Source organism: Streptomyces cyslabdanicus (assembly GCF_052663305.1).
Window position 1 is genome coordinate 1 of the sequence record NZ_JBQRUW010000039.1, and the last position, 56,518, is coordinate 56,518.

The window sequence follows — 56,518 nt, forward strand, 5'->3', positions numbered from 1 at the left end:
GTACCGCACTGGGGCCACGTGCCCTTGGCCCTCCCCCCCCCCCCCCCCTCCCCCCCCCCCCCCCCCCCCGCGGTCCCGGGTCCGCGTCAGCGGAACGCGCCGGGCCGGAAACGCCGGTACAGGACGGCGCCGCTGAGCACCAGGGCCGCGCCCGCGGCCGCCATCGGCACGGACTGGTCCGCACCGGTGTGGGCGAGCGCCACCTGCGTCTGGGGCGCATCCGCGGGCTCGGGGCGCGTCACGGGCCTCGGCGACGGCTGCGGCTCGGACCGTACGGGCGCCGCGGGCGCCGGGGTGTCCTGCGGAGCCGGGGTGTCGTTCGTGGACGTGTTGCCGGAGGCCGGGTTGCCGATGCCCACCACGTCCGCGCTGTTGCCGCTGACGTTCACCGGGACGTGCACCGGCAACTCGATGCAGTCGCCGGACACCACACCGGGGGAATCATGCGCGTCGGCCCGTGCCGCCGCACCGTGGGCCGCCGGCGTCCGGTCCCTCCCGTCGGACGCGTTGGCGCACCGGTTGCCCGCCGCCGGGTTGAGGAGTCCCACCACGTCCACGGTGTTCCCGCACACGTTGACCGGAATGTCCACCGGCAGCTGGATGGTGTTTCCGGAGAGCACACCGGGCGAGCCTGCCGCGGCAGCCTCCGCCGCGGCGCCGTCCGCCGCGAAGGCGGACACCGGCATGGTCATCACCATCGCGCCGGAGGCGGCGGCCACAGCGATCACACTGTTCCGCGTGACCCGTTTCATAGGTTCCCTGCCTTCCAGACATGGTCGCGGGCGCTCACCCGCACCCCGTAAAACGCTGGTGAAGGATTCGGGGTTATGGCCTGTCGCCCTTTCACCCCATCGGGGGGCCTGCTGTCGAACAGCGCGCGAAGCCGCCGCCTCCCGGTGGCGGGTCCGGATACGGCACGTGCGGCGGCCGGGCCGGGAGGCGGTGCCCGGTATGTCCGCCTAAGGTGGGCGAAGGCCTGTTCCCGGTCCGCTGCGGAGCGTTGCTGGAGGCGCCCATGCCGGCCAAGCTGTCGACGCGGCGCGCGACCCGGCGCCGCGCGTGCGTCGGGGCCGCCACGCTCACCCTCCTCGGCACCGGACTGTCCGCGGGGGCCGACGACGGCACGCCGGGCGGTCTGGACCGGTTCTACCGCCAGAGGGTGACGTGGTCGGCGTGCGAGGCGGGCGCCCCGGCGGACCTGCAGTGCGGCAAGGTCACCGTTCCCCTCGACTACGCCCACCCCGGCGCGGGCACCCTCGAGCTCGCCCTGGCCCGCTACCGGGCCACCGGCCACTCCCAGGGCTCGGTGCTGCTCAACTTCGGCGGTCCCGGCGTCGCGGGCCTGCCCGGTCTGACCACCGACGGCGGGCGGTTCATGGACCTGACCAACGGCTACGACGTGGTCAGCTTCGACCCACGGGGCGTCGGCAGGTCCTCCCCGGTCGGCTGCGGCCTGGACACGAACGACCGGGCGGCGCGGATGACCGGCGGGAACGGGAACCTCGGCGACCCGAAGGTCGCCCGCGAGAAACTCACTGAGTGGCAGCGCACGGCCGCCGAGTGCGCCCGGCGCTCGGGCCCGGTCCTGGCCCACATGGGCACCGTCGACGCGGCCCGGGACCTGGACGTGATCCGCCAGGCGCTCGGCGACGACCGGCTCGACTACCTGGGCTTCTCCTACGGCACCCGGCTCGGCGCGGTGTACGCGGCGCTGTTCCCCGGCAAGGTCGGCAGGATGGCCCTCGACGGGGTCGACACCCTGACCGAGCCGCTGGCCGAGCAGGGGCTCGTCGCCACCGAGGCGCAGCAGACGGCGCTCGACGACTTCCTCGACTGGTGTGTGCGGGACATCGCCTGCCCGTGGGGCAACGACCGCCGCGCGGCCGGCGACCAGGTGGTCCAGCTCGTCCGCTCGCTCGACGCGAACCCGGTGCCGAACGGGTTCGGCGGCAAGCTGTCCGGCCAGGACCTCGCCAGGGCGATGGGACAGGCGCTCTACAGCAGGCAGTTGTGGCCCTCCCTGGAACGGGCCGTCGCCTCCCTGGTGGAGGACGGCGACACCCACCGCATCGAGGCCTTCTCCGCCGGTGGCGGCACCCTGCCGGGACGGCCGAGAGCGCCGCGTCCGGCGGACGACCATCTGGCCGGCTCCGCCGAGATCCCGCCGGACAACCAGCCCGCCGCGACCATGGCGGTCAACTGCGCCGACGACCCCGACCGGCCCGGCGCCGCACAGCTCGTCAAGGACCTCGGCCGGCTGAGCACCGCGTACGAGCAGGCATCGCCCGTCTTCGGCCGCGCCCGGCTGAGCGAGCTGCTGATGTGCTACGGCCGCCCCAAGGGCACCGACTTCATCCGGGAGAAGGTGAAGAACGTCGACACGGCGAGCATGCTGCTGGTCGGCACCCGCGGCGACCCGGCGACGCCGTACCGCTGGACGCTGGAGACGGCGCGGCGGCTCGGCCCGTCCGCCGTGGTGCTCGACAACAGGGCCGACGGGCACACCGGGTACCTGTCCTCCCGGTGCGTGCACAAGAAGGTGGACGACTTCCTGCTGTACGGCTCCCTGCCGGCCGACGGCAGTTCCTGCGGCGCGGACCGGGAGCCGGACGCGGGCGGCTGACCGGGGTCAGCCGGTGACGATCTGCGGACGGTACAGGTCCAGCCAGGCGGCCAGGTCCAGGGTCCGCTCCAGGCCGCGTCGCGCCGCCTGGTTGCCGCCGAGGGGGGTGTCGCGGTCCGCGAGGCGGCGCAGCCGCTCCGCGTCCACGAGGTCGAACACGGGGTGCCCCGGCCGGCCGAGCAGGTCCTTGGCGTGGTCCTGGAGGGCGAGGGCGTACTTGGGGTCCTGGGTGGACGGGTAGGGGCTCTTGACCCTGTCGTAGACGGACCTGGGCAGCAGGTCCGCGGTCGCCTCCCGCAGCAGGCTCTTCTCCCGGCCGTCGAAGGACTTCAGGGCCCAGGGCGCGTTGTAGACGTACTCGACCAGGCGGTGGTCGCAGTAGGGGACGCGCACCTCCAGGCCGACCGCCATGCTCATCCGGTCCTTGCGGTCGAGCAGGGCCCGGACGAACCGGGTCAGGTGGAGATGGCAGATCCGCCGCATCCGGAACTCGAAGTCGCTCTCGCCGTCGAGGCGGTGGACGGCGGCGATGGCGGTGCGGTAGCCGTCGGCGACGTAGGCGCGCAGGTCGAGGGTCCGGGCCAGGTCCGGGCGCAGGACATCGGCGTCGTCGCCGAAGTCGCGCAGGAAGCGCACCAGCCAGGGGAAGGTGTCGGCGCGGCGCGCCTCCTCGTCGAAGAAGTGCTGGTAGCCGCCGAAGACCTCGTCGGCGGACTCGCCGGACAGGGCGACGGTGGAGTGGTCCCGGATGCTGCGGAACAGCAGGTACAGGGAGGAGTCCATGTCGCCGAAGCCCATCGGCAGGTCGCGGGCGCTGACCACCTTCCGGCGGATCTCCGGGTCGGCGAGGGTGTGCGCGTCGAGCACGATGTCCTGGTGGTCGGTGTCGGCGGCGCGTGCCACGTCGTGCACGAACGGCGTGTCGGGGGTGGCGCGCAGGTCGTCGGCGCCGAAGTGGTCGCTCTGCCCGACGAAGTCGACGGCGAAGCTGCGCACCTTCTCGCCCTGCTCGGCCAGGCGGCGGGCGGCCAGCGCGGTCATGGCGGAGGAGTCGAGGCCGCCGGAGAGCAGGGTGCAGCGGGGCACGTCGGCGACGAGCTGGCGGCGCACGATGTCGTCCAGCAGGGTGCGGACGGTGGCGACGGTGGTGTCGCGGTCGTCGGGGTGGGGCCGGGTCTCCAGCCGCCAGTAGGTACGGGTGCGCAGGCCGGTGCGGCCGACGGTGACGACGGTTCCGGGCTCGACCTCGCGCATGCCGTCCCAGACGGCGTGGCCCGGGGTCTTGACGAAGGTGAACAGCTCGCGCAGGCCGTCCAGGGTGACCCGGGGGCGGACCATGGGGTGGACGAGGATCGCCTTGGGCTCGGAGCCGAAGAGGACACCGTCGGGGGTGGGCTGGTAGTAGAAGGGCTTGATGCCCATCCGGTCGCGGATCATGACGAGTTCGTCGTGGCGGCCGTCCCAGATCGCGAAGGCGTACATGCCGTTGAGGCGTTCGGCCACGGCGTCGCCCCACTCCAGGTAGCCGCGCAGGACGACCTCGGTGTCGGAGTCGGTGGTGAAGCGGTGGCCGCGCGCGGCCAGTTCGGCGCGCAGCTCGGTGAAGTTGTAGGCCTCGCCGGAGTAGACGAGCGCCACCGTGCCGTCCGGGGTGTCGGCCGTCATCGGCTGGCGGCCGCCGGGCAGGTCGATGATCGCGAGCCTGCGGTGCCCCAGGGCCGCGGGGCCCTCGGCCCAGGTGCCGCGGTCGTCCGGGCCGCGGCAGGCCATCGTCTCGGTCATGGCACTCAGGGTCGCGGCCTCGGCGCGCAGATCGCGGTCGTAGGAGACCCAGCCGGTGATGCCGCACATCCGCTACCTCCTGCCCTCCGGCCCGCCCGAGGGGGGCGCTCCCCTGCCCGAGGGCGGGCGAGCGACCGGCACCCGGCGAACCAGTTGCATCAAGCATCTATATGACGAGCCTGTTCCCCCGGGGCGGGCGCGGTCAACGCGTCCGTCACCCGGTTGCCACCGCGGCCCGCTCGATCCGGCCGCACTTTGCTCCCGGAACATCGCGGAAAGGGCCTCGTACCAGGGGCGGAGCACCGGGAACCGGCCAAGGGCAAAGACTTCTCCAATGTCCGCGCACCGGGTGACGCGGGCGCGAGTGGCGCGGACCGGACGGCCCGCTCGCCGGGGGGCTCGGGCGGGGCGCGGCACGGCGTGCGACGCCTTCGGCGCCCTACCAGCGAAAGCCCCCGCGCGCCAGCCGAGTTGCCCCGAATGCCCGACGTGCGAATCGGACCTATCGTGCTGTCATGGAGCACGAGCTGAGTCCCTCGATACTCACCGAGCTGCGGCGCCCCCGCCCCTACCCGGCGGTGTCGGTGCTGACGCCGACGCACCGCCGCGGGCCCGACAACGCACAGGATCCGGTCCGGCTGCGCAACGTCGTGGCCGAGGCCAAACGGCAGCTGGAGACCAACCCGCAGGTCACCCGGGAGCAGCGCAACGACGTCGTCCGGCAGCTCGACCAGGCCCTCGCCGAGGTCGACCTGACGTACGCCGAGGACGGGCTGGCGATCTTCGCGGCCCCGGGCGAGCACCAGGTGTGGTCGCTGGCCCGCACCGTTCCGGAGCGCGTGGTCCTCTCGGACACCTTCCTGACCCGCAACCTGGTCTCCGCGCGGACCGCCGAGCGCCCCTTCTGGATCCTGTCCGTCTCCGCGGACCGCGTGACCCTGTGGAGCGGTGGTGCCGACCGCGTCGCCGAGGACCACACCGGCGGCTTCCCGCTGACCAGGAAACTCGTCGAGAACTTCGACGCCGAACGCCGGATGCAGATCGGTGACGCGCCGAGCACCTTCCGGGACCAGGGCACCCGCCAGTTCCTGCGGGAGGCGGACAACGCGATGAACGCGGTCCTGCGCGAGCATCCGCGCCGGCTCTACATCACCGGCGAGCCGGCCGCGCTGTCGGCGCTGGAGGAGGTCGGCAGCGTCGCCAAGCGCGCGGTGCCCGTCCAGCACGGCGGTCTGGCGCACGCCACGCCCGAGGCCGTCCGGCGGGCGATCGGGCCGTTGCACGACGAGGAGATGCGGGGCGACACCGAGGCGGTGGCCCGCGAACTGGAGGGGGCCCGCGGACGCAAGGAGTACGCGGCCGGCGTCGACGAGGTCTGGCAGACCGCGAAGGAGGGTCGCGTCCGGCTGCTGGCCGTCGAGGAGAACTACCGCGTGACGGTGCGCGACTCCGTCGGCGGCCATCTGGTTCCGGCGGAGAGCGAGGAACCGGGTGCCCGTGAGGACATCGTGGACGAGATCGTCGAGCAGTGCCTGGAGACGGGCGCCGACGTGCGCTTCGTCCCCGACGGCACCCTGGGCGACGCGCAGGGGATCGCCGGGGTGCTGCGCTACTGACGCCGGGCACACGTGCGTGCGCCGCCGCCGGGCACGGCGCACGCCCTGGCCTCCCCTCCGGGGAGGCCGCCGGTGTTCTGCGCGGCGGGTTCGCCGGGGCGGATGCGGCAGTCAGGCCTCAGACCGTGCCGAAGAGGGCGCTCAGGCCGTGGTCGACGGCCGCGGTGAGGTCCTCCTGGCCGGCCGCGACCACGGCGTAGCTGCGCAGCAGGAAGCGGCGCAGCGCCGGGGTGTCGAACTGGAGCAGGGCCAGGCCTGCGGGCGAGTGCAGCTCCACGACCGTACGGGACCCTCCGCACGACCACAGATGCACGTCCCCGTCCCCGGCGCGGCCCTCGAGTCCTTCTTCCAGCAGGGCACGGGCGAAGGTCCATGAGACCGCCTCGCCGTCGAGGGAGGCCTCGGGCGGGAAGTCCACGTGCACCGCCAGCGGGTCCGCGCAGACATAGCGCAGGGTGGCGGGCACGGGGAGTTCCCGCCCGTCCGCGGTGATCAGACGGGCGCGGGCGGTCTGCTCGAGGGTGGTGTCCATGATCGGTCTCCCCTGCGGGTCGTAAGGTCGGCCGGTTGTGCCGTTGTTCTTAGGAGTCCGAGGGGGCCGTTCACATTACGCGTGAGCACCCACCAATCCATGTGACCTGCGTCACTCCTCCGGTGGGAACGAACACGTGACCGTCGAACATCCGCTTGAGTGTCCGGGCGTCACCTCCGACCGACCGTCACCTCACGTACGTCGTCTACGTCCCGGCCACTCTGGCGACTACACCGAAAATGCCGGTCGAACACCCGGAATGGACTGTGGCATATGCCGGATGCAACCTCGCATCGCATCTTGCCAAATGCCTTACGGGGCGCCGCGGGCTGTGCAACAGTCGTAGCGCTTCCTCCCCCCACCCAGGGTCTGTCGTACCGTCCCCGCATCGGAGTGCGCCATGCCGCCTCACGTCTCCGCGGACCGCTCACCCGCCCAGCCACCAGGGCGCGGCCCGGTCGACGCGCTGATCCGGCAGGCGCGCCGGCTCAGGGGCGAGGTGGACGCCGTACGGCGGGACGCGCGGGGCGACGCCTCGGATCCGCGGGGCCGGTGGGAACGTGCGCTGTGCGACCTGGCGCTGCACCAGCTCAACGATCTGGACGGGCACTTGGCACAGTTGCGGGACGGCCCGCCGCCGGTGCCCGCGGCGCCGGCGGACGAGCCCCGCGCGGCGGCCGCCGCGCCGCACGGCGCGCTGCTCGGCCGTGTCGGCAGCGCCGAGTGGAACCTGCTGACGGACGAGGCCGCCTGGTCGGGCGAGCTGTTCCGGATCCTCGGCCGCGACCCCGCCGTTCCCCCGCTCACTTTGGACGAACTGCCCTCCGTGGTGCTGGACGAGGACCGGCCCCGGCTGACCGCCATGGTCACCGACTGCCTGGTCGACGCCAAGCCCATCGACGGGGAGTTCCACATCGTGCGGCCCGACGGAGCCGTCCGCGCGGTGCACATGATGGGCGAGCCCGTGCTCGACGCGGACGGCGGCACCGCCTCGATGTGGGCGGTGCTGCGGGACGTCAGCGAACTGCGGCTCAGTCAGTCGGCGGTGCGCGAGACCCGTGACTCGCTGCACCGCCACCGGCATCGCGCGCAGACCGAGCACCGGCTTGCCGTCGAGCCGCAGGAAGCCGTGCTCCCCCCGTGGCACGGCTCCCTGCGGCTCTCGCGCCGGGGCCGCCCGAGGCTCGACCTGGCCGCCCACCATCTGCCGTCGTCCACCGGCGCGCCGCTCGGGGGCGACTGGTACGACGTGCTGGAGCTGGCCGACGGCGACACCCTGCTCGGCGTCGGCGGACTCACCGGACGCCGGCCGGACGTGGCGCCGGGCATGGCGATGCTGCTGGGTGCACTGCGCGGCATGGCGATGGCGGGGGCCAGGCCGGGGCAGCTGATGACCTGGCTCAACCAGTTGCTGGAGGCCACCGGGCAGCCGGCCCTGGGCAGCGCCGTCTGCTGCCGCTACCGGCCCGGCACCCGCACCCTGACCTGGGCACGGGCAGGACACCCCGCCCCGCTGCTGTTCCGCGGCGGGACGGGGCGGATGCTGGACGCCCCGGCCGGCGTCCTGCTCGGCGCCACCTCGGGTTCCTCCTACGGGCAGGCCGAGGAGACCCTGGAGCCGGGCGACCTGCTCCTGCTGCACACCGAAGGACTGACACCGCGACAGGAGTCCCCCCACTCGCGCGCGGTCGAGCGGGGCGACGGGACGACCGTCGCACACCGCCTGCTCGGCCTCGCCCCGCGGTTCACCGCGGCGCGCTGCGCGCAGGAGTGCGTACGGACGGTCGTGGAGGAGTTCGGCGGATCCGGGCGCGACGACGACGCCTGCGTGCTGGTCGCCCGAGTGACGACGTAGCCCGCCCCGTCGTGGCCCACGTACACAACCGGGACCCTACGCCGGTGCGCTGCCGGTGTTCCTGCCCTTCGGCTTGGGCAGGGCCAGCCGGATCTCCTCCCTCAGCTCGCCGACCTTCGGATAGGTGGCGTACTCGGCGGTGAGCCGGTACATCTCGCGCAGCCGGTCCCAGGTGCGGCGGGAGGAGTTCGATCCCATCGACATCAGGGCCAGCCGCGCGTACCGGTCCGCCTGTTCGGGGTCGTCCGCGATGAAGCAGGCGGACGCCATGGACAGATGGTCGAAGATCTTCGACCGCTCACGTCCGTCCACCCGCAGGGCCAGGGCCTTCTCCGCGTAGTGCTGGGCGTGCACGGCCGCGTCCGGGTCGTGTTCGGCCAGGGTGCGGTAGGCGAGGGCCTGCATGCCGTACAGGTCCTCGTCCTTGAAGGTCTGCATCCAGTCGAGCGGCTCCACGTCGCCGCTGTCGGAGACGAAGAGGTCCTCCGCCTGTCCGAGGGTGCGGCGCATGGCCTGGCCCTTGCCCATCGAGGCCTGCGCCCAGGCCTCGATGGTGTGGAACATCGCCTTGGTGCGCGGCTGGAGGCGGTCACCGGCGCCGGACTGGGCGAGCTTCATCAGGTCCAGCGCGTCGTCGGGCCGGCCCAGGTGCACCATCTGGCGTGCCGCACGGGACAGCGCCTCCCCGGCACGCGGCCGGTCGCCGCCCTCCCTGGCGGCGTGGGCGGCGATGACGAAGTACTTCTGGGCGGTGGGTTCCAGGCCGACGTCGTGGGACATCCAGCCGGCGAGGACGGCGAGGTTGGCGGCGACGCCCCACAGGCGCCGCTGGAGGTGGGGTGGATGGTGGTAGGCGAGCATGCCGCCCACCTCGTTGAGCTGGCCGACCACCGCCTTGCGTTGCAGCCCGCCGCCGCGGGCCGCGTCCCAGGCCCGGAACACCTCCACCGAGCCTTCGAGTTCCTCGATCTCCTGCGACCCGATGGGGGCGGCGTCGTAGCGGTCGAACCCAGCGGGGTCGGCGTGCAGGGGATGGTCGAGGGCCAAAGTGCCGGCATTGTGTGCCGGATCGGATTGCAGCCAGTCGTGCATGGCGCTGCTGAGTGCGGAGCCCGCGGCGAGCGCGGCGCCCGCGCCCACCAAGCCGCGTCGGTTGAGCATGAGGTCCATTCCCGTGAATTCGGTGAGGACCGCAGCGGTACGCTCGGGCGCCCACGGCACACCGTCGGGATGTTCCGCACTCCCGTCGCCCTGCCGTTTCCCTGTACGCCCGTGCCGCACCAGACCGAGGTCCTCGATGGTCACGACACGGCCGAGACGCTCGGTGAACAGGGCCGCCAGCACCCGCGGCACCGGATCGCGCGGGATCTCTCCCATGTCGATCCAGCGCCGCACCCGAGAGGTGTCGGTCGCCAGCTGGGGGTGGCCCATGGCCGCCGCCTGCCGGTTGACCAGCCTCGCGAGTTCCCCTTTGGACCAGCCGGCCAGGCCGAACAGGTCCGCGAGACGGGTGTTGGGTTGTCCTGTCACGTCAAGCCCCCAGGTACTCGGCTGAGTTGACAGTAGACCCGCCGCGACATGCCGGGCGACTATTCGCCAGGGTTCGCCAGGGTGCGCCACATGGTGTGCCAGTGCGCACCGGGTGTCAGGTAGGAACGCGCCACCCCGACCCGGTCGCCGAGGGACATTCCCCAGGGTGCACCCGGGCGTCCGGGCCGGGAGGGCGCTGGAAGCAGCAGGCACAGGAAGGGATCGGTCCCGCCACATGTACGCAGCATCGTCCTCCGTGTCCGCCCCGCCCCGGTCGCTGCGTGCCCGTCCGGGCACCGACGGCCCCTACCTCGACCCCGTGCGGCCGGCGGCGTCCGTGCTCGGTGCGGTCCGGACGCGGCACGCCGTGGGGCCCGGCACACAACCGCTCAGCGGGAGACTCGACCTCTCCGGCCCGCAGGGCGCGCAACTGCGCACGGCAATTGCCTCGGTGCACCGGATCTGCCCGGAGTTCTCCCCGGTGCAGGTGCTGCGCCGCAGCGGGCGGTCCGTGCTCCTGGTCGGCACGATCGGGCGCAGCACGGCCGTGGCCAAGTGTTTACTCGACCACTCCCCCGCATGGGCGGAGCGCTACCAGCACGAAATAGCCGCATACCGCTCGTTCGTCAGGCACCGGCCGCCAGTCCGGGTGCCCCGGCTGATCGCGGCGGACCCGGACAACTGCACGCTGGTGATCGAGCGGACGCCGGGACGGGTGGCCGCCCTGCAACGGCACCCGGCCGAGGCCCCGCCCCCGGCGGACATCGGGGCGGCCCTGGGCGCGATCTGCCGGCTGAACGCCTGGCGGCCGCCGGCGGGCACGTTCAACGCCCCGCTGGACTACGCGGCCCGTATCTCCCGGTACCACGAGCTGGGTCTGCTCACCGACCGGGACCTGGGCGACCTCCAGAAGCTGCTGCACGGCATCGCGCACGCCGCGGGCCGGCAGGGCATGGGACAGTTCTGCCACGGCGACGCGCTGCTCGCCAACGTCCTGCTCTCACCGGCCGGTCCCGTCCTGGTGGACTGGGAGCACGCGGGCTGGTACCTGCCGGGCTACGACCTGGCCACGCTGTGGTCGGTGCTCGGGGACGCGCCGGTGGCACGGCGGCAGATCAGCCAGATCGCCCAGTCGGCGGGCCCCGCCGCGCGGGACGCGTTCCTGGTGAACCTGATGCTCGTACTCACCCGTGAGATCCGCACGTACGAGACGGCCGTGCAGCGCTCCATGCACGATACGGCCCCGTCGGCTCCGGGCCCGGCCCACCCGGGCGCCGTGCCGTCCGGCGAGGAACAGCGGCTGCTGCTGCGACGGCTCCACGACGACTGCCAACTGGCCCGCCGGGCCGTACGCGCAGCCGTCGGCACCCGCTGACACGGGGACAACGGGCCGCGGCGCACCCACCGACGGGGTGCCCGCGGCCCTTTGCCGTGCCCCGGCACCTCCGCCTTCCCCTCTTCTTTCGGAGCGGTTGCCGCGGGGGCCATTGGTGTAAGCCACTGACGCCGCGCAGGCCTGGGGGGCGCCGTGCCGAAACTCGCCGAGATGCCGCTTGACATGGGAAATCACAGCGTGGTGCGCATGATTGACGGATCGTCGGACAGCCGGTACCACTGATCCACGCCGGCCCCGCACGCCCCACCACGCCCGAGCGCCCCAGGAGGCAGCTTTGCGAGGATCCGCCACCGACCCCAGACCCCTGCCGGGACGCAGAGGCGCGCGCAGCGCGGCGGGTGGCGTCGCCGCGGCGGCGCTGCTGCTGCCGCTGCTGGGCGCCGCCCCGTCCGCGGGCGCCGCCACGGACGACGCCGGCCATCTGCAGCAGTCGTTCGCGTCCGCGTCCGCCGAGTACCACGTGCCGCTCAGCCTCCTGCTGGGCGTGTCCTACCTTCAGTCGCGCTGGGACGGGCACAGCGGCGCCCCAAGCGTGTCCGGTGGCTACGGGCCGATGCACCTGACCGACGCGCGCACCGCGCTCGCCGAGGCCCCGCACCACAGCGAGGGCGCGGATGATCCACGCGGGGACAGCGCACGGCCGGACCCGCGCACGGACGACGACGAGCAGGTGCCGGAGAACTCCGCCCTGCCCGCCCGGCTGAAGACCCTGCTCAAGGCGGCCGAGCTCACCGGCATCCCCGCCGAGCGGCTGCGCGAGGACGAGTCGGCCAACGTCGCGGGCGGCGCGGCGCTGCTGGCGGCCGCCCAGAAGCAGCTCGGCCGGCCGCTCAGCAAGGACCCGGCCGACTGGTACGGGGCGGTGGCCCGGTTCTCCGGCGCGGACGACAGCGCGACGGCGGCGGCGTACGCGGGCGACGTGTACGACATCATCCGCTCCGGCGAGCAGCGCACCACCGACACCGGACAGCGGGTCGTCCTGGCCGCGCGGCCCGGCATCGCCCCCGACACCGCCCAGCTGGCGCAGACCGGCCTGCGCAGTGCCTCGGCGGCCGGCACGGAGTGCCCCGCCTCGGTGGCCTGCGAGTGGATCCCGGCACCGTACGAGGAGTTCGGCGACGGCGACTACGGCAACCACGATCTGGGCGACCGGCCGAAGGCGCAGTCCATCCGGTACATCGTCATCCATGACACGGAGGGCGGCTGGGACGGCGTCCTCAACCTGATCAAGGACCCCACCTATGTGTCCTGGAACTACACGCTGCGCTCCACCGACGGGCACATCGCCCAGCACGTGAAGGCCAAGGACGTCGCCTGGCACGCGGGGAACTGGGACATCAACGCCAGGTCGATCGGACTGGAGCACGAGGGCTTCCTCGTCTCGCCGGACTCCTGGTACACGGAGGCGATGTACCGGTCCTCGGCGCGGCTGGTGAGGTACCTCGCCAAGGAGTACCGCATCCCGCTGGACCGGCAGCACATCCTCGGCCACGACACCGTGCCGGGCACGACCACCTCGGGCATCCCGGGCATGCACACCGACCCGGGCCCGTACTGGGACTGGCGGCACTACTTCCAGCTGCTCGGCCACCCCATCACCCCGAACGCGGGCAAGAACGGCGGCCTGGTCACGATCCGCCCCGACTACGCCACCAACCGGCCCGAGTACACGGGCTGCGTCACCAGCGGCCGGCCGTGCGCCGCGCACGGGTCCAGCGAGGTGCGGCTGTACTCGCAGCCCGACACCTCCTCGCCGCTGATCCAGGACATCGGCCTCAGGCCGGACGGCAGCCCCGCGACGATCGACGTGAACGACGTGTCCTCCCGGGTGCAGACCGGGCAGCAGTACGCCGTCGCCGGCCGGCAGGGCGACTGGACGGCGATCTGGTACCTGGGCCAGAAGGCCTGGTTCCAGAACCCGGCGAAGAACCCGACGGCGGTGGACGCGGCCGGTACCGTGCTCACGCCGAAGCCCGGCCTGGACAGCGTTCCGGTGTACGGGCGGGCCTACCCGGAGGCGGCGGCCTATCCGGCGGGCGTGCCCGTCCAGACGGTGTCGCCGCTGCCGTACAGGCTGCTCGCGGGCCAGAAGTACGTGGTGGGTGACCTGATGCCGGGCCAGTACTACTACTCGACCACCTTCACCATGGACTCGCACCGGGTGGTGACCGGCCAGGACATGTACTACGAGATCCAGTTCGGCCACCGCGTGGCGTTCGTGCGGGCCGCGGACGTACAGGTGCAGCAGTCGGCCCGGTAGCGGGCCGAGATCCACGAGGACGTGAGGGGCCGGTCCCGCGGGGGCCGGCCCCTTCCCGTCTCGCGCGGCGGCCGGTCAGCCCTGCTGGAACAGCTCGGCGGGCAGCGGCTTGAGCAGGGCGTACAGATCGTCGGTGATCGGCCGGTCCCAGGCGGCGATGGTGACCAGGACGCCGTCGCTGCGGTCGAACTGCACGCAGGAGATACGGCTCTCGGAGAGCCGCAGCCGGCGCACGATCAGGAGGTTGTCGCCCTGGAGCACCGGCATGTCCTCGCTGCCGACGACGGTGACCTCCTCGTCGTTCTCCAGAGCCAGCAGCAGCTGCGCCACCTCGAAGGGCACCTCGCTCTCGGCGACCTCGCGGGCGGCCGAGCCCTCGGGCAGATTGCCGATGATCATCGCGGTACCGCGGCCGCCGAACAGGTCGTAGCGCAGGAACACGCCCTGGCAGGTGCCGTCGGGCGCGGGCAGCAGACCGGCGCCCAGGTTGCCGGGCCAGTCGCCCGGATCCATGGCCAGGACGTCGAAGTCGGGCCCGGCGGGCGTGGCGTTGCGGCGGCGGAGGAACGACATGACGCCATGGTACGTGCCCCGGCCTGCGGAGTGATGTGCGGGAGACCACCGACCGGGGGTGGGACCGCCCACTGCCGTGCACGCGGTCCCGCTCGCCGTGCGACCGCCGCGGGCGGCCCGGGTCGGGGGTGGCCCTTCCGGGCGCGGCGCCTGCGGTGGGCGCGTGGCGGACGCGCGGCCGCTGCCCGCCGGGCCCGGTCGGGGAGGCGATCAGCGGCGGAGGCGGGCGCCACGGCGCCGCCCGCCTCCCCGGTCCCGTGCGGTACGGGCGCGGCGGGGCGCGGGCGGCGGACGGGGAGGTGCCCGCGGAGCTGGTCCCCCCTGGCAGCACGGCGTGGGCTCGGAACGCGGGGGTGCGGGCCGCACGGCGTCGCCCGCTCCCCGGCTCCCGGCGACCCGCCGCGCTCTCCGGCGGCCCTCGCCCCTCTCGGCCGCGGCAGCGTCAGCGGTCGAGTGCGCCGGTCTGCTCGGCGGTCGAACGCGCCGGTCTGCCGGGGCGCCCGGGCGGGCGTCGTCACTCCTCCGGCGGCGACGGGGGGATCACCGCGATCGGGCTCGCCGCGTGCAGGAGGACGGCCTGGGTGACGGAGCCCATCATGCGGGCGGGGGCCAGCAGGCGCCGCCGGTGGCGGCCTACCACGACCAGTTCGGCGTCCCGGGAGGCGGCGACGAGCAGGCCCGCCGCGTCGCCGGGCGCCGCGTGGGGCTCGGCGAGCACGTCGGGGTGGCGGGCACGGTGCGGGCCGAGGAAGCCCTCGGCCAGGGCCCGGGTCTCGCTCTCCACGGCGTCCTGGTCGACCATGAGCGTGGCGACCTCCGCGGGGGCCGCCCAGGTCGGGGGCGGCCACGGGTAGGCGGCGATCACCTGAAGCCGGGCCCCGCGCAGGGCGGCCTCCGTGAAGGCGAAGGCGAGCACGGCCTCGTCGGGGCTGTCGACGTTGACGCCGACGACCACCCGTGGCCCCGGGCCGGCCGCCGCCTCGCCGTGGACCTCGCGGCCGGGCCGGGGCACCACGACGACCGGACATGCGGCGTCGCGGGCCGCGGCCAGGCTGCTGGAGCCGAGCAGCAGGCTGGCGAATCCGCCGCGCCCCCGTGAACCGAGGACCAACAGCTGGGCATCGGCGCCGAGTTCGGGCAGCAGCGCGCCCGGAATCCCGTCCAGCCCGGCGTACTCCACCTCCGTCCCGCGGGTGCGTTCGCCCAGGTGGGTGCGTGCCTGGTCGAGCACCGGATCGTCGTCGCCCCCGGGCGGTCCGGCGACGAGGACGTCGGGCTGGGTCCAGGCCGCGTACTGCCGGACGTGGACCGCCCGCAGGGGCGCCCGGCGCCGCCGGGCGGCGTCGAGGGCCCAGTCCAGGGCACGCAGGCTGTCGTCGGAGCCGTCGACGGCGGCGACGACCGGTGGGGTGCTCATGAGTTCCGCTCCTCCGGATGGAGACCTCCCCCGCGGGGCCGGCGCCGCTCGGCCGCCGGCCCCGGCGGGGCTTTCAAGATCCCTTGTCCCCGAACGCGAGAGGAACACCCCCGGTCGGCGTCCGGTCAGGTGAGGTCGAACTTCCCCTGCCGCGCCCCTGACACGAACGCGCCCCACTCCGCGGGGGTGAAGATCAGGGAGGGGCTCTCCGGGCGGCCGCTGTTGCGCATCGCGATGAAACCCTCGACGAAGGCGACCTGGACATCTCCCAGGCCGCCGCTGCTGGACTGCCACTGTGCGCTGCTGAGATCCAGTTCCGGCTTGTCCCATCCCGCGAGCGGGTGCTCCTTGACAGTGCTCTCGGCCACGTCCGTGCTCCTCCCCAATCGTCGTTCGCGGGTCAGCCTAGCGATCGGGTCCCGGCGTCAACAGGCCACGCGAGGGGGACTTTTCACCGGCGCTTCATGCCGCGCCCGGGGGCCGTGTGCGGATGTGCAGATGGCCCTCGAGCGGGTAGGCGGGCGGTGCCGGCGGCAGGAGCCCGGCCTGCTCGAACCCGCATTTGCGGGCGACCCGGCAGGAGGCCGTGTTGTCCACCTGGTGGATGAGCTCCAGCCGGGTCGGCCCCTGGTCCCCGAACCGGGTGAAGGCCCAGTCGGTCAGGGCCAGCAGCGCCCGGGGCGCCACTCCCCTGCCGCGTGCGTGCGCCACGGTCCAGTAGCCCACCTCGGCGGACGGGGAACCGGGACGGAGGCCCTTGACGACGGCGTGGCCCACCAGCCGGTCACGCCTCTCCCGCCCCTCGTAGCCCTCGGCGCCCTCCGCACCGTCGGGACCGTGGGGCTCGAGAACGGCGAACGCGTAGCGGTTCCGCGTCTCCCGGCCCTGTTGCTGCTCCCGGATCCATCGGGCCGCGTCGGCCTCGTCGTCCACGGCGGAGGTCGTCCAGTGGCGCAGGGCGTCGTCCCGGTACGCCTCGACCAGGTCGGCGGCGTCCGCCGCGGACCAGGGGCGCAGGATCAGCGCGGGGCCGCGGGAGGTGGCCGGAGCCGACAGGTACGCCGTCATGACGCACCGAACCGGTCGCGCAGTTCCCTCTTGAGGATCTTTCCGCTGGCGTTGCGCGGCAGTTCGTCCATGAAGATCACTCTCTTGGGGGCCTTGAACGACGCCAGTTTCTCACGGGCGTGGGCGATCAGGGCGGCCTCGGTGACGTCGCCGCGGTGGACGACGAACGCGGTGACGGCCTCGATCCACCGCTCGTCGGGCAGGCCCACCACGGCCGCCTCGGCGACCCGCGGGTGGGTGTACAGGACGTCCTCGACCTGGCGCGAGGCCACCAGCACCCCACCGGAGTTGATGACGTCCTTCACCCGGTCGACGACCGTGTAGTAGCCGTCCGAATCGCGCACGGCGAGGTCGCCGGAGCGGAACCAGCCCTCGCGGAACGCCTCCGCGGTCTCCTCGGGCCTGTCCCAGTAGCCCTCGCACAACTGCGGTGAGCGGTAGACGATTTCGCCGGGTGTGCCGTCGGGCACGTCCTTGCCGTCCTCGTCGACGACCCGGGCGTCCACGAAGAGAACCGGCCGGCCGCAGGAGTCCAGGCGGCCCGTGTGCTCGTCGGGTCCGAGCACCATGGCCAGGGGGCCGATCTCGCTCTGGCCGAAGCAGTTGTAGAAGGCGAGTTCCGGCAGGCGCTCCCGCAGGCGTTCCAGGACCGGCACCGGCATGATCGACGCGCCGTAGTACGCCTTGCGCAGTCCGCCGAGGTCGCGGGTGGCGAAGTCGGGCCGGCCCGCCAGCCCGATCCAGACCGTGGGCGGGGCGAAGAGGCTGTCCGCGCGTCCCGACTCGACCAGATCGAGGATCCGGTCGCCGTCCGGCGCGTCGAGGACGATGTTCGTGGCGCCCACGGCGAGGTACGGCAGCAGGAACACATGCATCTGCGCCGAGTGGTAGAGGGGCAGCGCGTGGACGGGGCGATCCCCCGCGCCGAGGTCGAGCGCGGTGATCGCGCTGAGGTACTCGTGGACCAGCGCGCGGTGGGTCATCATCGCGCCCTTCGGCAGGGCGGTGGTGCCCGAGGTGTACAGGAGCTGCACGAGGTCCCCGGAGCGCGGCTCGGGACCGTCGTAGGGCGGCGTGGACGGCAGCCGGGCGAGCAGCGAGTCGCCCGCGTCGCGCAGCGGCAAAGCCCTTGCGGTGGCCGGGAGTCGTCCGGCCAGGTCCGGATCGGTGAGGACCAGGGCGCTGCCCGACTGGCCGACGATGTGAGCGAGGTCGTCGCCGGTGAGGTTCTGGTTGGCCGGCACGTGCACCAGGCCCGCGCGGGCGCAGGCGAGGAAGCCGATCAGGTAGGCGTCGGAGTTGTGGCCGTAGGCGCCGACCCGGTCGCCGGGGGCGAGGCCCTGGCCGAGCAGGACGTTCGCCGCGCGGGAGACGGCGTCGTCGAGTTCGGCGTACGTCCAGGAGCGCTCGCCGTACTCGACGGCGACCCGTGCCGGGGTGCGCCGGGCGCTGCGCCGCAGGACTCCGTCGACCGTGCTCCCGTGTCCAGGCGTCATGACAGACGATCCTCGGTCCGGCACGGCGGAAGGTCAAGGAGTCCTGTGGCACCGCCCACCCGGGGGTGATTGACCTGGCGTCAGATCTTTTCGGGTGCGTACGCACCGTTGACACAGGTCCCTCCTGACACGAAAGTTTCACCGCACACGACCATCCCCGAAAGATATTTTCAGACGGTGGGCGGGAGGCCTCATGACGACCGACGATGCGGCAGGCGGAGCAGTAGGCGGGCTGACACGCCGGCAACTGGGCTTGGGAACATTGGCGTTGGGTGGGGCCTTCGCGCTCGCGGCGCTGCCCGCGGTCCCGGTGGCGGCCGCGGCCGCCACCGCGCCGGCGCACGGCGGCCCCACACTGAAGTACGGATCCCCGGAGCGGGCCGGTCTGCTCGCCGCCCCGCTGCGTCAACTCGTCGAGGACGCCGAGGCGTTCCTCGGCCCGTCTCCCACGCACCCCTGGTATGCGGGGGCCGTGCTGCTGGCCGGGCGCGGCGGGACCGTGGCGCTGCACGAGCCGATCGGCATGGCGGTGCGCTACGCCTCGTACGACGAGACGACCGACACCGGTGTGGAGTTCCCGCCCGAGCGGCAGCTGCCGATGACCCAGGACACCGTCTTCGACCTGGCGTCGGTCTCCAAGCTGTTCACCTCGCTGCTCGCGGTGCAGCAGCTCGAACGGGGCACGCTGGAGCTGGAGGGGAAGGTCGCGTCCTACCTCCCGGACTTCGGGCGCGCGGGCAAACAGGATGTGACCATCCGTCAACTCCTCACCCACACCTCGGGCTTCAACGCCTGGATCCCGCTGTACGACGCGCCCACGTACGAGGGAAAGCTGGAGCTGATCTGGAACGAGGCGCCGATCAACCCGCCCGGCACCGCGTACCTGTACTCGGACCTGAACATGATCTCCATGCAGCTGGTCCTGGAGAAGATCACGGGCCGGGCGCTGGACGTGCTGCTGGCCGAGGAGATCACCGGCCCGCTCGGGCTGACCCGCACCCGGTACAACCCGCCCGCCTCCTGGAAGCCGGCCATCGCGGCCACCGAGGACGCCCGCAAGCCGTGGTCCGGTCTGGACCGGGGCCTGGTGTGGGGCGAGGTGCACGACGAGAACGCGTTCAGCCTCGGCGGGGTGGCGGGGCACGCGGGGGTGTTCTCCAGCGCCTGGGACCTTGCGGTGCTGGGCCGCACACTGCTCAACGGCGGGGTCTACGGAGGCAGGCGCATCCTGCGCCAGGAGTCGGTGGACCTCATGTTCACGGACTTCAACACCGCCTTCCCCGGCGACGAGCACGGCCTCGGCTTCGAGCTCTACCAGCACTGGTACATGGGCGCGATGGCGACGCCGCACACCGCCGGGCACACCGGCTTCACCGGGACCTCGCTGGTCCTGGACCCGACGACCGACTCCTTCCTGATCGTCCTCGGCAACTCCGTGCACCCGGTGCGCAACTGGCGCTCCGGCTCCGCTCCCCGGGTCGCCGCGGGCAACGACATGGCACGGGCCGTGGCGGTCCGCCCGGACCGGGGCCGCACGGCGTGGTTCGGCGGAATGGCGAACGCCACGACGGCGACCCTCACTCTTCCCGCGCTGGACACCTCGGGTGACGGCGGGCGGCTGCGGTGCTCCGCATGGTGGGACGCCGAGCCGCCGGCGGACGTCCTCGTCCTGGAGTCCTCGACGAACGGGGGCGGTACCTGGCAGCCGGTGCCGTTCACCACCACGCACCAGGGCGAGCAGCCCGAGCAGCACCCGACGGGCGCCGTGACGGGCTTCTCCGGGCGCGTCTGGCACCGGGTCGCGGCCGACCTTCCGGCGGCCCGGCAGCTGACGCTGCGCTGGCGGTACACGACGGACCCCCTGTATGTGGGCCGCGGCGTCTACGTGGGCGCCCAGCGCGTCGAGGCGGGCCACAGCGTCCTGTTCGACGAGTCCCGCCCGGCGCACGCGGCCCGAATCGAGGCGAAGGGCTGGACGGCGTCGACCGACTGACCGGCCCAACCGGTGCGGGACAGACGGGGCGGCGCTCAGCCGCCCTGTTCCTCCAGCACCGCCATGGCCGCGTTGTGCCCCGGCACCCCGCTGACCCCGCCGCCGCGCACCGCGCCCGCCCCGCACAGCAGCACGTTGGCGTGCCGGGTCTCCACGCCCCAGCGGCCGGTGCCCTCCTGGGCGTACGGCCAGCTCAGCTCCCGGTGGAAGATGTTGCCGCCGGGCAGGCGCAGGTCCCGCTCCAGGTCCAGCGGGGTCTTCGCCTCGATGCAGGGACGTCCGTCGGCGTCGGCGGCCAGGCAGTCGGCGAGCGGTTCGGCGAGGTGGGCGTCGACCTGCGCGAGCGTCGACTTCAGCAGTTCCTCGCGTACGGCGTCGTGGTCCCGGGCGAACAGCCGGGCGGGGGTGTGCAGGCCGAACAGGGTGAGCGTCTGGTAGCCCTGTTCGACCAGGTCCGGGCCGAGGATGCTGGGGTCGGTCAGGGAGTGGCAGTAGATCTCGGAGGGCGGCGCGGCGGGCAGCGCGCCCGCGGCGGCCCGGGCGTGGGCGTCGGCGAGCTGCCGGTACCCCTCGGCGATGTGGAAGGTGCCGGCGAAGGCCTCGCGCGGGTCGACGGTGGCGTCGCGCAGCCTGGGCAGCCGCTTGAGCAGCATGTTCACCTTGAGCTGGGCACCCTCGGCGGGCTCCGGCGGCTCGTCGCCGGTCAGCGCGGCCAGGGCCTGCGGGGAGGCGTTCACCAGCACGTGCCGGGCGCCGACGGTGCCCTCGCCGTCGCGGGTGCGGTACGTGACCTCCGCGGCGCGCCCGTCGCTCACCACCCGGGTCGCCTCGTGGCCGGTGGCGATGACGGCGCCGGCCCGGCGGGCCGCGGCGGCGAGGGCGTCGGTCAGGGCGCCCATGCCGCCGACCGGTACGTTCCAGTCGCCGGTGCCGCCGCCGATCACGTGGTACAGGAAGCAGCGGTTCTGCGCCAGGGACGGGTCGTGGGCGTCGGCGAAGGTGCCGATGAGGGCGTCGGTGAGGACCACGCCGCGTACGAGGTCGTCACCGAAGCGGTCCTCGACGGCGACGCCGATCGGCTCCTCGAACAGGGTCCGCCAGGCCTCTTCGTCGTCGACGCGGCGGCGCAGTTCCTCGCGGGTGGGCAGCGGCTCGGTGAGGGTGGGGAAGACGCGGCGGGCGAGGCGGCCGGTCATGCCGTAGAAGCGCTGCCAGGCCTCCCACTCGCGGTCGGATCCGGTGAGCCGGGCGAACGACTCGCGGGTGCGCTCCTCGCCGCCGCCCACGAGCAGGCCGGTGGGCCGCCCCGCGCGCTCGACGGGCGTGTACGAGGAGATCGTGCGGGTGCGCAGCCGGACGTCCAGGCCCAGGTCCTGGACGATCTTCCGGGGCAGCAGGCTGACCAGGTACGAGTAGCGGGACAGCCGGGCGTCCACGCCGGCGAACGGGCGGGTGGAGACGGCGGCGCCCCCGGTGTGGTCCAGCCGTTCCAGCACGAGCACCGACCGTCCGGCCCGGGCCAGGTAGGCGGCGGCGACCAGTCCGTTGTGCCCTCCGCCGACGATGACGGCGTCGTACGTCCCGTGTCCCTCGTGTGCGCTCATGGTCCTTCGTAACACGCGGTGATCCACTTCGGCCAGGGTGCGGGGCGCGGTCGGCGGGGCCCGGGGCCTAGGGGCCGTCGGCCGCTCGCTGCCCGCGCAGGACGGCGACCCTGCGGTACAGCTCGACGGCCTCCCCGCCGCGGCCGAGTTGTTCCAGGCAGTGGGCCTCGTCGGTCCGGCCGGCCAGGGTGTCGGGGTGGCCGGCGCCCAGGACGCGTTCCCGGGCGGCGGCCACGGCGCGGTACTCGGTGAGCGCGTCGGCCCAGCGGCCGAGCCAGCCGAGGCTCACGGCGACCTCGCGGCGGCTGACGAGGGTGTCGGGATGGTCGGCGCCGAGCACGCGCCCGCGGACGGCGCACACGTCGCGGGACTCGGCGAGGGCCTCCTCCCAGCGGCCGAGCCGGCCGAGGTTGACCCCGAAGCCGTGGCGGGCGCGCAGGGTCTCGGGGTGCGCGGGGCCGTCCACCCGGGTGCGGTCGTAGATCAGGGCGCGGTACAGCCGGAGCGCCTCGGCGCTGCGGCCGAGGCGGCCCAGGCTGATGCCGACCTCGTAGCGGGCGGCCAGGGTGTCGGGGTGGTCGGCGCCGAGCGCCCGGGCGCGTGCCTCGGCGACCTCGCGATAGGTCTCCAAAGCCTCCAACCACCGGCCCAACTGACCGAGCACGTAGGCGACTTCGAACCTGGTGACCAAGGTGTCCGGGTGCTGCGGCCCGAGCACCCGGGCGCGGGCGGCAGCGACCTGGCAGGCCATGCGGTAGGAGTCGTCCAGGCGGCCCAGCCGGCTGAGGCTGAAGGCGAGGTTGTGCCGGCAGCGCAAGGTGTCGGGATGGTCCGGGCCCATGGTGCCCTCGCGTGCGGCGAGCACCGCCGCGTACACCTGGTGCGCGTCGATGTGGCGGCCCAGGCGGCCCAGCACGTACGCCATCTCCTGGCGCACGGCGAGCGTGTCCGGGTGGTCGGCGCCGAGGGCCCCGATGCGCGCCTCGGCCACCTGCTTGTACGCGCGCAGCGCTTCGGCGGCGCGACCGGTGCGGCTGAGGCTGAAGGCGAGTTCGTAGCGGCTGGCGAGGGTGTCGGGGTGGTCCGGGCCGAGGAGGCGGGCGCGCTCGCCGGCGACCGCGCGGTGCGCCTCGCCCGCCTCGGCCCAGCGGCCGAGCCGGCCCAGGCTCAGGGCCGCCTGGTGCCGGTCGGTCAGCGTCCTGACGGCCTCCGGCGGCGCGGCGGGCCGCCCGCCGGTCACCTGCGCGGCCTCCGCGGGACCGTCGGAAGCGGTGCGCGGGATCCAGTCGTCGGACAGGCCGGCCGCCGCGTCCGGGAGTGCGGCGCGCGCCGCCGCCCCGGCGGCCTGGTGACCCGTGGTCATGCCGCGCGTCCACGACGGCAGGCGCGCGTCGCGGCCGGCCGGCTCGGACGGCCGGGGCCGCGGGAGCGGGGTGACGGCGGTGGGCGCGTACCGTGCCGCCGCCGTGCGGCCGGCGATGATACGGCGGCTCAACTCGTGTGCGTCGCCGGGTCGTTGCTCAGGCAGTTTGGCCAGCAGGTCGAGGATGACCCGCTCTAGGTACTCGGGGAGCTCGGTACGGCGGCGACGCGGCGGCTCCGGCGGGGTGTCGCGGTGGCCGACGAGGATCCCCCAGGCGTCGTCGAGGTCGAACGGCGGTGCGCCGGTGGCGAGTTCGTAGAGCACGCAGCCCAGCGAGTACAGGTCGCTGCGCTGGTCGACCTCGGTTCCGCCGATCTGTTCGGGCGACATGTAGTGCGGGGTGCCCATGGCGACGCCGGTGCCGGTCAGCCGCGAGGTGAAGCCGATGTCGTGACCGAGCCGGGCGATGCCGAAGTCGCAGATCTTCACCGTGCCGTCGGTCAGGCGCATGATGTTCGCCGGTTTCAGGTCCCGGTGCACGATGCCCTGTTGGTGGGTGTAGGCGAGCGCGGACGCGACCTGTTCGGCGATCTCGACGATGTCGGGCACGGCCAGGGGTCGGTGGTCGTTGTCCTCCAGCACCTGTCCGAGATTGCGGCCGTCGAGCATCTCCATCACGAGGTAGAGCACGCCGTCGAACTCGCCGAAGTCGTGGACCACGGTCACCCCGCGGTGCTGGAGCGCGGCGGCCACCCGGGCCTCGCGCCGGAACCGCTCGCGCAGCACGCGGGTGAAGGACGGGTCGTGGTGCGCGCCGGGCGGCTTGAGGCACTTCACGGCGACATGGCGGCCCAGCGACTCGTCCCGGGCCCGCCAGACCTCCCCCATGCCGCCCCGGCCGATGGTGTCGAGCAGCCGGTAGCGGCCCTGGATCAGCATGGTGTCCGACATCTCGCGCCGCCGCCCCCGTCGCCGTGTACCCCGCCTCCGTGTACCCCGCCTCTCCGGGCCGTGGCCCGCCGCGCGGACCCCCCTGGCCCCGTCCCGGCGCGGGCCGGGTCCGCGGGGAGCCCCTTGTCCAGTATGGCGATCCGTCGCCCGGCTTTGTACGGTCCGGGACGGACTCGTGGACCGCTCCGGTCCGCCCACCAGCCCTGATGCAGACTCCCCCAGGGGTGGTGAAAATGGGCGACGTACCTGTTTCCCAAGGGAAAGGGAGCCAGTTATGCGACAACGCATCACACGCGCACTGGCCACCGGCCTCGCCGCGGGCGTCATGATGGGCGGAGCGGCCATGGCCTCCGCGGCCCCCGCGTCCGCGGCCCCCGCCAAGAGCACCACCTCGTACTCGACCGCGCGCCACTGTCACAAGGTCGGGGGACACTTCACGCACCGCCACGGCAAACGGGTCTGGGTCTCGTCGCACTGGGTCTGCACCAGGAGGCGCTGAGGCTCTGCGGCACCACCGGCGAAGGACGGCCCTCCTCGTCCACGGGCGAGGGGGGCCCGGGCATGTCGGCGGCAGGGTGTGCAGGAGGCGGCCGTGCTCCCGGTGTGCCTGTTCACGGCGGCGGCGCGACGATGGAAGTGCCGGTGTGGTGAGGGGCTCGACGCGGCCGGCCTGATCCCGTGGCCGCACGGTGGCGGGAGGAACGGCGGGCCGCCAGGAGGTGGTGGTCTCGTTGCACGGTCGAAGCCGCGGCCCGGAGCACTGGACCGTGATGTGGTCCCACCCTCGGGTCATCGCCGGGGGGCTGATGCTGCTGCCCGTCGTGCTGCTGGTGGTGGACAAGGCCATCGGGCCCGGCATCAGGCTGGCCCCCCTGACCGTGGGTGCGCCCGCTCTGGCGGCGGCGTTCTGCTCACCGTCCGGTGTGCTGGCCGTCACCACGGTGACCGTCGCCTGCGTGGTGCTCTCGGCGAAGGTGAACCTGCTGGTGGGCTGGACGAACTTCTACGTCCAGCTCACGACGCTGGTGCTGATCAGCCTGGGCGCCGTGGGGGCCAGCTGGATCCGCGGGCGCAGAGAGAGCGAACTGGCGCGCACCCGCGCGATCGCCGAGGTGACCCAGCGCGTGCTGCTGAAGCCGCTGCCGCCGCGCCTGGGTGGTCTGGCGCTGGCCTCGGTCTATCTGGCGGCCGACGAGGACGCCGCCGTCGGCGGGGACCTGTACGCGGTCGCGGACCTGGGAGGGTGCGTGCGGATCCTGGTCGGCGACGCCCACGGCAAGGGACTGGCGGCGCTGGAGACCGCGAGTTACGTGCTGAGCGCCTTCCGCAGGTCCCTGCGCCGGCGCGGTCCCCTGTCCGCCATGGTCGCCGATCTCGAGGAGGACTTCAGAACGGACCTGCGGGACGCGGTGGCGGCGCGGCCGGACGCTCCCGGCACGCCCTTCGCCCTGGAGGAGTTCGTCACCGCCGTGGTCCTGGAGATCCCGGAGAGCGGTGACGGCCCCACGCTCGTGGCCAACCTCGGCCATCCGCCTCCCCTCCTCATCGACGGCGGGCGGGTCGTCGCCCTCGATCCCACGTCCCCCGCGCCGCCCCTCGGGCTGGGCGATCTCGGCCGCGCCCACCCGCACGTGGACGAGGTGGACTTCCCGTCCGGCGCCACGCTGCTCCTCTACACCGACGGTGTCATCGAGGCCCGCGACCAGTACGGCGACTTCTACCCCCTTGCCGAACGGCTTCCCGGCTGGACCCGGCTCAGGCCGCAGGCGCTGGTCGAGGCCATCCACACCGACCTGCGGCGGTACGTGGGCCGAGGACTGGGCGACGACGTGACCATGGTGGCGGTGCGCCGGGAACGCCCACCCTAGGACGCCGTCCGTCGTCACCTTCCGGCCTGCCCGGGTGCGGCCGGGCGGGCCGGTCGCGATGATGGGTATGCGCGGGCCGCGCGCCGGTCACGCGGGACCCGGAGAGGAGACGTCGTCGCCATGTCACGCCCCACCCCGTCCCCTCCGGCGCCGGGCGGCACCGGGCACCGGGACGGGCGCTCACGGCGGCCGAGTTGAGCGAGCGGGAGTCCGCCGACCGCCCGACGACACACCTGGGGTGGGCCGCTGAGCTCTACCGGCGTGGCAAGCGGCTGGAGCTCATGCACCGGGCGATGGGGTTCGCGACGCTCTCCCTGGTCACCCTGGCCCCGTTGCTGATCGTGGTGGCCGCGCTCGATCCGCTGCACCACGGCGGCTTCGCGTTGTGGCTGGTGGACGGCATGGACCTGTCCGGCCGGTCCGCCGACGTGCTCTCGGAGGTCTTCAGCCCGGCCCGAAAGGTGGCGGGCAGCACCAGCGTGTGGGGTCTGGTGCTGCTGGCGGTGTTCGGCGTGTCCTTCGCGTCGAGCGTGCAGAACGGCTTCGAGCGGGTGTGGCGGCTGCCCGCCGGGCCGTGGCACCGGATCTGGCGGCAGGCCGTCTGGCTGATCGCGCTCATGGTGTACCTGTACGTGCAGGTGCTCACCCGCACCGTGTTCGACGGCACCTACCGCATGGTGCTGAGCGTGGGCATCGGCGTGCTGTTCTTCTGGTGGGGCCCGCACTTCCTGCTCGGCCACCAGGTCCGCTGGCGGCTCCTGTTCCCCGGCGCCGTCGCCACCATGGTGGGCCTGGTGGGCCTGCGGGCCTTCTCGTTCCTGGTGTTCACCCCGCTGATCGTGACCAACGCGTTCAGCTACGGCGCCATCGGCACCATCCTGGTGGTGGAGTCCTGGCTGGTCGGCGCGGGGTTCGTCGTCTACGGCGGCGCGCTGGTCGGCCATCTGTTCTGCGACCGCATGGGACACCTGCTGGAACACGAGGAGGGCCCCGACGAATGAGTCCGCGCCGCACGGGAGGCGCGCGGCGCGCGTCCGACGAGCCGGCGGGCGCCGTCGCCGGGGACGCCCGAGGTGGGAGCCGGTGGACCGGGGCGGCCGGTGGCGGTGAGCGAACCGGCCGGCCGCCCGGCCGGTCTCACCGGCTGCGCAGCGTCTCGAGCGTCGCGTCGAGCCGGGCCGGGCGCGGCCGGTTGTGGGGGAGTTTCGCGAGCAGGACGGCCATGCCGCAGGTGTCGGTGAGCGCGGAGAAGACCAGTCCGCCCGCCACACCCGCCGACAGGATCAGGAAGGCCGGGTGGACGAACGCTCCGAGCACCACGCCGAGCAGCACCAACGTTCCGGCGGTGAATCGCACTTGGCGTTCCATGCTCCAGCCGGCCGAGGTCTCGCAGGCGGTCGGCCGGTGCAGCTCGTGACCCGCTGACGCCCAGGCCCCGGTGCCCCCGACGAGGGTGGCGGAGCCGACGCCGTGCCGGGCCAGGTACACGCAGGCCTTGGCCGAGCGGGCACCCGAGGCGCAGACGACGAGGATCTCGCCGCGCCCCGCCGCGTGCCGGATCTCGGGCAGCGCCTGCTGGACGCGGTCCAGCGGGATGTTGAGAGCGCCGGGGAGGTGTCCCGAGGCATACTCGCCGGGCGTGCGCACGTCGATGACGGTCAGCTCGTCGAGCCGGGTGCGCGCGTCCTCGACGGGCAGGGAGACGGGGGTGGAGGGAACGGTCACGGCAGAACGGGTCCTTTCCGGTAGGTGCAGGTGGGGTGGTCGACGGCGTCGTGAAGACGGACGTACAGTACCCCCAGGGGTATTTTGCGAGGAGTGATCGTGGAACTGGAGCTCGAGGGCGCGGATCTCAAGGCCGTGCTGAACCGGTTGCGCCGGGCGCAGGGCCAGATCTCCGGGGTGATCCGGATGATCGAGGAGGGGCGGGACTGCGAGGAGGTCGTGACGCAACTCGCCGCCGCCTCCCGCGCCCTGGACCGCGCCGGTTTCGCCATCATCGCCACGGGCCTGCAGAAGTGCGTGGCCGACATCGAGGCGGGGCGGACGAACGGCCAGGACCCCGCGCAGATGCGGGCCCGTATGGAGAAGCTGTTCCTGTCGCTGGCCTGAGGGCGGCGGCCCGCCCCCGTACCGGTACGGAGGTCCGGTCGGTCGGCGCGCATCAGGTGACCGCGTCGGTGAGCATGAGCACCGCCACCGCCAGCAGCACCAGGGCGAAGATCCGCTGCAACGCCGTCCCGGACACCTTGGCGGCCAGCCGCCTGCCGTCCCACGCCGCGAGCACCGCGGCACCGGCGAACGGCGCGATCACCGCCCAGTCCAGCCCGTCGACCGTACCGGCCCGCAGCGCCAGCGCGGCCAGCGAGTTGACGGTGATGACCAGCAGGCTGGTGCCCACGGCCGCGCGCATGCGCAGGGAGAGCACGCCCACCAGGGCGGGCACGGCGAGGAAGCCGCCGCCGACGCCGAGCACGCCGGTGACCGCGCCGAGTCCGGCGCCGGCGGCCGCCGCCCGGCCCGGCCGGACCGGACGGTCCGCCTCGGACGCCGGGCGCCGGCGCAGCATCCGGGCCGCGGCGAGCGCCGCGACCAGCGCGAAGGCGGCGGTCAGCACGGCGTCCGGGATCCGTCCGGCGATCGCGCCGCCCAGCATGGCCGGGCCGACGCCCGCGGCGGCGAACAGCAGACCGGTACGCCAGCGCACCTGGCCGTCGCGGGCGTGTGCGACCAGCGCGGTGGCCGAGGTGACGGTGACGATGACCAGGCTCGCGGTGGTGGCCGCGACCGGGGTGAAGCCGAGCAGGTAGATCAGGGCGGGGACGGCCAGGACGCTGCCGCCGCCCCCGAGCGCGCCCAGCGCCAGGCCGATGACGGCCCCGGCGGTCAGGGCGAGGAGCAGAGTACTCACGCGATCGTGCCGTCCCCACCGCACTGGTCGACCACCGGAAGTCCGGCCCGTACCCAGTCCCGCATCCCGCCGATCACGTCGACGGCGTCGGCGCCCCGGGCGGTCAGCAGTTCCGCGGCCCGCTGGGAGCGGACGCCGGAGCGGCAGACGACGACCAGGAGCCGCCCGCGCGCCTCGGGCGGCACCTCGGCTCCCGAGGCGAGAGCGCCCAGGGGCAGGTGCAGCGCGCCGGGAGCGTGTCCCGCGCGCCATTCCCGTGCTTCCCGCACGTCCACGAGCACGGCGCCGCCGGTTCCGCCGCTGTGTGTGCCGCCGGCCGGGGCGTGGCCCGTGCGTGCGGCGGCCTCCACCGCGGTGACACGGGTGGGACCGTGGCGCGGCGGACTCATCGGCACGGTTCCTCCCCTTCGGTCCGCACGGTGAGTCCGGCCTTCTCCGCGGACTCGAACCCGTCGTCCACCGCGACCACGTCACGGCCCACCGCGTCGAGCAGGGAGGCGGCCACGGCGGCGCGCATGCCGCCCGCGCAGTGCACCCACACCTGGCCGTCGGGGACCTCGTCGGTCCGCCGGTGCAGTTGGTGGACCGGGATGTGCACCGAGCCCTCGACGAAGCCCCCGGCCCGTTCGGAGTCGCGCCGCACGTCGAGGACGACGACGCCCTGTGCGGGATGCCGCTCGGCGAGGTCCGCGAAGGTGGCCCGCGGGAAGGAGGCGGGCTCCTCGCCCGGGCGGAGCCAGGCGGTCGGCCCGCCGGTGGCCGCGGCGGCCGGGCGGTCGATGCCGACCCTGGCCAGCTCGCGCTGCGCGTCGGCCAGTTGCGCGGCCGTCGCGGCGAGCAGTGTCACCGGCTTGCCCCAGGGCACCAGCCAGGCCAGGTAGGTGGCGAGCTGGCCCTCGGCCTCGAAGTTGAACGAGCCCGCCACGTGCCCTTCGGCGAAGGCCACCCGGTTGCGCAGGTCGACGACCCACTCCCCCGCGGCCAGCCGGGCGGCTATCTCCTCGGGGTCGGCGAGGGCGGGCGGGGTGAGGTCGACGGGGGCGGGTCCGGCGGCGTTGGCCGGCCCCATGTGCGTGTAGTACGCGGGGATGTCGTCCAGGCTCGCGAGCAGGTCGGCGACGAAGGTGTCGACGTCGCGGGTGAGCGCGTCGTTGACCACGCGCTCCCGGCCGATGGTCGTGCTGTCGCCCTGCGTCTGGCCGGAGGAGCAGAAGCTGCCGAAGCCGTGGGTGGGCAGTACCGCGGTGGCGTCGGGCAGTGCGTCGGCGAGCCGGTGGGCGGAGGCGTGCTGGGCGCGGGCCAGGCCCTCGGTCAGCCTCGGTTCGACCAGGTCGGGACGGCCGACGGTGCCGATCAGCAGCGAGCCGCCGGTGAACACGGCGAGGGCGCTGCCGGCCTCCCGGAGGACGTACGAGGTGTGGTGGGGGGTGTGCCCCGGGGTGGCCAGGGCGTGCAGGGTCAGCCGGGCGTCGTCGTCGACGGTCACGGTGTCGCCGTCGCGGACGGGGGTGCGCGCGAAACCGACGCGGGCGCCTTCCGGGACGAGGTAGTCGGCCCCGGTCAGGCGGGCGAGCTCCAGGCCGCCGGAGACGTAGTCGTTGTGCACGTGCGTCTCGACGACGTACGCGATGCGCACTGCGCGCCGGGCCGCCGCCGCCAGCACCCGGTCGACGTCCCTGGGCGGGTCGACCGCCACGGCGGTGCGCTCGCCTCCGGCCAGGTAGCTGCGGTTGCCGAGCCCTGCCAGCTCGATGGTCTCGACGAAGAACACAGGACGCTCCCTTCCTAGCGAAGAATTACCCCCGGGGGTATCTACACCGACAGTAGCACGAGTACCCCCCGGGGTATTTCCGCGCGGTTCCGCGACAGCGGTGCGGGACGGTCCCGGAACGTGGTTCAGTCGGGCAGCACCAGGGCGCACGTCTCGCCCGGCTGGACGCTCACGGCGCGGTCGGCCAGGCGCACGTCGATCGGCGAGCTCGCGGAGTCGGGCACGGCGATCCGGATCAGGCCGTGCTCCAGCCGCAGCCGCACGCCCCAGTGACCCCGGTAGCGGATCGAGACGCCGTAGGAGGACAGCTCCGGCAGCGGGGCGGGGTCGAGCCACAGCGCGCCCTCACGGGTCTCCAGACCGGTCAGTCCGCGCTGCACGAGGTCGAGGGTGCCGCCCATGGCGCCGAGGTGGATGCCCTCGCCGGTGGTGCCGCCCTGGACGTCGGCGATGTCGCTGCGCAGCGCCTCCTGGACGTAGGTCCACGCCTCGGCACGGCGGGCGCGGGCCAGGACCCAGCCGTGCACCAGCCCGCTGAGGGTGGAGCCGTGGCAGGTGCGGGCCAGGTAGTAGTCGACCGTGCGCCGCCACAGGTCCTCGTCGAAAGGGTGGCCCAGGCGGCCGAGAAGCACGCACAGTTCGGCCGGGGAGAAGAGGTAGCCGAGCATGAGCACGTCGGCCTGCTTGGACGCCTTGTAGCGGTTGACGCTGTCGCCCTCGGCCTCCAGGATCCGGTCCAGGCGGCGGATGTCGCCGTAGCGTGCGCGGTAGCCGGCCCAGTCGAACTCGGCCAGGTCGGCGTACCCCTCGAACTGGCTGATGACGCCGTCGTGGAAAGGCACGTGCAGCGTGCGGGAGACGTGCTCCCACTGGTCGAGCTCGGCGCCGTCCACGCCGGTGCGCTCGACGAGTTCACGGCGACGCGGCTCGGGCAGGAGGCGCAGCACCTGGAGCGCGCGGTCGAGCACCCAGGCCGCCGTGACGTTGGTGTAGGCGTTGTCGTCGAGACCGGGCCGCTCGGCGTCCGGGTAGGCGTCGTGGTACTCGTCGGGGCCCATGACGCCAAGGATGCGGTGGTGTCCCAGACGTTCGTCCCAGGTGGCCGAGTCGGCCCAGAAGCGGGCGATCTGGAACAGCGTCTCGGCGCCCCTGGTGTGCAGGAACTCCGCGTCGCCGCTCGCCTCGCAGTACCGCCACACGTTGTAGGCGACCGCCGAGCCGACGTGGTGCTGGAGGTGGGAGTGGTCCGGCAGCCAGCGGCCCGAGCGGGGGTTGAGGTGCAGCCGCTGGGTCTCCTCCCGGCCGTCGCTGCCGCTCTGCCACGGGAACATCGCGCCGCGCCGACCGACCGCGCGCGCCGCCGAGCAGGCCCGCTCCAGGCGCCGGTGCCGGTAGTGCAGCAGGGCGCGGGAGACCTCGGGGAAGTGCAGGTTCAGATACGGCAGGACGAACAGCTCGTCCCAGAAGACGTGACCGCGGTAGGCCTCGCCGTGCAGTCCGCGGGCCGGTACGCCGACGTCCAGGTCGGCGGTGTGCGGGGAGAGGGTCTGGAGCACGTGGAAGAGGTGCAGGCACAGGATGCGTCCCGGCTCCCCGGGGACGTCGATGGCGGCCCGGCGCCACAGCCGCCCCCAGGTCGTCCGGTGGCCCTCCAGCAGTTCGGCGAAGCCGGGCGCCGCGACCACCCGGTCGATCGCGGCGTCCAGCGGGTCGCTGATCGCCAGGTCGCGGGAGGTGTGCAGGGCGGCGGTCTTGTCCAGGGTGGCGGTCAGGCCGGGCGCCAGACTCAGACGTACCTCCTGGATCGCGCGCGGGTGCTCGTGCCGGGCGCCGACCCGTCCTGCCGACCGGTCGGCGGTCAGCCGGGCGGCCAGGCCGATCCGGACGTCGGAGGTCCGGGTCCGGCAGCGCAGCCACACCGTGTCCGGGGTCGCGGTGCCGGTGTGCACCTGGGTGAGGTGGCGGCCGTCCAGGTCCTGGTAGCGGCGTACCCCGGCGTTCGTCACGCCGCCGTCGAGCGCCGCCTCCACCTCCAGGTCCGCCGGGCCGCTCTCGACGGTGAACTCGGTGCGCAGGGCCGCCAGATACGGGTCGGCCATGTGCACGATCCGCTGCTGGCGCACGGTCAGCGTCCGCCCGTCGCCGAGCCCGTACCGGGTGCGGCGCTCCAGCACGCCCGGATCCAGGTGCAGGACCTGGTGGTGCTCGAGGACCGGCGTCGTGTCCGGGGTGATCCAGGCCCCGCCCGCGAGGCGGAAGCGCAACGGCAGCCAGTCGGGCAGGTTGACCAGGTCCTCGTTCTCGACCTGGCGGCCCGCGACGTGGGAGACGATCCGGCTGTAGCAGCCGGCCAGGTAGGTGCCCGGGTAGTGCACTTCGTCCGCGGCGCACTCCGGCAGGGCTCCGCGCGTGGCGAAGCGGCCGTTGCCCAGGGTGCACAGGGCCTCCCTCAGCCGCTCCTGCGCGGGGTCGTAGCCGTCGTACGCCCAGGTGCGCGCCGTCGCCGCCACCGCGCGGTCACGTCCGCTGCGGTACGACGGCCACCGGGCAGTGCGCGTGGTGCAGAAGGGTGTGGGCCGTCCGGCCCAGCTGGAGACCGAAGTGGCCCTCCCTGCGCCGCACCCCGACGATCACCAGGTCGGCGGCGGCCGAGCGGTCCACGAGCACCCGGTGCGCCGGGCCCTCGACCGTCGCGGGACGCACCCGCACCGCCTGGTGCTCGGGCGCCGGCTCGCGCAGCAGCTCCTCCAGCACGGCGGCGGCCCGCTCCTCGTGCCGGCGGGCCGGCTCGTCGGCGAGCTGCGGGTTGCCGACGCCCTCGTGCACGGGGCGCCGCCAGGTCCGTACGACGTCGAGGACGCAGCCGCGCGCCTCGGCCTCCCGGAACGCGAACCGCACGGCCTCGTGCCCGGTGTCGGGGTCACCGGCGGCGAGCAGGATCCGCTCGTGGGTGCCGGCCAGGCCCGCCCGGTCGCCGCGGACCACGACCACCGGGCAGTGCGCCCGGGCCGCCACGGCCAGGCCGACCGAACCCAGCAGCAGCCCCTTCAGCTGGCCCCGGCCGCGAGAGCCGGTGACCAGCAGGGAGGCGTTGGCGGCCTCGTCCAGCAGCGCGGAGACCGCCTCCTGCGGAAGGATCTCGGTGGACACCTTCACCCCCGGGTCGTGCCGCTGGGCCCGCTCCGCCGCGGAGCCGACGATGTGCTCCGCCATCACCTGCTCCGAGGGGCGCCCCACGGTCCCCGACGGCGCCGCGCCCTCGTACCGCTCCCACAGGGACGCGTACACCAGGCGCAGCGGCAGCCCGAACCGGGCGGCCTCGGCCACCGCCCAGTCCACCGCCGCCAGGCTCGGGTCCGACCCGTCGACACCTACCACCAGGGGCAGTTCCACCGACCCCACCGCCTTCCACCCCGGGCTGCCACCTCCTGCGACAGCGCGTCCCGCTTTCACCGTCGCATCCGGCACGGCACGGCGCGAGAGCGGTCCGGTCCGTCCGAAGGCCGTCCGGCCCCCACCGCGGCGGCGGGCGGCCCGGTCCGCGCGCCGTCAGGTCTCGGGTCCGGTCCCCGGGGCGCGCGACGGGGACCGCTCGTCGGCGAGATCGGGTTCCAGAAGGGGACGGCGGCGTGGTCCCGTGAGGTCGCACCGGACGTCCACCACGCCCTCGACGCCGCGCGCCAGGCGGATGGCGAGCGGTACCCGGGAGGCGTCCGGGACCCGGCCGGTGAGAGTGACCACGCCCTCGCGCACCGCCACGCCCACCGACTCCGTCAGGAACCCGGCGGCGACGACCCGGCGGCGGACCTCCCCGGCGATGTCGTCGTCGCCGCGGAGGAACACCTTGAGCAGGTCGGAGCGGCTGACGATGCCGACGAGCACGCCGTCGTCGCCGACGACCGGCAGGCGTTTGACGCCGTGCCGGGCCATGAGGCGTGCGGCCCGGCCCAGGGGGGCGGCGGGGTCGACGGTGACGGCCGGGGTGTTCATCAGCTCCTCGGCGGTCACCGCCCGGGCCTTGGCCGAGCGCGAGCCGGCCACGGGCCGCGGCGGCCCGCCCGGCAGGGCCGGGTCGTTGTCGCGCAGTTCCTCCTTGCGCAGCAGGTCGGCCTCGGAGACGACGCCGAGCACCCGGCCCCGGCCGTCCAGCACGGGCATCGCGCTGACGCCCCACTGCTCCATGGTCCGCACGATCTCCTTGAACATCGCTCCACCGGCCAGGGCGACGACGGTCGGGGTCATCACGTCGCCGACGGTGTACTGGGAACCCTGCATGGCGTCCTCCGGCGCGGACTCGAAGCTCGAAGAGGGAAGCCCGAAGAGCGGGCTCGAAGAGGGGGCTCGACGGTCAGACGAAGGGGTCCAGGCCGTACATGCTGCGGCCGCCGACGAGTTCCCGGCCCGTGACCAGTTCCGGTTCGATGCGGACGAAGACCACCTGCGGCGAGGGCACCCAGGAGCGCGGGCCGCTGTGGACCAGTCGCCGGTGCTCGGCGGGGTCGGTCACCCGCGAGGCCGGGCCGGTGACCACGACGCTCCAGCCGGAGTGGGCGACCGCGTCCACCTCGTCGGCCTCGAAGGCGACCACCGCGCCGTCGATCGCGCGGACCAGTTCGGAGGTGGCCGAGGTGCACAGCAGCACCGCGCCGTCGTCGTCCAGGGCGAAGTTGACCGGGAGCACCGCGGGCAGGGCGTGCCGCGTATGGACGATACGGCCCACCGGCGCCTTGGCCAGCAGCCGCAGGCACTCCTGCCGCCCGAGCTCGCGGAACCCGTCGTTGCGATACATCAGTCATCCGTCTTTCCGCCTGGCGGAGCGCGTGCGGCCGTTCCGCGCCACGTCTCCCGCGTGTCTCCTGCGCCTCTCGCGTGTCCCCGTCCCGGGGCTCGTTCCCGCGCCCGTCACCCGGCCGGTCGCCCGGCCCGTCAGGCCGCGGGCACCGGGACGACCTCGCGCCGCGGACCACCGAGCACGACCTTCAGCGCCCCCGTCTCGGCGGCATGGGCGAAGACGTCGTAGGCCTCCTCCATGCGTTCCAGCGGGAACGTGTGGGTGACCAGTTGGGAGGCGGGGAGCCGGCCGGCCGCCGCCATCCGCAGCAGTGTCGGCGTGGAGCGGGTGTCGACCAGGCCCGTGGTGATGGTCACGTTCCTGCTCCACAGGTCCTCCAGGTGCAGGGTGGCGGGTCCGCCGTGCACTCCCACGTTGGCCACGTGGCCTCCGGGCCGGACCATGCGCGTGCACAGTTCGAAGGTCTCCGGGACGCCCACCGCCTCGACGACCACGTCCGCGCCGAGCCCGCCGGTGAGGTCCTCGACCAGCTGCTCGGGGCCCTCGCGCGCGTCGGCCACGGCCTCGGCGCCGAGCTTGCGGGCGGCCTCCAGCCGGGCGGCGGACAGGTCCACGACGATGACGCGCTCGGGCGCGAACAGCCGGGCGGTGGCGATCGCCGCGAGTCCGACGGGGCCGGCGCCGACCACGACGACGGTGTCCCCGGGCCGTACCCGCCCGTTGAGCACGCCGACCTCGTAGGCGGTCGGGAAGATGTCGGCCAGCAGCACGGCGTCCGCGTCGGTCACCGCGGCGGGCAGCGGATGCACGGAGAGGTCCGCGTAGGGCACCCGGACGTACTCCGCCTGGGTGCCGTCGATCAGGTGGCCGAGGATCCAGCCCCCGCCGCCGCGGCACTGGCTGTACATGGCCTCGCGGCAGAAGCGGCACCGGCCGCAGGAGGTGATGCAGGAGACGAGGACCCGGTCGCCGGGCCGTACGCTGCGCACGTCGGCGCCGATCTCGACGATCTCGCCGACGGCCTCGTGCCCCAGCACGGTGCCGGGGCGGACCTCGGGCACGTCGCCCTTGAGGATGTGCAGGTCGGTCCCGCAGATGGTCACGGCGTCGACGCGCACGACCGCGTCGGTGGCCTCCTCGAGGTCCGGGTCGGGGACCTCCTGCCAGGCGGACTGCCCGGGGCCGTGGAAGACGTAGCCTTTCATGCCGAACCTCACCCTCTTCGTTCCGGGACGGGTGACCTTCGCGGACGGACGGCCCGCTGCGACGCACGGCCTTCGGACGGCCTGCTCGGTCGGACGGCCGGCACCCGACGGTTCACGGCCGGCGAGCGCGGCCCGCGCTGCGGCGCGGCACCGGGACCGCCCACGCCTTCAGCTTCTCCGACGGTCCGAGGTTTCGCATGGGCCGGTCGGCCCCATCGGCCGCCCGCGGGGCGCGTTCCCACGGGGCGGGGCGACCGCGGGCTCTTCGGCCACCGCGGGGAGGACCGAACGGCCCTTCCCCGCACCGCGCCGGACGGCTTGGCTGACGACATGTCCGAACCCCCCACCGGGCCCGCCGTGAGCCACGCGGAACGCGTGGTCGGCACCGCGACCGTCGTGACACTGAGCGGCGACGTCGACCTCGTCACCAGGCTGTCCCTCGTCGCCCGCCTCGACGCGCTGACCGACGTGCCCCGGCCGGACCTGGTGCTCGACCTGCGCCCGGTGCCCTTCATCGACTGCGCCGGGCTGGGCCTGCTGTGCCGGGTCCGCAACCGGGTCGCGGCCCGCGGTGGCCGGCTGCGGCTGGTCAGCGGCAGTGCGTCGTTCCGGCGGATCCTGCGCCACACCGGTCTGAGCGGTGTCTTCCAGGTGCTGCCGGAGTTCGAGGAGGCCCCGGCCCCGGTCCCGGCCGCCGGGCCGGAACCCCGGCGGGGAGTGGTCTCCGCGGGTCAGCGATGACCGAAAAGCGAAAAAGAATCGAAAAGGCGGCAAAAGGGAGGCGGCGACCGGTGAGCGGCAGGACGGGCCACGGGCGCGTGCGGCGGAGGCTGTGGGGGTGGCGGTGGCGCCGCAATCCGCTGCGTCGGCACGAGGACGTCGTCGAGGCATGGGCCATCCTGGTGATGTGGGTGGTGATCGTGGTCGGCGGCGCCGTCGTCGGGACGGTGGCGGCGCACGCCGCGGGCCAGGAGCTCGCCCGGCAGCACGCCGACCGGCAGCCCGTCCGGGCCGTGCTGCTCACGGCCGCCCCGGAGATCACGTCGGCGGGGGACGTGACCTACCGGGCACCGGTGACGGTCCGCTGGACCGGCCCCGACGGTTCCGTCCGTACCGGGCAGAGCCTGGTGAGCACGGACCTGCCGGCCGGGGCGACGGTCACCGTCTGGCAGGACGGCCGGGGCCGCCTGACCACCGAGCCGCCCGGCCCGGCGGAGGCGACCGCGCAGGCCGCCCTGTTCGGCACCTCGGCGGCGTTCGTCCTCGGCGGCCTGGTCTACGGGACGACGGCCCTGGTCCGACGGCGGCTGGACCGGCGCCGCCGCGACCTGTGGGGCGCGGAGTGGGACCGCGTCGGCCCGCGCTGGAACCAGAGGACGGGCTGACCCGCCCCGCCGGGACGTCCGGCCCCGGAGGCGGTCGCGTCCGGGAAGCGTTCGAATGGAGTCGAGGCGGCCTGCCGCCGCGCCGCCGGAATGACGCACAAGGAGGTGGCGGCGCATGCGCTACGAGAACCGCGCCGACGCCGGGCGACGCCTGGCCCGGTGCCTGGAGTACCTGCGCGACGAGGACCCGGTGGTGCTCGCGGTGCCCCGGGGCGGCGTCCCGGTGGCCTTCGAGGTGGCCCGGCACCTGGGCGCTCCGCTCGACCTGGCCGTGGTGCGCAAGCTCCGCGTGCCCTGGCAGCCGGAACTCGGTTTCGGCGCCCTCGGTGAGCACGGGGTACGCGTCGTCGACCAGGCGGTCCTGAGCGAGAGTGGGCTGGCTCCCGCCGAGCGGGAGACCGTCGAAGACGCCGAGCGGGCCGAGTTGGAGCGGCTGCTGCGGCACCTTCGCGACGACCGGCCGCCCCTGCCCGTGGCGGGCCGGACCGCGCTCGTGGTGAACGACGCGCTGTGGACCGGCGCGGCCGCCGAGGCCGCCTGCCGGGTGGCGCGGACCCGCGGTGCCGAGCGGGTGATCCTCGCGGTCCCGGTCGGAACGGAGGCGGCGCTGCCGCACCTGCGCACGGTGGCCGACGAGGTCGTCTGCCTCCAGCCGCTGCGCCACCTCGGTTCCGTCGGGGCCTGGTACGCGGACTTCGGGCAGGTCACCGACTCGGAAGTCGCCACCCTGCTGTCCGAGGCCCAGCCGACCGGCACGAGCGCCACGGCACCGCTGCCCCCGTCCCCCCCGGAATCCGGCTCGCCGGACCGGGAGATGGAGGTGCCGGCCGGTCCGGTGCGGCTTGCCGCGCGGCTCGGCCTGCCCTCCACGCCCCCGGTGGTGGTGGCCTACGCCCTCGGCTGCGCCGGCGGCCGGCATCGCCCGCCGCACCAGTGCGTCGCCGCCGCCCTGCACCGGGCGGGCCTCGGCACGCTGCTGATCGACCTGCTCACCGAGGACGAGGAGCGCACCCCGCACAACGCCTTCGACATCGTGCTGCTGGCCCGGCGCCTGCGGGCCGCCACCGACTGGCTGCGCCGGGAGACCGGCCTGCCCGTGAGCCTCTGCGGGGCGGGTACGGGCGCAGGCGCCGTGCTGGAGGCCGCCGCGGACGACGAGGTCCGCGCCGTGGTCTGTCTCGGCGGCCGCCCCGACCTGACGCCGCCCGCGGCGCTGGCCCGGGTGAGCGCCCCCTGCCTGTTCGTCGTCGGCGCCCGCGACACACGACTGCTGGGCCTCAACCGGCTGGCGGCGGACTGGATGCGCTGCGACCACCGCGTCGTTCCTGTCCCCGGCGCCACCGACCTGTTCACCGAACCGGACGCGACGGAGACGGTGGCGGACCTGGCCCGGGACTGGTTCACCACCCATCTCGCCCTGCCGGAAGGGTCGTCGAGGCCGCTGACGTCGGCGTGAGCGGCACGGTGTGCCGCGTCCTCGCGGTTCTTCGTCCTCGCGTCCGCCCGGGTGCGCCGACGTCCGTCGGAAAGTACGGTGTCCTGCTGTGACGGCCGACAACAGGGCGGCGCTGCCGCGCAAGACCTACGAGAGTGAACTGCTCCGCCTCCAGACGGAGTTGGTGAGGCTCCAGGAGTGGGTGCGGGTCACCGGGGCCCGGCTGGTCGTGGTGTTCGAGGGGCGGGACGCGGCCGGCAAGGGCGGCACCATCAAGCGGGTGACCGAGCACCTCAACCCGCGCATCGCCCGGATCGTGGCACTGCCCGCGCCGACCGAGCGCCAGCGCACCCAGTGGTACTTCCAGCGGTATGTCGAGCAGTTGCCGGCCGCCGGGGAGATCGTGCTGTTCGACCGGTCCTGGTACAACCGGGCCGGGGTCGAGCACGTGATGGGCTTCTGCACCCAGGAGGAGTACCAGCGGTTCCTGCGCCAGTGCCCCGTCTTCGAGCGGATGCTGGTGGAGGACGGGGTCCTGCTGCGCAAGTACTGGTTCTCGGTGAGTGACGCCGTGCAGCAGGAGCGCTTCCTGCGCCGGCTGGAGGACCCGCTGCGGCGCTGGAAGCTGTCGGCGATGGACCTGGAGTCCATCACCCACTGGGAGGCGTACTCGCGGGCCAAGGACGAGATGATGGTGCACACGGACATCCCCGAGGCGCCGTGGTACGTCGTGGAGAGCGACGACAAGCGCCGCGCCCGGCTGAACATGATCGCCCACTTGCTCGGCACCGTGCCGTACCACGACGTCTCACCGACGGTGCTCCGGTTGCCCGAGCGGCCGACGCCGACCGGCTACGAGCGGCCGCCGCGCGATCTTCAGACCCACGTCCCCGATCACACGGCGGACCTGTGACGTCACGCTCGTTCGGGCACGACGGCCACCGGGCAGGCCGAGTGGTGCAGGGCGGTGTGGGCGACCCGGCCGAGCTGGAGCCCGAACCGTCCCGGCCTGCGCCGGACCCCGACCACGAGCAGGTCGGCGCCCGGCGCGGCGGCCAGCAGCACTCGGCGGGCCGGCCCCTCCTCGGTGCGCCGGCGCACCTTCACCTCCGGTGGTAGGTCCCGCAGCGCCGACTCCAGGGCGTCGGAGGCCCATTCCTCGTACACCCGTTCGGGCTCCCCGCTGATCAGCGGATGGTCCAGGGCCTCGTGAGCGGGGCACCGCCAGGCCCGTACGGCCTCCAGTTCGGCCCCGCGACGCAGGGCCTCCTCGGCGGCGAAGCGCACCGCTGCCGCGGATCCGTCCCCGACGCCGACGACGATGCGGCCGTGCCTCGGGGTCCGGGCCTGGTTGTCGTGGTTGCCGCGGATCACGATCACGGGGCAGTCGGCGTGGGCGGCCACGAACAGGCTGACGGAACCGAGCAGCAGGTCGACGACCGCGCCGCGGCCGCGGGCGCCCACGACCAGGGCGGAGGCGTTCTTGCCCTCCCGCACCAGCGCGTACTCGGGCGCCTCGGGCAGCGCGGCCCTGCTGATCGGCAGGTCGGGGTGGCGGGCGCGGGCGCGCCGGGCGGCGGCCGCGACGACCTCCTCGGCCTCCACCTGGCCGTCCGGCTTGCCGAGTTCCGCCGCGAGTGCGGCGCCCTCGTAGCGTTCCCAGAGCGAGGCGTACACCAGCCGCAGCGGCACCGCGCGCAGGGCAGCCTCGTCGGCGGCCCAGTCGGCGGCCCGCAGACTGGATTCGGAACCGTCGACTCCGACGACCAGCGGCAGATCCATGGTTCTCATCCTTCCTGTCCGAGGGTTCTCATCCTCCCTCTGCGAGAAGAACGGGGTCCTGTGGTGTTCGGTGGGCTGTGGTGTTCGGTGGGCTGTGCTCGTGGTCCTGCGACGCTTCCGCGACGGATGCACCGGTGCACCGGTGCGTCGGTGCGTCGGTGCGTCGGTGCGTCGGTGATCCTCTTCCGAGCGTCCCTGCCACCCGGTGGGGCGGCCATGGGCCGCTGGTCCCGCGCCAGGGCCGACCGGCCCCTGACCGGGGACCCTCCTCCTGGCTGGCAGAGTCGCGTCGGGCCGGGCAGCGTGGACGTGAGGACACAGAGGCGCGTCAAGGACGCCAGGGACGACTACTGCTCAGGGAGGTGGCCATGCAACCCTCTGAACCACGCCGCCGGGTGGTCGTGGGCGTGGACGGTTCGCCGTCCTCGTACGCGGCGCTGCGCTGGGCCGCGGGATACGCCCGGCTCGTCGGTGGTGTCGTGGAGGCGATCCACTCCTGGGACACCCCGTCGGCCATCGGCTGGGCCGGACCCGCGATCGATCCCGAGTTCGACCTGGAGCAGGCCCGGGAGCGCTTCACGGAGGCGCTGCGCAGCGTCTTCGCGGACGACCGGCCCGCGCATCTGGTGGAGTACCTGGTCGAGGGCGATCCTTCGGAGGTGCTGGTCCGCGCCTCGCAGGGGGCGGACGTCCTCGTCGTGGGCAGCCGGGGCCGCGGCGGCTTCGCCCGCGCGATGCTGGGCTCGGTCAGCCAGCGCTGCGCCCAGCACGCGGCCTGCCCGGTGGTCGTGGTGCGCCAGGAGTACGACCAACGACACCAACAACACCAACAACGCTGACCCGTCCCGCGCGCCCGCCCCGAACACTCCGAGCGGTGAAGCCCGGTCGGCCTCCGACCGGGCCCCGTTCAGTCCCCCGGTGAGGGCCGTGGGCCCTCCGCGGTGCCCACCGGCGCGTGCCAGACCAGCCGGGTGCCGCCGCCCTCGGGTGTGGTCCATTCCAGGCTGCCGCCCAGCCTGCGGGCCCGCTCGGCCATGTTGGCCAGACCGCTGCGGCGCCCGTCGGCGGGAATCCCCACGCCGTTGTCGGTGACCGTCAGCCGCACGCTCCGGCCGTCGGTCTCCAGCACCACCTCCGCGCGGTCGGCGTGCGCGTGCCGGGCCACGTTCGTCAGTGCCTCCGACAGGACCGCCACCACCTCGTCCGCGGTCTCCCGGGGCACATGGGTGTCCAGCAGCCCCTCCATCCGCACACCGGGCGCGAACCCGAGCACCGGCGCGGCCTCCCCGACCACCTGCACCGCCCGCGTCCGCAGTCCGGCGCCCGCCTCCTCGTCGTGCGCCCGCAGACCGAAGATCGTCGATCTGATGATCTTGATGGTCTCGTCCAGGTCGTCGACCGCCCGCAGCACCCGCTCCTTGGCCCCCGGATGGTCGATGAACCGGCCCGCGCTCTGCAACGTCATGCCCGTCGCGAACAACCGCTGGATGGCCAGGTCGTGCAGGTCCCTGGCGATCCGGTCACGGTCCTCGAGCAGCGCGATCTGCTCCGCGTCCCGCCGCCGTCCCGCGAGCTCCATCGCCACGGCGGCCTGCGCCGCGAACCCCTTCAGCAGCTCCAGTTCCTTGGCGGAGAAGTCGGTCCCGCCGGCCTCCCGCACGAGCAGGACCACTCCGCGCACGGGATCGCCCGGATCCCCGACGGGCACGGCCACCGCGGGACCCAGGCCCGCGAACCGCGGCGGCCCCGCCGTCACCCGCGGGTCCCGCGCGATGTCCGGGCTGCTCACCGGTACCCCGCCGGCGAACGCCTCCCCGGTCAGCGTGCCCTCCACCGGCAGCACCAGCCCCCGGTGCGCCTCCGACTCGCGGCCGATCGCCAGCTCCACGCTCAGCGTGCCGGTCCCCTTCACCGGCGTCGACATCGCCGCCAGCGCCGCCCCCGTGATCTCCCGCGCGCGCTCGGCGATCAGCCCCAGGACCTCCGCCTGGTCGGCGCCCGACATCAGGCTCTGCGTGATCTCCGCCATGGCCCGCAGCCAGCGCTCCCGCAGCCGCGACTCCTCGTACAGCCGCGCGTTGTCGATCGCCACGCCCGCCGCCACCGCCAGCGTGGCAAGGACCGACTCGTCGTCCTCGTCGAACTCCAGCCCGCCGCGCTTCTCGGTCAGGTACAGATTGCCGAAGACCTGGTCCCGTACCCGGATCGGAACGCCGAGGAACGTGTTCATCGGCGGATGGTGCTCCGGGAAGCCGTACGACGCCGGATGCTCCGACAGCTTCGACAGCCGCAGCGGTTCCGGGTGCCGGATCAGCTCCCCCAGGATCCCGTGCCCTTCGGGGTACGCGCCGATCTGCGTGATCCGCTCCTCGCCCACCCCGACCGTGTGGAACGCCGACAACCGCCTGCCGTCCGGACCGATCACGCCCAGCGCCGCGTACTCGGCGTCCACCAGCGTCGCCGCGGCGTCCACGATGCTGTACAGCACCTGCTCCAGGTCCAGCTCCCGGCCGACCGCGAGCACCGCCTCCAGCAGACTGTGCACCCGGTCCCGGGTGCCCCGCGCCGCGTCCAGGCGCGCCTGCAACTCCCCCAGGAGCTCGTCCAAGCGCAACTGCGGCAGCCGCACACGGGCCTCCCCTGACTCCCCGGAACCACCCACCGGCGACCCTCCAAACCCCCGCGTACCACCGAAAGCCGTTTCACCCACCTGCCAGCCACATTAACGGCCCCGGCAGGGGAGGGCACCGGGAGCCCGGCAGGTTCGGCTGGTGGCGCCGCCGCGGCCCGTCCACAATGGTCCTCTGTCGCGCAGGGGAGGACCGGATGACCCGATTCCTCGTGGCCGGCGTCGACGCGTCCCGGGAGAGCCTCGTCGCGGGCGAGTGGGCGGCCGAGGAGGCGGACCGCCGCGGTCTGGAGCTGCGTCTGGTGCACGCCGCGCCGGCCCCCGCCGACGGCCTCGCCGAACCGCCCGTGGCCCTCTCCTGGCAGCGGTCCGGCGAGGAGGTGCTGGGGCGTGCCGAGGCCTCTCTCGCCGCGGGGCGTCCCGGTGTGGCGATGAGCCGCGTGCAGGTGACCGGCTCCGCGCCGGCCGCCTTGCTCTCCGCCGCCCGGACGGCCGAACTCCTCGTCGTCGGCGCTCGGGGGGACGGCGGATTCGACGGCCTCGTGGTGGGTTCGACGGCGCTGGCGGCGGCGAGCCGCGCGCCCTGTCCCGTGGTGGTCGTGCCCCGACCTCCCGCCACCGCACGGCACGAGGCGGAGGTGGCCGTGGGTGTCGACACCCGCACGGCGGCCGCGTCCCCTGTGGACTTCGCCTTCGGCGCCGCCCGGCTCCGTGCGGCACGGGTGCGTGCCGTGCACGCCTGGGCGCTCGCCGGGGCCCCGCCGTGGACCGCGCTCGCGGTGCCCGAGGAGGACCGGGCGGCATGGGAGGACGAGGAGGTCCAGCGGCTGTCCGACGTGCTCCGGGGCCCGCGGGAGCGGTGTCCGGACGTCCCCGTGCTGCCCGACGTCGTCCTGCTGCACCCGGCCTACGCGCTGGTGCACGCCTCGCGGCGGGCCGGCCTGCTCGTCGTCGGCCGGCGTGCGAGCCTGCGGGCGGCCGAGCAGCGGCTGGGTCCCGTGGCCCACGCCGTCCTGCACCACGCCCGCTGCCCGGTGGCCGTCGTGCCCCACGGGTGACCGGGCGTCAGGTGCCGAAGAACACGTCGAACTCCTCGTACAGCTCCATGGGGACCAGCTTGTTCGTGCCCGTCACGTCCGCGAGCGGGACGCGTACGACGTCCGTGCCGCGCAGCGCCACCATCGTGCCGAAGGCGCCGTCCCTGAGGGCGTCCACCGCGTGCAGTCCGAAGCGGGTGGCGAGCCACCGGTCGTAGGCGGACGGCGTACCGCCCCGCTGGACGTGGCCGAGGACCGTCGTGCGCGCCTCCTTGCGGGTACGGCTCTCCAGCTCCCGGGCCAGCCAGTCGCCGATGCCGGACAGCCGCACGTGCCCGAACTCGTCGCGCGACTCGTCCTTGACCACCATCTGCCCGGCCCGCGGGACCGCCCCCTCCGCGACGACGACGATCGGCGCGTAGTTGATCTCGAAACGCCGCTCCACCCAGGCGCGCACCCGGTCGACGTCGAACTCCACCTCCGGGATGAGGATGGCGTTGGCGCCGCCCGCGACGCCCGCGTGCAGGGCGATCCATCCGGAGTGGCGCCCCATCACCTCGACGACCAGCGTGCGCTTGTGCGACTCGGCGGTGGTGTGCAGGCGGTCGATGGCCTCGGTCGCGATGCCGACCGCGGTGTCGAAGCCGAAGGTGTAGTCGGTGCCGCCCACGTCGTTGTCGATGGTCTTGGGCACGCCGACCAGGTCGACCCCCGCGTCGGACAGCGCGCTCGCGACACTGAGCGTGTCCTCTCCGCCGATGACGACGAGTGCGTCAATCCCGTGCGAGCGGAGGGTCTCGCGGACGCGGTCGACGCCGTCGTCGAGCCGGAGCGGGTTGGTGCGGGAGGAGCCGAGGATCGTGCCGCCGAGCGGCAGGATCCCGCGCACGGCCGCGACGTCCAGGGGACGGGTCATGTTCTTGACGGCGCCGCCCCAGCCGTCCGCGATCCCGACGAACTCCCAGGCGTACTCCTGCACACCCTTGCGTACGACACTGCGGATCACCGCGTTCAGACCGGGGCAGTCGCCGCCTCCGGTCAGCACTCCCACCCGCATGGCCACTCCCTCGCAGATCTCCCTCCAGCTTGGACCCACCGGCCACGGGCCGCACGGCACGTCCGCCGGGCGAGGCGACGTCGGGCGCCGTCACATGGGGAACGACAGCAGACGTACCGGGCCGGTGGGCCAACCCGCCCCGTCGTGCAGTGGCGTGACCATGGTCCGCAGCGGCATCAGCACGGTCCCGCCGGGTTGCTCGACGTGCACGTCCTGGTCCAGGGCCCGCCAGCCGAGCCGTTCGTAGAACGGGACGAGAGGCTGCCGGCAGAAGAGCAGTCCGTGCCGAGGTCCCAGCGTCCGCGCGTGGTCCAGGGCCGCCGCGATCACCCGGCGCGCCAGTCCGTGCCCCCGCACGTCCGGTGCGACGGCCACTCCGCCGACGCCCACCGCTTCCGTGCTGTCGCCGCCGATCGACAGGGGCAGCCTGAGCAGCCCGGCATGGGCCACGAGGCGGTCTCCCAGCCTGACGCCGAAGTGGTGCTCCTTGGGCAGCCAGGTGAGTCCGGCGTAGGCGACGCCGAAGGGATCCGCGCCCTCGCCGAGGATCTCCTTCTGCTCGGCCTGTGCGTAGCGCGTGAGCCGCACCACGGCCGGCGGGGTGGGACGGAGGTGATCAGTCATGGCGACATGATCCCGTTCGCGTCGGCTCGCGGCCAGACCCCCGGTGCCCGGTGCCCGGGTCCGTTCTTCCTCCGCCCACCCCCACGCAATCCTTGTCACTATGGTCGGGTATGGGTCATTTACGGATCCGAACGGCGGCTCAGCCCATGTCCTGGCTTCTGGATCACTGGAAAGTGGCTGCGACGGTGCGGGGACAACCGAGGCGTGCCCTGGTGGCCCTGCCGTTCGTGATGATCGCGCTGATCGCCCTCGCGGACGCGCTGACTCCGCCGTACGTGGAACTCGGACCACTGCTGATGGCGGCACCCGCCGTCACCGCCGCGTTCGCCGGGCCCAAGCTCACCGCACTGGTCAGCGTCCTGGCCGTGGGTGCCCGGCTCCTGGTGGCCTCGTTGCAGCACACGGTGGGGGTCTCGAGCCGGGACGGGGAGATCGCCGCGCTGGCCGCCGGTGCCATCGTGGTGGTCGTCTTCACGGCCGTACGCGACCGGCACCGGCGCGTGCTGAGCCAGGTCCGCTCCGTGTCCGAGACCGCGCAGAAGGTCCTGCTGCGGCCGCTGCCGGACCGCATCGGGCCGCTGACGGTCGCGTCGGTCTACCTCGCCGCCGAAGCCGAGGCGCAGATCGGCGGAGACCTGTACGCCGCGGCGCGCACCCGCACCAGCACCCGGCTTCTCATCGGCGACGTCCGGGGCAAGGGGCTGGCGGCGGTCGGGGACGCCGCGATGCTGCTCGGGTCCTTCTACGGGTTCGCCCACCGCCAGGAGAGCCTGCCGGCCCTCGCGGAACACCTGGACGGCAGCGTCAGATGGGATCCGCACAGCGGCCAGGACAACGGCGAGGAGCGCTTCGTCACGGCGGTGCTCCTGGACGTACCCGACCACGGCGGCTGCGTCGAGGTGGTCAACTGCGGGCACCCCCCGCCGCTGATGCTGCGTCACGGCACCGTGGCGCAGCTCGACCGCAGCCGGTCCGCGCCGCCGCTCGGGCTCGGCGAGTTCAACAGCGGCGAGTACGCCCTCGACGAGTTCACCTTCGAGGAGGGTGACCTGCTGCTGCTGTACACCGACGGCGTGATCGAGGCCCGTGACCGTTCCGGCGCCTTCTACCTGCTGCCCGAGCGTCTCGCCGCGTGGGGCGACGGCACACCCGAGGAGGTGCTCCGGCGTCTGCGCGGCGACCTCCTCGCGTACGTGGGGGGCCGGCTCGCCGACGACGCCGCGGCCATCGCGGTCATGTGCGCGCCGCCGGCCCGGCTGCCGTCGGTCACGCAGGACGCGACGACGTGAGCGCCGGCCTCCACGACAGGCTTCGCGCGGAGATCGCCGCACGGGCGGACATGCTGTGGGAGGTCGCCCTCGGGCTGCACGCCGACCCCGAATGCGCCTTCGCCGAGCATCGGGCCGCCGCCCTGCTGACGGGCGAGCTGGAGAAGGCCGGTTTCGCGGTGGAGCGCGGGGTGGCCGGCCTGCCCACCGCCTTCACCGCCCGCTCGGGTCACGGCCGCCCCGCCGTGGCGCTGCTGCTGGAGTACGACGCGCTGCCCGGCCTCGGGCACGCCTGCGGTCACCACCTGATCGCGGCCGCCGGCCTGGGGGCGGCGCTCGCGCTGGACACGGTGCTCGACGGCTCGGCGGGGTGCGTGACGGCGGTGGGCACCCCGGCCGAGGAGCGCGGCGGCGGCAAGGTCCTGGAGGTGGAGGCCGGTGTGTTCGACGGCGTCGACGCCGCGCTGATGTTCCACCCGGGGGTGTACAGCTGGACGCGGGCGCCGCTGACCGCGTCGGTGCAGTACCGGGTGGCCTTCCACGGCCGCGCCGCGCACCCCACCGGCAATCCGACCGAGGGCGTCGACGCGCTCCTGGCGCTCATGGAGCTGTTCAGCGTGCTGACCGCGCTGGGCCGGCGCCTGCCGGAGGCCTCCCACATCCAGGGCATCGTCACCGACGGAGGCACGGCCACCAACATCGTCCCGGAGTACGCGGAGGGGCTGTTCGGCCTGCGCGCGGCGACGACCCGAGCGCTGGGGGACCTGACCGGGCAACTGCGTGCCTGCGCCGAGGGCGTCGCCCTGGCCACGGGCACCGGGGCCGAGGTGGAGCGCACGACGGTCCGCTACGAGCACTTCCGTGACAGCGGCGTCCTGTCCGAACGGTTCGCCGAGCACCTGTCACGGGCCGGGATCACGCTGACACCGCCCGTGCCGGGCATCCACCTGGGGTCGTCGGACATCGGCAACGTCAGCGCGCGCGTGCCCGCCATCCACCCCTTCGTCGCGATCATGGACGACGGATCCGACCACACCCCGGAGTTCGCCGTGGCCGGCGCCTCCCCGCGGGCCCGCGACACGCTCGTCGCGGTGACCGGCGCGCTGGCGTGCACGGCCGCGGACGTCCTGGTGAGCGCGGACCTGCGCGCAAAGGCGCGGGCACACCACCGGCGCGCGGAACGCGCGTGACGCCGCCGCATCCGCATCCCACCGGACCCGCCGTCCGGAGCCGGGACCCCACACGACTTTGCCATCCCTTTACAACCTGCCCCTGCCCTGCCTCGTCTCTCCGCTCGATCCGCCACCGCCCGCCGACCGGCGGGCGGGCGCCGACGAAAGAGAGCGATCCGATGCGCCGAACCATCCTCACCGTCGCGGCAGCCGCCTGCACCGCCGTGCTGGCGGGAACCGCACCCGCCTTCGCCGACGGGGCCGCTCCCTCCCCGGTCCCCTCCACGGCCACCACCCCCTCCGAGGCCGGCTCGGCAACCCCCGCGCCGATCGCCGAACCGACCCGTGCCCGGGCCGGTGACCAGGTCCGCGCGGTGCCGGCCGGCGCGCCCGACACGGGTGTGACCACCCCCGCCCAGGACTCCGGTTCGCGGAACGGCCTCATCGGCGGCGGCGCCGGCATCGCGCTGGTCGCGGCCGGCGGGGCCGTCCTCGCCGTCCGCCGCCGCCGGGCGACCGGCGCATGACACCGCTCTCCAGGCGCGCGTTCGGCACCGCGGCGCTGACCGCGCTGCTCACGGGCTGCCAACGCGCGGTCGGCGGCCGGTCCGTGACCGCGACCGCCCACCCCGCGGCCCCGGACACGGCCGACCGCACGCCGAGCACCCCGGGCGCCGCCGACTCCCCGCGTCCACTGGGGCGTTCGGTCCCGGTCCGGCTTCTGATCCCGGCCATCGGGGTCGACACCCCGTTGCTGAGCCTGGGGCTGGAACGGGACGGCACCGTGGAGGTGCCCCCGGTCACCGCACACGACCGGGCGGGCTGGTACCGGCACTCCCCCACACCGGGGCAGCTCGGACCGTCGGTCGTCCTCGGCCATGTCACGGTCGGTCCCTACGGCGACGGGGTCTTCCGTCACCTGGACCGGCTGCGGACCGGCGAGACGATCGTCGCCCGCCTGGAGAACGGCACACAGGCGCAGTTCGCCGTCACCTCCGTACGGACGGTGGCCAAGGCGCGCTTCCCGACCGACGACGTCTACGGAAACGTGGACCGCCCGGAGTTGCGGCTCATCACCTGCGGCGGCCCGCGCGACGGCGACGGCTACCGCGACAACGTGATCGTCTTCGCCGCCCTCGGCGCCACCACCCCCTGACGCCGACGACCGGCTCCGCGACGGCGGCCGGGCCGGCGGAACGCGACACCGCCGGCCCGGCATCCTTCCCCCAGGAGCCGCGGCCCCGCCCTTTTCCCGCACGCACGTGCCCGACGCGGCACCCCGACTCTGGAGAGCGTTGAAACGGTCCCGCGACAAGGCAGCGGCCGAACTGTTCGCCGCCCTGTACCCGCGCCTCGCCGGCTGGTGCCGCCGGCTCGTCGACGACGACGAGACGGCCCACGAGATTGCCTCGGAGGCGTTCACCCGGCTCTGGGCCCGCTGGACGTCCGTCGAGGAGCCCCACGGGTTTCTCTATGTGACCGCGGCCAACATCGTCCGCGACCACTGGCGCAAGCAGGAACGCGAGCGCCGCGCGGTGCGCCGCGCCACCACCGAGGCCGCGATCCGCCCCCACTCCGAGCAGACGGACCCGTCGGTACGCCTGCTCGTGCAGTCCCTGCCGGAACGACTGCGCGTCCCGATCCTTCTCCACTACTACGCTGACATGCCGATCCGGGAGGTGTCCGTGCTGACCGGACGCAAGGAAGGCACCGTCAAAGCCGATCTCCATGCGGCCCGAGAACTGCTCCGCGTCCACCTCAGGAGAAGCCTTGACCCCTCGCTTTGACCACGACCCGGAGTTCGCGCCCGACGACCCGCTCACGGTGCTCCTGCGGCCCCCCGCCGACCGCCTCGGGCCGCCCCCGGGCCGCTACGAGGCGATCCGTCGCGCGGCCGGCCGCCGCAGGCTGCTGCGGGCCGCGGCCGGAGCGGCCCTGACCTGTGCGGCGGCCGCCGTCGTCGTACTGCCGCCGCTTCTGTCGGCTCCCTCCTCCCCCGCCACGCCCACGGTTCCGCTGGCTCCGCCGCCTCCCGCGACCGCACCGGCCCCCAGCCCCCCGACCGCACCGACGGCACGCCCGTCGCACTCCGTCACCCCGCGCCCCCTCGAGGACCCGGCGCCCAGGACGATCCCGCACACCCCGAACCGCGCCGCGACAACCGGCAGCCCCGGCCCGGACGGGCCCGACCCGGTCCGCCCGACACCGGCCGCCGAGCGGTCCCGGGTGCTTCGCACACCCGGAACGACAACTCCCCTCTAGGTAAGGTCCGTTCACAGACTCGTGCGGGCCGGGGCATCCCCCGGCCCGCACCAGCGGCCGCGCCGCGCCGTCAGTCCTTGATGAAGTCCTGGACCACCTTCGGCGGCCAGACGCCGACTTTCAGCACCCCCATGGAGTACGCGCGGGAGACCAGCGCCGCCCGGTTCGGCACCCGGAGTTTCCGCAGCAGACAGGTCACGTGGTACTCGATGCCCTGCCGGCTCAGGTGCAGTCGTGAGGCGAGCGGGATCGTGGAGAGTCCGGAGGCTATGCCTTCGAGGATCCGGGCGTCGATCGGGCTCAGCAGCTTCTTGCCGCGTCCGCCGACGACCTCCGAGTCGGCCGCGTCGTCCTGTACGCCGGGCATCATGACCAGGATCGAGGACTCGTCGGGGAGACCGCCGCGCACCATGAGCGCCGTCAGCGGGACGGTGAAGGTGGCGTCGTCCCGCCCCACCGCGATGACGTCGGTGACGAAGCGATCACGCCGGCCCTCGATGAGGCCGGTGAACTGCCGCATCAGCGGCTGCTGGACACTGGGGTGGACGAGGTCGCTGAAGGTCCGGCCGCACAGCTCCGCGGACGAGCCTCCGAACTGCCAGAAGAATCCCTCACTGACCTGCTGGATGGTCAGGGCCCGGTCGAGACGGGCCATGGTGAGGCGGCCCTCGTCGGGCAACGCCGTCTGCGGCGATCCGCCGCCCTCGACGAGATCGCGTGCACGGCCCTTCCCCGATGAGGCAAGGGTGGACGTGAGGGTGCTCGTCCCACGTCGGGAGTTGGTGACCTGCGGCATAATCGCCCTTCGTGCGGTGGGGGGTTGTACTCCGCGTGCGGTGGACCCGGTCCTCCCGGGCCCCGACGGGACGCTTCGGCACGACGGCGCCCGGGCGCCCCCGAAGGGAGGGGCGCACACCGACGTTGGCGGCGGGCAGTGCCTCACGCGTCTGACAACGTTGCCGGACAGCGGCCTCTCGGCGCCGTCACCGAACGTCGGTCCGCGCAGCGGTGAGTACTCATGTGATGGGTGAACAGGTATCGGGTTCCCGTGGTCTTCGTGGTCTCCTGGTCACGAAACCCGCCAATCCTCCGGCGCTTTCCCCTCTCCTCTCTCGCTCCTCTCCCGGGGAAGAAGAAGGCCGAGAAGGACGCGGTTTTGCGGACCATTCAATTCGCCATTCACCACTGGAACCACACCGGGAACTCTAGAGAGCCCACGGTGATCGGGTCAACGTGAACCGACCCGATCCCGCCGATTCTGTGGAGTTGCGGGGGAAGGTTCGGTCGGTCGCCCGAACACCGCCCACAAGGTTCGGTACGGTAACAAAACCGCAGGTCAGAGGCGACTTCCAGGGAACACCGAGACCGAATGCCCGGTCATCCGGCCGCATGCACCCCGGTTTCCTGGAGAACTGCGGCCAGCTCACGCCTGCCCGCAATGCCGAGTTTACGATAGGAGTTTGTCAGATGCTTTTCCACGGCGCGGGCGCTCACTTGAAGTTCAGCTGCAATTTCCTGATTGGTGAGGCCATTGACAACCAGGGATGCCACGCGGCTCTCGGAACGGGTGAGTACGGTCCGTACGGCCGGCGCGGAGGGCCGCCCCTCCGACGTTCCCGGCCCGGGCAGCCAGGGAACGCCGCAGGACTCCGCCAGCTCACCGGCCTCACGCAACGCCTCACGCGCCTCGGCGCCGTCCCCCAGCAGTCGTCCCAAGTCCCGCACGGCCATGAAGAGTTCCAGTCCGTTGGCGGACTCGCGAAGTGTCCCGACGGCCTCCCGCAGCAGCTCCACCCGTGCGTCCGCCCCGTCGGTGCGGGCGCGCAGCCGCAGCGCCCGGCCGACGGCCACCGGCGCTCCCCACTCCCTCGCCCGCGCGTACTCCTCCGCCGCCAGGGTCCGGGCCAGGTGATGGTCGCCGAGCTGGTGGGAGAGGGATATCGCCCAAGGACGCCAGGGGAAGAGCACGGGATTGCGCCACCCCGCGCACTCCAGCTGCCGACCACATTCCAGGGCCGTCTCCAGGGCCGTCCCGGCCTCGCCCCCCTGAGCCTGCTCCGCCATCCGGACCAGGCTCAGCAGTGCGGCCGGGACCGGACCGAGGGACCGGCCGGCCGCCTCACCCACGATGCGTGAACCCAGCTGCACGTCACGCGCCGACAGCGCCAGCGCGCCCAGCACACCGTAGACGAAGCAACGGCTCCCCTCCCCTATCGTGTCGGCCAGTTCGACGACGCGCTCCGCCCGTTCCCGGGCCTGGGGCAGTCGGCCGCGCGCGATGTGGAACAGCGCCCGCCGCGCATGCCCCATGGCGTCGACCCCACCGTCCCCGCCGCCGTCGGCCCCGTGCCTGCTCCGCTCCGCCGCGTTCAGCCAGGACTCGGCGGCCTGCGGGGCGTCGGCGCCGACCAGGGAGAACATCACCAACTGCATCACCGAACCACCGCCGGCGGCGGTCGCCGGTTCCCAGTCGAGGAGGTCGCGTGCCTGACGTACGACCTCCGATGCCGCTCCGTCGGCGCTCAGCGTCGCCGCGTGCAGCAGCACGGCCAGCAGTTCCCGGCCGCCGCGCGAACGGACCGGGGGTTCCAGGGCGCGCAGTCTGCCGACGGCGTCGGCGAGTTGGGCGTAGTCGTCGAGCCCCGTGTACCGCAGCCTCGCCTCCAGGCGCAGGGCCTCGTCGCCGTCGGGGTCGTCGCGCGGGCCCGGATCCACCAGCTCGTCGGCGGCGCGTCTGAGCAGGGCGGCCCCCGACGGGGTCACGGGGCTGGTCACGCAGGGCGAGAGCCGCAGCACCGCGGCGGCACGGTCACGGGCCGTGGGCAGCAGCGGGAGCGCCTGCGCGACATGGGACTCGGCGGCCGGCGGGTCGAAGGACAGCTCGACCACGGCCAGTTCGACCAGCAGCTGGGCCCGCGTACGGTCCTGCTCGGCGGCTTCCAGCAACGCCCGCCGCAGATACCGGGCGGCCAGTTCCGGACTCCCCTTGCGTCGTGCGGTGTCCGCCGCGCTGCGCAGCACCGGGACGGCCCAGGCATACCCGGGCGTCGGAATCGCCACCAGCTGGGCGGCGACCTGCTCCGCCGGGAGCCCGCTGTCGTACAGGACCCCCGCGGCGTCCTCCTGCCAGCGCTGCCGTTCGGCGGCGCTCATCGACCATTCGACGGCGTCCCGTACGGACGGGTGGACGAAGCGCGCCTCGTCCTCGGCGGCCGTCAGCCCGAGTTGGTGCAGGACGCGCAGCGCCGTCGTGAGGCCGACGGGGTCGAGTCCCGCGAGGCGGCCGAGGAGTGCGGGGTCCTCGTGCCCGGCCAGGGTGGCGATCGCGGCCGCCGTGTCCCGGACGGGTCGCGGCTGGAGAAGCAGGCAGTTGAGTAAGCGGTCACGCAGGTGCGCGGGGTGCGCCGCGCGCACGAGACCGACGCTCGCGGCGACGGGCGGGCAGCCCGTGAGGGCGGCTTCGGACAGCACGGGCAGGAGGAACAGCGGGCGGCCCAGGGACAGGTCGTGGCAGGCGCGGACGAAGTCCTGGTCGGCGTGGTCCCCCAAGCCCGCGCGGACGAGTTCCCCGGTGGCGGCCGGGGACAGGGGCGCGGGACGCAGAATGCGGGCCGAGGTGCTCACCACCTCGTGCACGAGTGGGTCGCGCGCGCCCGGGTCGCCGTCCCGCAGGGTGCACACGAGCAGCAGCCGCAGCCCGTCCAGCCGCGGGAGGAGGTGGGCGAGCCAGCGCAGCGACCAGGGGTCGACCCACTGAAGGTCGTCGATGAGGATCAGCAGGGGTGCCGTGGCGCTCAACGTGGCCAGCAGGGAGCGCAGATCGCGCAGAACCGTTCCGTCCGTGGCGCCGCGTTCGGGCACCGCTTCGTCGCCGAGGACCTGCCGGGCGGCCCCCGCGTCGGCGAGCAGCCGTTCCCGGTCCGGTCCCGGTGCCGCGGTGAGCAGGCTGTCGAACAGCTGGCGCACCACGCCGCAGGCGAGCTCTTGTTCCGTCGGTGCGGCGTGGGCCCGCAGCACATGCACCGCGCCCTCGTCGGCGCAGCGAGGCAGTGCGTGCAGCAGCGCCGAACGGCCGATGCCGAGCGGGCCGGACAGCACCATGTGGGAGGAGCGCCCCTCGGCGGCGGCGCGCAGGGCCTGCCGCACCGCCGCCAGCTCGGCACCTCGTTCGAGCAGCATCGCGTTCAGTGTCCTTCCATCGCGCGGACCAGTTCCCGCAGTTCCTGGCGCCCGTTGATCCGCAGCTTGCGGTAGACGCGGGCGAGCCGGAGTTCGACCGCACGGCTGGAGATCTCCAACAGCGCGGCGATGTCCCGGTTGCTGCGGCCGCGGCCGGCCAGGAGCGCGGACTGCCGCTCGGCCTCCGAGAGGTCGCCCCAGCCCGGAACGGACACCGTGCCGGTGGCCGCCCCGGCCAGCGCCCGGGCTCTGACCGCCATGGGAGCGGCCGGGTGAGCGGCGGTCAACGCGCACAGTTCGGCGAGCGACAAGGCGGCCATCCGCCGGTCACCGCCGCTCTCCGTCATCTCCAGGGCCGTGTATTCCGCCAGGACCCGGGCGTACTCCGGACCGGTCGGCGCCGAACGGACCTCTCCCATGGCCGAGCGGATGTCCGTCAGGCGGTCCTCCCGCCCGGTCACCAGCACCGACGTCAGCCTGGCCCAGGCGAGGGTGCTGCCCGTGCCCCAGCGCCGGGCGAGCGCCAGTTCCTGTTCGCTCAGACGCCGGGCCTCGGCCGACTCGCCCAGGGTGTGGCAGGTCAGAGCCGTCAGCGAACGCCACGGTACCAGCGCGGGGTTGAGGTGATGGCGGCTCAGCAGCCGACGGCCGCACTCCCGGAACTGGTCGCGCGCCTCCGCGGGGTTGCCGCCGCGCAGCGCGACCACTCCGCGCGCGAACAGCAGGCGGGGCCAGTGCTCGCTGTCCTCCGCGGCGGGCGGCAGGGGCGTGGCGGCCCGCTCGCGCGCCGCGTCGTCGCGGCCGCTCTCCACGTCCACGACGGCGCGGATGCCGTACAGATGGGGCAGCAGGGCGGCCGATCTGCCGAGCAGGCGCGCCCCCCGCTCGGCGGCCTCCAGGTCGCGCTCGGCCTGGGCGTGCCGTCCTCGGCGAATGTTGAGTTCGCCGCGCAGCGCGAGGATGTGGGGGGCGGCGAGCCGGAGCCGGCTGCCACCGAGTGCGCCGAGCAGCCGGTTCAGGCCGGACTCGGCGTCGTCCAGCGCGTCGGTGAGGCACAGGGCCCGGCACGCCGCCAGGGCGGG

At 73.9% G+C, this 56,518-nt stretch carries 49 protein-coding genes (1 of these 49 cut by a window edge); 22 read left to right on the forward strand and 27 right to left on the reverse strand.

Translation table 11 applies throughout. The annotated features are described in order from the left end of the window. Window positions 1–86: 86 nt before the first annotated feature. On the reverse strand, window positions 87–728 hold the full coding sequence (locus tag ACTYVM_RS22610; RefSeq protein ID WP_445527684.1) for a chaplin: 642 nt from the start codon (window positions 726–728) through the stop codon (window positions 87–89). 287 nt (window positions 729–1,015) lie between these two features. Between ACTYVM_RS22610 and ACTYVM_RS22615 the strand changes: the two genes are divergently transcribed. Beyond that, window positions 1,016–2,623 (forward strand): alpha/beta hydrolase, encoded by a 1,608-nt coding sequence (locus tag ACTYVM_RS22615; RefSeq protein ID WP_445527685.1) that lies wholly within the window; start codon window positions 1,016–1,018, stop codon window positions 2,621–2,623. 6 nt (window positions 2,624–2,629) lie between these two features. Here ACTYVM_RS22615 and asnB read toward each other — a convergent pair whose 3' ends face one another. Beyond that, window positions 2,630–4,474 carry an asparagine synthase (glutamine-hydrolyzing) gene (gene asnB, locus ACTYVM_RS22620; RefSeq protein WP_445527686.1) on the reverse strand — a complete coding sequence of 615 codons (1,845 nt, stop codon included), beginning with the start codon at window positions 4,472–4,474 and terminating at the stop codon, window positions 2,630–2,632. A gap of 446 nt (window positions 4,475–4,920) precedes the next feature. Here asnB and ACTYVM_RS22625 point away from each other — a divergent pair, with 446 nt between their 5' ends. Then, window positions 4,921–6,021 (forward strand): baeRF3 domain-containing protein, encoded by a 1,101-nt coding sequence (locus ACTYVM_RS22625; protein ID WP_445527687.1) that lies wholly within the window; start codon window positions 4,921–4,923, stop codon window positions 6,019–6,021. Window positions 6,022–6,139: 118 nt separating this feature from the next. On the opposite strand, the gene ACTYVM_RS22630 is transcribed toward ACTYVM_RS22625, so the two are convergent. Further along, on the reverse strand, window positions 6,140–6,553 hold the full coding sequence (locus ACTYVM_RS22630) for an SsgA family sporulation/cell division regulator (protein WP_445527688.1): 414 nt from the start codon (window positions 6,551–6,553) through the stop codon (window positions 6,140–6,142). 400 nt (window positions 6,554–6,953) lie between these two features. Here ACTYVM_RS22630 and ACTYVM_RS22635 point away from each other — a divergent pair, with 400 nt between their 5' ends. Next, window positions 6,954–8,408: a PP2C family protein-serine/threonine phosphatase gene (locus ACTYVM_RS22635; protein WP_445527689.1), complete on the forward strand. Its 1,455-nt coding sequence runs from the start codon at window positions 6,954–6,956 to the stop codon at window positions 8,406–8,408. Window positions 8,409–8,444: 36 nt separating this feature from the next. Here ACTYVM_RS22635 and ACTYVM_RS22640 read toward each other — a convergent pair whose 3' ends face one another. Next, on the reverse strand, window positions 8,445–9,938 hold the full coding sequence (locus ACTYVM_RS22640) for a DNA-binding protein NsdB (protein ID WP_445527690.1): 1,494 nt from the start codon (window positions 9,936–9,938) through the stop codon (window positions 8,445–8,447). A 235-nt stretch (window positions 9,939–10,173) separates the two neighbouring features. Here ACTYVM_RS22640 and ACTYVM_RS22645 point away from each other — a divergent pair, with 235 nt between their 5' ends. Together ACTYVM_RS22645 and ACTYVM_RS22650 are read left to right on the forward strand one after the other, a co-directional pair. Further along, window positions 10,174–11,313, forward strand: a complete 1,140-nt coding sequence (locus ACTYVM_RS22645; RefSeq protein WP_445527691.1) for an aminoglycoside phosphotransferase family protein — start codon at window positions 10,174–10,176, stop codon at window positions 11,311–11,313. Between the two features lie 295 nt (window positions 11,314–11,608). Continuing rightward, window positions 11,609–13,594, forward strand: coding sequence for an N-acetylmuramoyl-L-alanine amidase (locus ACTYVM_RS22650; protein WP_445527692.1), 1,986 nt, complete (start codon window positions 11,609–11,611; stop codon window positions 13,592–13,594). Window positions 13,595–13,669: 75 nt separating this feature from the next. Here the strand turns inward: ACTYVM_RS22650 and ACTYVM_RS22655 are convergent, their stop codons facing one another. The 5 genes from ACTYVM_RS22655 to ACTYVM_RS22675 form a co-directional block, all read right to left on the reverse strand. Continuing rightward, window positions 13,670–14,167, reverse strand: a complete 498-nt coding sequence (locus tag ACTYVM_RS22655; protein WP_400035078.1) for a glycosyltransferase family protein — start codon at window positions 14,165–14,167, stop codon at window positions 13,670–13,672. A gap of 514 nt (window positions 14,168–14,681) precedes the next feature. Next, window positions 14,682–15,584: a universal stress protein gene (locus ACTYVM_RS22660; protein WP_445527693.1), complete on the reverse strand. Its 903-nt coding sequence runs from the start codon at window positions 15,582–15,584 to the stop codon at window positions 14,682–14,684. Between the two features lie 125 nt (window positions 15,585–15,709). Next, the gene (locus tag ACTYVM_RS22665; protein WP_445527694.1) at window positions 15,710–15,952 is read right to left on the reverse strand and encodes a DUF397 domain-containing protein; all 243 of its coding nucleotides are present in this window, start codon (window positions 15,950–15,952) and stop codon (window positions 15,710–15,712) included. A 94-nt stretch (window positions 15,953–16,046) separates the two neighbouring features. Continuing rightward, window positions 16,047–16,652 (reverse strand): GNAT family N-acetyltransferase, encoded by a 606-nt coding sequence (locus tag ACTYVM_RS22670; protein ID WP_445527695.1) that lies wholly within the window; start codon window positions 16,650–16,652, stop codon window positions 16,047–16,049. Then, entirely contained in the window at window positions 16,649–18,148 is a 1,500-nt protein-coding gene (locus ACTYVM_RS22675; protein WP_445527696.1) for an acyl-CoA synthetase, read from the reverse strand. The genes ACTYVM_RS22670 and ACTYVM_RS22675 overlap by 4 nt, the downstream gene beginning before the upstream one ends. 193 nt (window positions 18,149–18,341) lie before the next feature. Here ACTYVM_RS22675 and ACTYVM_RS22680 point away from each other — a divergent pair, with 193 nt between their 5' ends. Beyond that, window positions 18,342–20,141 carry a serine hydrolase domain-containing protein gene (locus ACTYVM_RS22680; RefSeq protein WP_445527697.1) on the forward strand — a complete coding sequence of 600 codons (1,800 nt, stop codon included), beginning with the start codon at window positions 18,342–18,344 and terminating at the stop codon, window positions 20,139–20,141. A gap of 35 nt (window positions 20,142–20,176) precedes the next feature. Here the strand turns inward: ACTYVM_RS22680 and ACTYVM_RS22685 are convergent, their stop codons facing one another. Both ACTYVM_RS22685 and ACTYVM_RS22690 read right to left on the reverse strand, forming a co-directional pair. After that, on the reverse strand, window positions 20,177–21,745 hold the full coding sequence (locus ACTYVM_RS22685; protein WP_445527698.1) for a phytoene desaturase family protein: 1,569 nt from the start codon (window positions 21,743–21,745) through the stop codon (window positions 20,177–20,179). A 67-nt stretch (window positions 21,746–21,812) separates the two neighbouring features. After that, window positions 21,813–24,059 (reverse strand): serine/threonine-protein kinase, encoded by a 2,247-nt coding sequence (locus ACTYVM_RS22690; RefSeq protein ID WP_445527699.1) that lies wholly within the window; start codon window positions 24,057–24,059, stop codon window positions 21,813–21,815. Between the two features lie 274 nt (window positions 24,060–24,333). Between ACTYVM_RS22690 and ACTYVM_RS22695 the strand changes: the two genes are divergently transcribed. The 3 genes from ACTYVM_RS22695 (at window position 24,334) to ACTYVM_RS22705 (ending at window position 26,928) form a co-directional block, all read left to right on the forward strand. Beyond that, a complete protein-coding gene (locus ACTYVM_RS22695) occupies window positions 24,334–24,558 on the forward strand; it encodes a hypothetical protein (RefSeq protein ID WP_445527700.1) in 225 nt (74 codons plus the stop codon). A gap of 232 nt (window positions 24,559–24,790) precedes the next feature. Next, window positions 24,791–25,927: a PP2C family protein-serine/threonine phosphatase gene (locus tag ACTYVM_RS22700; protein ID WP_445527701.1), complete on the forward strand. Its 1,137-nt coding sequence runs from the start codon at window positions 24,791–24,793 to the stop codon at window positions 25,925–25,927. Between the two features lie 194 nt (window positions 25,928–26,121). After that, window positions 26,122–26,928: a YhjD/YihY/BrkB family envelope integrity protein gene (locus ACTYVM_RS22705; protein WP_445527702.1), complete on the forward strand. Its 807-nt coding sequence runs from the start codon at window positions 26,122–26,124 to the stop codon at window positions 26,926–26,928. A gap of 136 nt (window positions 26,929–27,064) precedes the next feature. Here ACTYVM_RS22705 and ACTYVM_RS22710 read toward each other — a convergent pair whose 3' ends face one another. Then, window positions 27,065–27,652, reverse strand: a complete 588-nt coding sequence (locus tag ACTYVM_RS22710) for a rhodanese-like domain-containing protein (protein WP_445527703.1) — start codon at window positions 27,650–27,652, stop codon at window positions 27,065–27,067. Between the two features lie 99 nt (window positions 27,653–27,751). Here ACTYVM_RS22710 and ACTYVM_RS22715 point away from each other — a divergent pair, with 99 nt between their 5' ends. Then, the gene (locus ACTYVM_RS22715) at window positions 27,752–28,039 is read left to right on the forward strand and encodes a metal-sensitive transcriptional regulator (protein WP_100571206.1); all 288 of its coding nucleotides are present in this window, start codon (window positions 27,752–27,754) and stop codon (window positions 28,037–28,039) included. A gap of 52 nt (window positions 28,040–28,091) precedes the next feature. Here the strand turns inward: ACTYVM_RS22715 and ACTYVM_RS22720 are convergent, their stop codons facing one another. From ACTYVM_RS22720 to ACTYVM_RS22755, 8 genes are all read right to left on the reverse strand, one after another. Next, window positions 28,092–28,838: a sulfite exporter TauE/SafE family protein gene (locus ACTYVM_RS22720; RefSeq protein ID WP_445527704.1), complete on the reverse strand. Its 747-nt coding sequence runs from the start codon at window positions 28,836–28,838 to the stop codon at window positions 28,092–28,094. Next, window positions 28,835–29,227, reverse strand: a complete 393-nt coding sequence (locus ACTYVM_RS22725) for a rhodanese-like domain-containing protein (RefSeq protein WP_445527705.1) — start codon at window positions 29,225–29,227, stop codon at window positions 28,835–28,837. The genes ACTYVM_RS22720 and ACTYVM_RS22725 overlap by 4 nt, the downstream gene beginning before the upstream one ends. Beyond that, complete coding sequence (locus ACTYVM_RS22730; protein ID WP_445527706.1) at window positions 29,224–30,609, reverse strand: rhodanese-like domain-containing protein; 1,386 nt, start codon at window positions 30,607–30,609, stop codon at window positions 29,224–29,226. The genes ACTYVM_RS22725 and ACTYVM_RS22730 overlap by 4 nt, the downstream gene beginning before the upstream one ends. 125 nt (window positions 30,610–30,734) lie before the next feature. Then, a complete protein-coding gene (locus ACTYVM_RS22735) occupies window positions 30,735–33,119 on the reverse strand; it encodes a glycoside hydrolase family 65 protein (protein WP_445527707.1) in 2,385 nt (794 codons plus the stop codon). A 7-nt stretch (window positions 33,120–33,126) separates the two neighbouring features. Then, window positions 33,127–34,002 (reverse strand): universal stress protein, encoded by an 876-nt coding sequence (locus ACTYVM_RS22740; protein ID WP_445527708.1) that lies wholly within the window; start codon window positions 34,000–34,002, stop codon window positions 33,127–33,129. A gap of 156 nt (window positions 34,003–34,158) precedes the next feature. Then, entirely contained in the window at window positions 34,159–34,884 is a 726-nt protein-coding gene (locus ACTYVM_RS22745) for a CBS domain-containing protein (RefSeq protein WP_445527709.1), read from the reverse strand. Between the two features lie 73 nt (window positions 34,885–34,957). Beyond that, window positions 34,958–35,398 (reverse strand): pyridoxamine 5'-phosphate oxidase family protein, encoded by a 441-nt coding sequence (locus ACTYVM_RS22750; protein WP_445527710.1) that lies wholly within the window; start codon window positions 35,396–35,398, stop codon window positions 34,958–34,960. Window positions 35,399–35,535: 137 nt separating this feature from the next. After that, window positions 35,536–36,606 (reverse strand): zinc-dependent alcohol dehydrogenase family protein, encoded by a 1,071-nt coding sequence (locus tag ACTYVM_RS22755; RefSeq protein ID WP_445527711.1) that lies wholly within the window; start codon window positions 36,604–36,606, stop codon window positions 35,536–35,538. 330 nt (window positions 36,607–36,936) lie between these two features. On the opposite strand from ACTYVM_RS22755, the gene ACTYVM_RS22760 reads away from it, so the two are divergent. The 4 genes from ACTYVM_RS22760 to ppk2 all read left to right on the forward strand — a co-directional run bounded on the left by ACTYVM_RS22760 (window position 36,937) and on the right by ppk2 (window position 40,339). Beyond that, window positions 36,937–37,347 carry an STAS domain-containing protein gene (locus tag ACTYVM_RS22760; protein ID WP_445527712.1) on the forward strand — a complete coding sequence of 137 codons (411 nt, stop codon included), beginning with the start codon at window positions 36,937–36,939 and terminating at the stop codon, window positions 37,345–37,347. A gap of 50 nt (window positions 37,348–37,397) precedes the next feature. Beyond that, window positions 37,398–37,991, forward strand: a complete 594-nt coding sequence (locus tag ACTYVM_RS22765) for an Rv1733c family protein (RefSeq protein ID WP_445527713.1) — start codon at window positions 37,398–37,400, stop codon at window positions 37,989–37,991. 115 nt (window positions 37,992–38,106) lie between these two features. Then, window positions 38,107–39,447 carry a phosphoribosyltransferase family protein gene (locus ACTYVM_RS22770; RefSeq protein WP_445527714.1) on the forward strand — a complete coding sequence of 447 codons (1,341 nt, stop codon included), beginning with the start codon at window positions 38,107–38,109 and terminating at the stop codon, window positions 39,445–39,447. A gap of 88 nt (window positions 39,448–39,535) precedes the next feature. After that, the gene (gene ppk2 / locus ACTYVM_RS22775) at window positions 39,536–40,339 is read left to right on the forward strand and encodes a polyphosphate kinase 2 (RefSeq protein ID WP_445527715.1); all 804 of its coding nucleotides are present in this window, start codon (window positions 39,536–39,538) and stop codon (window positions 40,337–40,339) included. A 2-nt stretch (window positions 40,340–40,341) separates the two neighbouring features. On the opposite strand, the gene ACTYVM_RS22780 is transcribed toward ppk2, so the two are convergent. After that, window positions 40,342–41,208 (reverse strand): universal stress protein, encoded by an 867-nt coding sequence (locus ACTYVM_RS22780; RefSeq protein ID WP_445527716.1) that lies wholly within the window; start codon window positions 41,206–41,208, stop codon window positions 40,342–40,344. A 368-nt stretch (window positions 41,209–41,576) separates the two neighbouring features. On the opposite strand from ACTYVM_RS22780, the gene ACTYVM_RS22785 reads away from it, so the two are divergent. Next, the gene (locus tag ACTYVM_RS22785) at window positions 41,577–42,047 is read left to right on the forward strand and encodes a universal stress protein (RefSeq protein WP_445527717.1); all 471 of its coding nucleotides are present in this window, start codon (window positions 41,577–41,579) and stop codon (window positions 42,045–42,047) included. A gap of 68 nt (window positions 42,048–42,115) precedes the next feature. Here ACTYVM_RS22785 and ACTYVM_RS22790 read toward each other — a convergent pair whose 3' ends face one another. Further along, window positions 42,116–43,870, reverse strand: coding sequence for a sensor histidine kinase (locus ACTYVM_RS22790; protein WP_445527718.1), 1,755 nt, complete (start codon window positions 43,868–43,870; stop codon window positions 42,116–42,118). A gap of 164 nt (window positions 43,871–44,034) precedes the next feature. On the opposite strand from ACTYVM_RS22790, the gene ACTYVM_RS22795 reads away from it, so the two are divergent. After that, window positions 44,035–44,895 carry a universal stress protein gene (locus ACTYVM_RS22795; protein ID WP_445527719.1) on the forward strand — a complete coding sequence of 287 codons (861 nt, stop codon included), beginning with the start codon at window positions 44,035–44,037 and terminating at the stop codon, window positions 44,893–44,895. 7 nt (window positions 44,896–44,902) lie between these two features. Here ACTYVM_RS22795 and ACTYVM_RS22800 read toward each other — a convergent pair whose 3' ends face one another. Both ACTYVM_RS22800 and ACTYVM_RS22805 read right to left on the reverse strand, forming a co-directional pair. After that, entirely contained in the window at window positions 44,903–45,931 is a 1,029-nt protein-coding gene (locus ACTYVM_RS22800; protein ID WP_445527720.1) for a 6-phosphofructokinase, read from the reverse strand. A gap of 90 nt (window positions 45,932–46,021) precedes the next feature. Continuing rightward, entirely contained in the window at window positions 46,022–46,555 is a 534-nt protein-coding gene (locus ACTYVM_RS22805; protein ID WP_445527721.1) for a GNAT family N-acetyltransferase, read from the reverse strand. Window positions 46,556–46,767: 212 nt separating this feature from the next. Between ACTYVM_RS22805 and ACTYVM_RS22810 the strand changes: the two genes are divergently transcribed. From ACTYVM_RS22810 to ACTYVM_RS22835, 6 genes are all read left to right on the forward strand, one after another. Next, window positions 46,768–47,844 (forward strand): PP2C family protein-serine/threonine phosphatase, encoded by a 1,077-nt coding sequence (locus tag ACTYVM_RS22810; RefSeq protein WP_445527722.1) that lies wholly within the window; start codon window positions 46,768–46,770, stop codon window positions 47,842–47,844. A gap of 50 nt (window positions 47,845–47,894) precedes the next feature. After that, window positions 47,895–49,013: an amidohydrolase gene (locus ACTYVM_RS22815; RefSeq protein ID WP_445527780.1), complete on the forward strand. Its 1,119-nt coding sequence runs from the start codon at window positions 47,895–47,897 to the stop codon at window positions 49,011–49,013. A gap of 161 nt (window positions 49,014–49,174) precedes the next feature. Further along, window positions 49,175–49,522: a sortase-dependent protein gene (locus ACTYVM_RS22820; protein ID WP_445527723.1), complete on the forward strand. Its 348-nt coding sequence runs from the start codon at window positions 49,175–49,177 to the stop codon at window positions 49,520–49,522. Beyond that, entirely contained in the window at window positions 49,519–50,151 is a 633-nt protein-coding gene (locus ACTYVM_RS22825; protein WP_445527724.1) for a class F sortase, read from the forward strand. Before ACTYVM_RS22820 ends, ACTYVM_RS22825 begins: the two co-directional genes overlap by 4 nt. 139 nt (window positions 50,152–50,290) lie before the next feature. Continuing rightward, window positions 50,291–50,782, forward strand: coding sequence for an RNA polymerase sigma factor (locus ACTYVM_RS22830; RefSeq protein WP_400035013.1), 492 nt, complete (start codon window positions 50,291–50,293; stop codon window positions 50,780–50,782). Then, entirely contained in the window at window positions 50,766–51,257 is a 492-nt protein-coding gene (locus ACTYVM_RS22835) for a hypothetical protein (RefSeq protein ID WP_445527725.1), read from the forward strand. Before ACTYVM_RS22830 ends, ACTYVM_RS22835 begins: the two co-directional genes overlap by 17 nt. 70 nt (window positions 51,258–51,327) lie before the next feature. On the opposite strand, the gene ACTYVM_RS22840 is transcribed toward ACTYVM_RS22835, so the two are convergent. From ACTYVM_RS22840 to ACTYVM_RS22850, 3 genes are all read right to left on the reverse strand, one after another. Continuing rightward, the gene (locus ACTYVM_RS22840; RefSeq protein ID WP_445527726.1) at window positions 51,328–51,912 is read right to left on the reverse strand and encodes a LuxR C-terminal-related transcriptional regulator; all 585 of its coding nucleotides are present in this window, start codon (window positions 51,910–51,912) and stop codon (window positions 51,328–51,330) included. Window positions 51,913–52,634: 722 nt separating this feature from the next. Then, a complete protein-coding gene (locus ACTYVM_RS22845) occupies window positions 52,635–55,436 on the reverse strand; it encodes an ATP-binding protein (RefSeq protein WP_445527727.1) in 2,802 nt (933 codons plus the stop codon). A gap of 5 nt (window positions 55,437–55,441) precedes the next feature. Next, window positions 55,442–56,518 carry the end of an AAA family ATPase gene (locus tag ACTYVM_RS22850; protein WP_445527728.1) on the reverse strand. The gene runs 1,695 nt beyond the window's last position, so 1,077 of the gene's 2,772 nt are visible here — the last part of the coding sequence; its start codon lies beyond the right edge, outside the window; its stop codon occupies window positions 55,442–55,444.

What these genes read in the sequence shown, in the direction of transcription:
- ACTYVM_RS22615 (WP_445527685.1), top strand. Translation starts at nt 1,016, where the DNA reads ATGCCGGCCAAGCTGTCGACGCGGCGCGCGACCCGGCGCCGCGCGTGC.
- asnB (WP_445527686.1), bottom strand. Translation starts at nt 4,474, where the DNA reads ATGTGCGGCATCACCGGCTGGGTCTCCTACGACCGCGATCTGCGCGCC.
- ACTYVM_RS22625 (WP_445527687.1), top strand. Translation starts at nt 4,921, where the DNA reads ATGGAGCACGAGCTGAGTCCCTCGATACTCACCGAGCTGCGGCGCCCC.
- ACTYVM_RS22630 (WP_445527688.1), bottom strand. Translation starts at nt 6,553, where the DNA reads ATGGACACCACCCTCGAGCAGACCGCCCGCGCCCGTCTGATCACCGCG.
- ACTYVM_RS22635 (WP_445527689.1), top strand. Translation starts at nt 6,954, where the DNA reads ATGCCGCCTCACGTCTCCGCGGACCGCTCACCCGCCCAGCCACCAGGG.
- ACTYVM_RS22645 (WP_445527691.1), top strand. Translation starts at nt 10,174, where the DNA reads ATGTACGCAGCATCGTCCTCCGTGTCCGCCCCGCCCCGGTCGCTGCGT.
- ACTYVM_RS22655 (WP_400035078.1), bottom strand. Translation starts at nt 14,167, where the DNA reads ATGTCGTTCCTCCGCCGCCGCAACGCCACGCCCGCCGGGCCCGACTTC.
- ACTYVM_RS22660 (WP_445527693.1), bottom strand. Translation starts at nt 15,584, where the DNA reads ATGAGCACCCCACCGGTCGTCGCCGCCGTCGACGGCTCCGACGACAGC.
- ACTYVM_RS22670 (WP_445527695.1), bottom strand. Translation starts at nt 16,652, where the DNA reads ATGACGGCGTACCTGTCGGCTCCGGCCACCTCCCGCGGCCCCGCGCTG.
- ACTYVM_RS22675 (WP_445527696.1), bottom strand. Translation starts at nt 18,148, where the DNA reads ATGACGCCTGGACACGGGAGCACGGTCGACGGAGTCCTGCGGCGCAGC.
- ACTYVM_RS22680 (WP_445527697.1), top strand. Translation starts at nt 18,342, where the DNA reads ATGACGACCGACGATGCGGCAGGCGGAGCAGTAGGCGGGCTGACACGC.
- ACTYVM_RS22685 (WP_445527698.1), bottom strand. Translation starts at nt 21,745, where the DNA reads ATGAGCGCACACGAGGGACACGGGACGTACGACGCCGTCATCGTCGGC.
- ACTYVM_RS22690 (WP_445527699.1), bottom strand. Translation starts at nt 24,059, where the DNA reads ATGTCGGACACCATGCTGATCCAGGGCCGCTACCGGCTGCTCGACACC.
- ACTYVM_RS22695 (WP_445527700.1), top strand. Translation starts at nt 24,334, where the DNA reads ATGCGACAACGCATCACACGCGCACTGGCCACCGGCCTCGCCGCGGGC.
- ACTYVM_RS22725 (WP_445527705.1), bottom strand. Translation starts at nt 29,227, where the DNA reads ATGAGTCCGCCGCGCCACGGTCCCACCCGTGTCACCGCGGTGGAGGCC.
- ACTYVM_RS22745 (WP_445527709.1), bottom strand. Translation starts at nt 34,884, where the DNA reads ATGCAGGGTTCCCAGTACACCGTCGGCGACGTGATGACCCCGACCGTC.
- ACTYVM_RS22750 (WP_445527710.1), bottom strand. Translation starts at nt 35,398, where the DNA reads ATGTATCGCAACGACGGGTTCCGCGAGCTCGGGCGGCAGGAGTGCCTG.
- ACTYVM_RS22755 (WP_445527711.1), bottom strand. Translation starts at nt 36,606, where the DNA reads ATGAAAGGCTACGTCTTCCACGGCCCCGGGCAGTCCGCCTGGCAGGAG.
- ACTYVM_RS22760 (WP_445527712.1), top strand. Translation starts at nt 36,937, where the DNA reads ATGTCCGAACCCCCCACCGGGCCCGCCGTGAGCCACGCGGAACGCGTG.
- ACTYVM_RS22770 (WP_445527714.1), top strand. Translation starts at nt 38,107, where the DNA reads ATGCGCTACGAGAACCGCGCCGACGCCGGGCGACGCCTGGCCCGGTGC.
- ACTYVM_RS22780 (WP_445527716.1), bottom strand. Translation starts at nt 41,208, where the DNA reads ATGGATCTGCCGCTGGTCGTCGGAGTCGACGGTTCCGAATCCAGTCTG.
- ACTYVM_RS22785 (WP_445527717.1), top strand. Translation starts at nt 41,577, where the DNA reads ATGCAACCCTCTGAACCACGCCGCCGGGTGGTCGTGGGCGTGGACGGT.
- ACTYVM_RS22795 (WP_445527719.1), top strand. Translation starts at nt 44,035, where the DNA reads ATGACCCGATTCCTCGTGGCCGGCGTCGACGCGTCCCGGGAGAGCCTC.
- ACTYVM_RS22800 (WP_445527720.1), bottom strand. Translation starts at nt 45,931, where the DNA reads ATGCGGGTGGGAGTGCTGACCGGAGGCGGCGACTGCCCCGGTCTGAAC.
- ACTYVM_RS22805 (WP_445527721.1), bottom strand. Translation starts at nt 46,555, where the DNA reads ATGACTGATCACCTCCGTCCCACCCCGCCGGCCGTGGTGCGGCTCACG.
- ACTYVM_RS22815 (WP_445527780.1), top strand. Translation starts at nt 47,895, where the DNA reads ATGCTGTGGGAGGTCGCCCTCGGGCTGCACGCCGACCCCGAATGCGCC.
- ACTYVM_RS22820 (WP_445527723.1), top strand. Translation starts at nt 49,175, where the DNA reads ATGCGCCGAACCATCCTCACCGTCGCGGCAGCCGCCTGCACCGCCGTG.
- ACTYVM_RS22825 (WP_445527724.1), top strand. Translation starts at nt 49,519, where the DNA reads ATGACACCGCTCTCCAGGCGCGCGTTCGGCACCGCGGCGCTGACCGCG.
- ACTYVM_RS22840 (WP_445527726.1), bottom strand. Translation starts at nt 51,912, where the DNA reads ATGGCCCGTCTCGACCGGGCCCTGACCATCCAGCAGGTCAGTGAGGGA.
- ACTYVM_RS22845 (WP_445527727.1), bottom strand. Translation starts at nt 55,436, where the DNA reads ATGCTGCTCGAACGAGGTGCCGAGCTGGCGGCGGTGCGGCAGGCCCTG.